Below are 56,585 nucleotides of genomic sequence, written 5' to 3' on the forward strand. Positions count from 1 at the left end.
GAATGGCTGCCACGTTCCGGTTTCGGCCGGAGCCATACAGAACCCGGCTTACAGGCCAACTGGCAAAAATCTCCCTTCCGAGACGATTTTTTTACGATCTGCTAATGCGCTGAATTCCTTGGAGTTCGCGCATGCCTTGTCATGGGTTGGCAAACGCGCGCGCCGTGTTTTGCCGCCTGCAAATACAAGGCGTTGGCAGGGGCTTCCTAACCTTTTGTTAAACTTAACGCCTTATAAACGTTTGACGGTCTAAGTACGGGGAACGAGGTCTCTTCCCATTGACGCCCATATGGTCCCATGGTATCCCAAAATCACACTGCACAAGGACGCATGAGCGTCCGTTCATCGCAAAGCTTTGAGGCAAACCGTCCGGGGACGGTGCGACGCATCCGCGTAGCATCGGGGCAGGTTCGTGTGCGTGTCGTAATGTTGGTCATGCCGGGGTGGATGCACAGCGCTCCGGGTTTGGAAGCGGCTGTATCGCGTCATGAACCGGTTCCTGTCGAATGCGACGAACAGGGTCGATGCCAAGGGGAGGGTTTCCGTTCCTTCGGCGTTCCGTTCCGTGCTCGCGCAGCGCGACATCCGGGAACTATATTGCTTCCAGGATTTCCTGTTTCCGGCGATCAGCGTCGGCGGGCTGGATCTGCTCGATCGTTTCGAGCGCCAGATCGCCAGCGAGGACGTGTTTTCGCCGAAAGCCAACCGGATGTCGCTCCTCATTCACGGGGGCGGCGTCTTCATGAAGCTCGATTCGGAGGGGCGCCTGCCGGTCACGGATTTCATCCGGGACTTCACGGGCATCACGACGGACGTGACCTTTGTCGGTCGGGCGGATCATTTTCAGCTCTGGGCGCCGCAGACATTTCTAGCCACGCAGGCGGCTGCCCGGGAAGAGTTCAGAACGCGAGGTCTGGGCTCGGAGTAAGACGGAGAATCGGAATGGCGGCGGATCTTGGCGGAGGTTTTTCTGATGCCGATGGCGGACCGGTCCGTCACATTCCGGTTCTTCTCTCCGAAGTCCTCGAAGCGCTCGCGCCGAAGCCCGGCCAGGTCATCCTCGACGGCACGTTCGGCGCAGGCGGCTATACGTCGGCCATCCTTGCGGCCGGTGCCGACGTGATCGGTCTCGACCGCGACCCGACGGCCATTGCCGGCGGGCAGGAACTGGTCAAGGCCTCCGGCGGCCGGCTTTCCCTCATCCATTCCCGCTTCTCCGATCTCGCCGCGCATGCGCCCGCAGGCGGGCTCGACGGCGTCGTGCTCGATATCGGCGTCTCCTCCATGCAGATCGATGAAGCCGATCGCGGTTTTTCCTTCCAGAAGAACGGCCCGCTCGACATGCGCATGTCGGCCTCCGGCGTCTCGGCGGCCGATGTCGTCAATCGCGCCAAGGTTTCCGACCTCATCCGCATCTTCGGCTTCCTCGGCGAGGAGAAGCAGGCCGGCCGCATCGCGCGCGCCATCGAGAAGGCCCGCGAGAAGGAGCCCTTCACGACGACCCGCCAGCTCGCCAACCTCATCGAGCTGACGACGCCGCGCAAGGCCAAGGACAAGATCCATCCGGCGACGCGCGTCTTCCAGGCGCTGCGCGTTTTCGTCAACGACGAACTCGGGGAACTGGCCGAAGCGCTGATCGCCGCCGAGCGCGCGCTGAAACCCGGCGGCCGCCTCGTCATCGTTTCCTTCCATTCGCTGGAAGACCGCATCGTCAAGAAATTCTTCCAGGATCGTTCCGGCAAGGCCGCCGGATCGCGCCATCTGCCGGAAGTTCACGACAAAGCCGCAACCTTCGCACCAGTCGGGCGCCCTATGGTGGCTGCCAGCGACGAGGAGAGCGCGGTCAATCCGCGCGCCCGATCCGCGAAGCTGAGGGCAGGCGAGCGCACCAGCGCCCCTGCCGGGACGGATGATCTGTCCATTTTCAACCTGCCAAACCTTGCCAGCATCGAGAAGATGGGAAGCTGAGTGATGTTCCGTACCCTTGATGTCGTGATGATCGCCGTCATGACCGCAGCAGCCACCGTCACCTATTCGATCAAGCACCAGGCCGAGAACAAGCTCGAAGAGGTTCGCAAGCTCGATGCCGAGATCAAGCTGGAGGAAGACACGATCGACCTTCTCAAGGCCGACTGGGCGCTGCTGACCCAGCCGAACCGTCTGAACCGTCTCGTGAAGACCTTCGAGGCCGACCTGAAGCTCGTGCCGACCGAATCGACCCAGCTCGCGCAGCCGAACGAACTGCCGATGCGCACAGACGAACTGCCGGCGCTGGAGCCGGCCAAGGACGAGAAGGTGGCCGACGGCGCCAAGAAGAACAAGAAGAAGGCCTCGGGCACGGACGCAATCCAAACCGGATCGGTGGCCAACTGATGTCGTTCCTCTCCCGCATCATGGACCTGAAGAGCAAGGCGCATTTCAGCGCCGGCGGCAACAACAACACCCGGACCGGCGGCAATGGCGGGCAGTCCTTCGAAGGCACGCGCAAGCGCACCGGTTCGCAGGCCCGCAGCCGCGTCGCCGTCATCATCTGCTGCTTCGGCATGGTCTATGCCGTCATCGGCGGCCGCCTCGTGCAATACGGCATGGCTTCGCCGGAAACCGTCTCCTCCATCGGCCCGGCCGACCACCTGATGGCCTCGCGCCCCGACATCGTCGACCGCAACGGCGAAATCCTCGCCACAGACATCCGAACCGTCTCGCTCTATGCCGAGCCGCACAAGATCGTCGACGCGGACGAGGCCGTGGAAATGCTGGCGACCGTGATGCCCGACCTCGACCGTCGCGGCACCTATCGCAAGCTCACCTCCAAATCCCGCTTCCAGTGGCTCAAGCGCCAGCTTACCCCGAAGCAGCAGAGCCGCATCCTGGCGCTCGGCATTCCCGGCGTCGGCTTCCGGCCGGAAAAGCGCCGCTTCTATCCGGGCGGCGCCACCGCCTCGCACATCGTCGGCCACGTCAATATCGACAACCGCGGCATTGCCGGCATGGAGCGCTACATCGACAGCCAGGGCCTTGCCGACCTTGCCGCCATCGGCATGACGAGCGACGCCAAGCTGGAGCCGGTGCGCCTGTCCATCGACCTGCGCGTCCAGGCCATCGTGCGCGAAGTCGTCAAGGAAGGCATGGAGAAATACAAGGCGATCGCCGCCGGCGCCGTCGTGCTCGACGTGCATACCGGCGAAGTCCTCGCCATGGCCTCCTATCCCGACTACGACCCGAACAAGCCGGCGGAAGGGGCCAAGGAAGGCTGGATGAACCGCATGTCGAACGGCACGTTCGAGATGGGCTCGACCTTCAAGAGCTTCACGACGGCGATGGCGCTCGATTCGGGCAAGGTGAAGCTGACCGACAGCTTCGACGCCCGCGCGCCCATCCGCATCGGCGGCTTCACCATCAAGGACTTCCACGGCAAGCATCGCGTGCTGACCGTGCCGGAAATCTTCCAGTATTCCTCGAACATCGGTACGGCCAAGATGGCCGACGTCGTCGGCATCGAGGGGCACAAGGAGTTCCTGACGCGTCTCGGCCTGCTCACCCGCATGGACACCGAACTGCCCGAGGTGAAGACCCCGAGCCAGCCGCGCGAATGGAAGAAGATCAACTCGATCACCATCTCCTTCGGCCACGGCGTTTCCACCACCCCGCTGCAGACGGCGGTGGCGGGCGCGGCGCTCATCAACGGCGGCAAGCTCATCAATCCCACCTTCCTGCCGCGCACGAAGGAAGAGGCCGACGAGATCGCCAAGGTCGTCATCGGCCCCTCGACGGTCGACAGCATGCGCTACCTCTTCAAGCTCAACGCAAACGACGGCTCCGGCCGGCGTTCGCTCGTGCCCGGCTTCAATGTCGGCGGCAAGACGGGCACCGCCAACAAGGTGGTCGGCGGGCGTTACTCCAACACGCAGAACTTCAACGCCTTCCTGTCCGGCTTCCCGATCGACGATCCGAAATATGTCGTGCTGACCTTCATCGACGCGCCGCAGACGGGCGAGGGCGGTGGACGCACCGCCGGCCTCAACGCCGCGCCGATGGTGGGCGAGATCATCCGCCGCTCCGCCGCGCTTCTCGGTGTAAAGCCGAAATTCGGTGAGGACGGGTCTGCCATGCTTGTGTCTTATTGAACGGAGAAGACGGGACGCCGATTCGGAAGCGAAACGGCGCCCACAGAAAGCACATAGAGCGGACAATGAAGATCAGTGACCTTGCCGGACCCGAAATCGAACTCTCGAGCGCCGTAGCCTCCCTCGACGTCAGCGGCATCACGAGCGACAGCCGGACGGTCAAGCCGGGCGATCTCTTCGTCGCCGTCTCGGGCACCAAGGCCAATGGCAGCGCCTTCATCGCCGATGCGCTTTCCCGCGGCGCCGCCGCCGTCGTCGTTGCCGCAGGCACGCCTGTCGAAGCGTCGGCTCCGGTCGTCGCCGTCGCCGAACCGCGCCGTTTCCTGGCGCTTGCCGCCGCGCGCTTCCACGGCCGCCAGCCGGAAACCATGGTCGCTGTCACGGGCACCGCCGGCAAGACCTCCGTCGCCTCCTTCACGCGCCAGATCTGGGCGCATGCCGGCCATGCGGCCGCGATGATCGGCACGACCGGCGTCGTCGCCCCCGGCCGCAACGACTACGGCTCGCTGACGACACCCGATCCGGTTTCCCTGCACGCGCTGCTCGCCGAGCTTGCCGATGCCGGCGTCACCCATGCGGCGATGGAAGCTTCCAGCCACGGCCTCGACCAGTCGCGCCTCGACGGCGTCAGGCTCGCCGCCGCCGCCTTCACCAATCTCGGCCGCGACCATATGGACTACCACCCGACGGTGGAGCACTACATGGCCTCCAAGATGCGGCTCTTCGATACGCTGCTCGCAAAGGGCGCGCCGGCCGTCATCTATGCCGATGACGAATGGTCGGGCGTCGCCATCGACGCGGCGCGCAAAGCCGGGCTCGACGTGCGCACGGTCGGTCGCAAGGGCGACTTCCTGGCGCTGAAGCGCGTCGAGCACTTCCGCCACAAACAGACCGCCGAAATCCATATCGGCGACGAGATCTTCGAGGTGCACATTCCGCTCGCCGGCGATTTCCAGGTGGCCAATGCGCTGGTCGCGGCCGGCCTTGCCATCTCGACGGGCGTTCCCGCCGCCGTCGCCATGGCGGCGCTGGAAAAGCTCATCGGCGCCGCTGGCCGTCTCGAACTGGTCGGCCATGCCAGGAACGGCGCGCTCGCCTATGTCGACTATGCGCACAAGCCCGACGCGCTGGAAAACGTGCTGACCTCGGTGCGCCCCTTCACGACGGGCCGCGTCATCGTGGTCTTCGGCTGCGGCGGCGACCGCGACAAGGGCAAGCGGCCGATCATGGGCGAGATCGCCACCCGTCTTGCGGACGTGGTGATCGTGACCGACGACAATCCGCGCTCCGAAGTTCCTGCCGTCATCCGTTCCGAGATCATGGCCGCCGCCAAGGGCGCGACCGAGATCGGCGACCGCGCGGCGGCGATCCGCAGCGCCGTGGAGATGCTGCAGTCGGGCGACACGCTGATCGTCGCCGGCAAGGGGCATGAGGAAGGCCAGACCGTCGGTGCGGCCACGCTGCCCTTCTCCGACCATGCCGAACTGCGCAAGGCCCTGGAGGAACTCGACCGGTGAAATGGCTCTGGAACAGCGCTGATCTCATCGCGGCCATGCATGGCCGCCCCATCGGCAACCTGCCCGAGGGTGTGACCGGCATTTCCATCGACAGCCGGGCCATCACGCCCGGCGAAGCCTTCTTCGCCATCAAGGGCGACCGCGTCGATGGCCATGATTTCGCAAGCTTCGCCGTCGCCAACGGCGCAGGACTGCTCGTCGTCAGCGAAGGCAAGCTGCCGGCGCTCGGACGGCTCGTCACGCCGATGATCGTCGTGCCGGACGTGCTGCAGGCGCTGGTCGATCTCGGCTGCGCGGCGCGCGACCGCACGGCCGCCCGCATCATCGCCGTCACCGGTTCTGTCGGCAAGACGACGACCAAGGAGATGCTGCGCCAGGCGCTGTCGCCCTCCGGCAGCGTGCATGCCTCGGTCGCCTCCTTCAACAACCATTGGGGCGTGCCGCTGACGCTGGCGCGCATGCCGGAGACCACCGACTACGGCATCTTCGAGATCGGCATGAACCATGCCAACGAGATCCGCCCGCTGGTCGGCATGGTGCGCCCGCATGTCGCCATGATCACCACGATCGCCCCGGCCCATCTCGGCAATTTCCGTGACCTCGAGGAGATCGCTGCCGCGAAGGCGGAAATCTTCGACGGCGTCGTGCCGGGCGGCCACGCGGTGCTCAACCGCGACAACGAGCAGTTCGCCTTTCTCGAAAAGGCGGCCAAGGCCGCCGGCGTCACCCATATCCACAGCTTCGGCGCCGATTCGAAATCCGAATTCCGCCTGCTCGATTTCGTCAGCGGCGGCGAGGGCAGCCTGTTGCGCGCCTCGGTCGGCGGGCAGACGCTGGAAGTGCCGATGGGCGCGCCCGGCCGGCACATAGCCGAAAATGCCGTGGCGGTGCTCGGCGCCGTGCATCTTGCCGGCGGCGACATCGAGAAGGCCATGGCCGGCCTTGCCACCATGCAGGCCGAGAAGGGTCGCGGCCGGCGTTACCGCCTTGCCAAGGACGGTGGCTGGTTCACGCTGATCGACGAGAGCTACAACGCCAATCCCGCCTCGATGCGGGCCGCGATCGCGCTGTTGCGCGATGCCGCGCCGCAGGACGATGGCCGGCGCATCGCCGTGCTTGGCGACATGCTGGAAATGGGCGAACATTCGCCGGCCGTGCATGCCGGGCTTGCCGAACCGCTCGTCAATGCCGGTATCGGCACGGTCTGGCTCGGCGGCCCCGACATGGCGGCGCTGCGCGACGCGCTGCCCGAGGGCATCGAGACGGAATATCGCGAGACGGCCGACCAGCTTGCCGCCCATGCGCTTGCCGCGGTGCGGCCGGGCGACGTCCTGGTCGTCAAATCGTCGAAGGGCACGGGATTCAGCCGCATCGTGGCGGCCCTGCTTGACAAATATCCGGCGCTCCCCGAGAGGGAACGCGAGAATTGAGGGAGGTTCGGCCGGGCAGACGTCCGCCGGACCTTATCTTTTATGTGATTTGCTTCCCATCTCCGGTCGGTCACACCGGGGACGCTTCGGGGAACCTTTGGGGAAAGGGTGACAATGCTGCTTTGGCTCGTCGAGCTGGCTGACACCGTTCAGGTGTTCAACCTGTTCCGCTACATTACCTTCCGGACCGGCGCTGCGCTGTTCACCTCGGCAACGATCGTCTTCCTGTTCGGGCCGATGATCATCTCCTCGCTGCGCATTCGCCAGGGCAAGGGCCAGCCGATCCGCGCCGACGGGCCGCAGACCCATTTCAAGAAGGCCGGCACCCCGACCATGGGCGGCCTGATGATCCTCGCCGGCATCGTCGGCAGCGCGCTCCTGTGGGCCGACCTTTCCAACGTCTATGTGGTCGCGACGCTGCTCGTCACGCTCGGCTTCGGCGCCATCGGCTTCTATGACGACTACCTGAAGGTCACCAAGCAGACCGACAAGGGCTTTTCCGGCAAGGCGCGCCTCGGCCTCGAATTCATCATCGCGGGCGCTGCGACCTATTTCATGATGCGGGCCTCGCTTTCGGCCGGCGCCGCGGGCTCCACCTTCGGCTCCTCCATCGCCTTCCCCTTTGCCAAGGACCTGCTGATCAACCTCGGCATCTTCTTCGTGCTCTTCGGCGGCTTCGTCATCGTCGCGGCCGGCAATGCGGTGAACCTGACCGACGGTCTCGACGGCCTCGCCACCGTTCCCGTCATGATCTCGGCCGCCTCCTTCGGCGTCATCGCCTATCTCGCCGGTAACGCGGTGTTTTCCAACTATCTGCAGATCCATTTCGTGCCCGGCACCGGCGAGCTTGCCGTCGTGCTCGGCGCCGTCATCGGCGCGGGCCTCGGCTTCCTGTGGTTCAACGCGCCGCCGGCCGCCATCTTCATGGGCGACACCGGTTCGCTGGCCCTCGGCGGCCTGATCGGCACGGTCGCGGTCGCCACCAAGCACGAGATCGTCATGGCGATCATCGGCGGTCTCTTCGTCATGGAGACCCTGTCGGTCATCATTCAGGTCGCCTCGTTCAAGCTCACCGGCAAGCGCGTCTTCCTGATGGCACCGATCCACCACCACTTCGAAAAGAAGGGCTGGACGGAAAGCCAGGTCGTCATCCGCTTCTGGATCATCGCCGTCGTTCTGGCGCTGGTCGGCCTTTCCACTCTCAAGCTGCGGTAAGGCTCCGATGATCCCGGTCACCACCTTCAAAGGCAAGGCCGTCGCGCTCTTCGGGCTCGGCGGCTCCGGCCTTGCGACGGCGCTGGCGCTTGCCGCGGGCGGCGCCGACGTCACCGCCTGGGATGACAGCCCGGCAAGCGTCGAGAACGCGTCTACGGCCGGCATCCGGACCGGGGACCTGCGCAATCTCGACTGGAAGACCATCGATGCGCTGGTGCTGTCGCCGGGCGTGCCGCTGACCCATCCCAAGCCGCACTGGAGCGCCGAGCTTGCGCGCGCCGCAGGTGTAGAGATCGTAGGCGACGTCGAGCTGTTCGTGCGCGAGCGCCGGACACATGCGCCCGATTGCCCCTTCGTCGCCATCACCGGCACGAACGGCAAATCCACCACCACGGCGCTCATCGCCCATATCCTGAAAGCGAGCGGCCGCGACACGCAGCTCGGCGGCAATATCGGCACGGCCGTGCTGACGCTGGACCCGCCCAAGGCCGGCCGGTTCTACGTCGTCGAGTGCTCGTCCTACCAGATCGACCTCGCGCCTTCGCTGAACCCCTCCGCCGGCATCCTGCTCAATCTGACGCCCGACCATCTCGACCGTCACGGCTCGATGCAGCACTATGCCGACGTCAAGGAACGGCTGGTCGCCGGCAGCAAGACCGCGATCGTCGGCGTCGACGACACGTTCTGCGAAATCATCGCCGACCGCTTGGAGCGGGCCGGCACGAAGGTCGTGCGCATTTCCAAGCGCAACGTTCTGGCCGATGGCATCTATGCCGAGGGCGCGCGCCTGATCCTGGCGCAAAGCGGGGCCACGCGGCAGATCGCCGATCTTGCGCCGATCCAGACACTGCGCGGCAGCCACAATGCCCAGAACGCCGCGGCCGCCGTCGCCGCCTGCCTGGCGGTGGGCGTCGGCGAGGACGAGATCCGCGCCGGGCTTGCCTCCTTCCCCGGTCTCAAGCACCGCATGCAGCCGGTCGGGCGCAAGGGCGAAACGCTCTTCGTCAACGATTCCAAGGCGACGAATGCCGATGCGGCAGCGCCCGCCCTGTCGAGCTTCGAGCGCATCTACTGGATTGCCGGCGGCGTGCCGAAAGAGGGAGGCATCGCCTCCCTCGGCAGCTTCTTCCCGAAGATCGCCAAAGCCTATCTCATCGGCGAGGCGGCGGCGGCCTTTGCCGAGACGCTCGGCGGCGCGGTGCCGCACGACATGTCCGGCACGCTGGAACGGGCGGTGCAGGATGCGGCGGCGGATGCGGAGCGGGACGGCGGTTCCGTTGCGGTTCTGCTCTCCCCGGCTTGCGCAAGCTTCGACCAGTACAAGAACTTTGAAGTCCGTGGCGATGCCTTCGTGAAACACGTCGCGGCATTGCCCGGCGTGTCGATGCTGGTCGCGGTTTGAACGCATGCAATTCCGGCGGACGCGTGCGGCGGCTGCAGACGGAATTGATCTGAAACAGGGGAAAGAGACATGGTTAGTCGTGCCGAACGTGGTGCATTGGCGGACTGGTTCTGGACGATAGACCGGTTCTTCCTCGCGGCCTTCATCCTTCTGATGGGCCTCGGTTTCATGCTGTCCTTCGCTGCCAGCCCGGCGGTCGCCGAGCGGCTCGGGCTCGACAGCTTCCACTTCGTCAAGCGCCACGCGGTGTTCCTCCTGCCGGCCATTGCGGTGATGTTCGGCATCTCCTTCATGTCGCCGCGGCAGGTGCGGCGCGCGGCGATGATCCTTCTCGTCGTTTCGCTGGCGGCCATGGTGCTGGCGCTGTTCTTCGGCGTTGAGGTCAAGGGCTCGCGCCGCTGGATTTCCATCGGCAGCTTCTCCATCCAGCCGTCGGAATTCATGAAGCCGGCTTTCGTCGTCATCTGCGCCTGGCTCTTCGCCGAACATGCCCGCCAGCCGGAAATCCCCGGCAACCTCTTCGCCATCATCCTTTTCGGCATCGTCGCGGCGCTGCTCGTCGCCCAACCGGACCTTGGCCAGACCATCCTGACCGCCGCCGTCTGGGGCGGCATGTTCTTCATGGCCGGCATGCCGTGGCTGTGGATCATCATTCTCGGCGGTGCGGCTGTCGGCGGCCTGCTGACGGCCTATACGTTCCTTCCCCACGTGGCGGCGCGTATCGACAAGTTCTGGACCGGCGAGGGCGACACGTTCCAGATGGATACCGCGCGCGAGGCGATCATTCGCGGCGACTGGTTCGGCCAGGGCCCGGGCGAGGGCACGGTCAAGCGGATCATTCCCGACAGCCACACCGACTTCATCTTCTCGGTCGCCGCCGAAGAGTTCGGCATCATCTTCTGCATGGTCATCGTCATGATCTTCGCCTTCGTGGTGATGCGCGGCCTCAACCATGCCTTCAAGGAGCGCAACGATTTCACGCGCTTCGCCGTCGCCGGCCTCGTGCTGCAGATGGGCACGCAGTCCATGATCAATATCGGCGTGAACCTTGAGCTGCTGCCGGCCAAGGGCATGACGCTGCCGCTGATCTCCTATGGCGGCTCGTCGATGATCGCGATCTGCGTGACGGCCGGCTTCATCCTGGCGCTGACCCGCCACCGGCCGGAAAAGCGCGCTTCCGAGCGCAGCCTCTTCCGCGGCGGTATCGTGGCGCCCGCTGAATAAGGGTTTTGCATGAACAAAGGCATCGTTCTTCTCGCCGCCGGGGGTACCGGCGGCCATCTCTTTCCCGCAGAGGCGCTGGCCCATGAGCTGAAGGCCGGCGGCTGGTCGGTGCATCTCGTCACCGACAGCCGCGCCGAGCGCTTTGCCGGCAAGTTCCCGGCTGACGAGATCCATGTCGTGCCGTCCGCGACCATCGGGTCGAAGAACCCGATCAGCGTCGCCAGATCGCTCTTCACGCTCTGGAAGGGCATTCGCGTGGCGCGCAAGCTGATGGCGCGCCTGCGGCCGAAGGTCGTCGTCGGTTTCGGCGGCTACCCCACCGTGCCGCCGCTCATCGCCGCCACCGGCATGGGCATCCCCTCGATGATCCACGAGCAGAACGCCGTCATGGGCCGCGCCAACAAGGCGCTCGCCGCCCGCGTTAAGGCAATCGCCGGCGGTTTCCTGCCCGAAACGGGCGGGCAATATGCGCAAAAGACCGTGACGACGGGCAATCCCGTGCGCCCCGCGGTTCTCGACGCCGCAACCCTTGCCTATGAGGCGTCGGCAGACGGCGAATTCCGCCTCGTCGTCTTCGGCGGCAGCCAGGGCGCGCAGTTCTTTTCCAAGGCCATTCCTTCGGCGATCGCGGCCCTCGAGCCGCAGGACCGCGCACGGCTGAAGATCACCCAGCAGGCACGACCGGAAGATCGCGACGAGGTGGTGCGCAGCTATGCCGATCTCGGCATCCCCGCTGACGTTTCTCCCTTCTTCACGGACATGGCCGCGCGCATCGGCCACGCGCATCTCATCATCAGCCGGTCCGGCGCCTCCACGGTGTCGGAAGTGTCGGTCATCGGCCGGCCGGCCATTCTCGTGCCCTATCCCTATGCGCTCGATCACGACCAGGCGGCCAATGCCGCCGCGCTCGCCTCCGGCGGCGGGGCGAAGGTGATCGCGCAGTCGGAGCTTTCGACGGAGCGGCTCGCCAGCATCGTTTCCAAGGCGATGCACGATCCCGCGGGCATGGCGACCATGGCCGCAAACGCCAGAAAGGCGGGCAAACCGGATGCCGCGCGCTTGCTAGCCTCCATGGTTGAGGCTATTGCGGGCGGCAAGACGATCGCACAATTCAAGGGAGAACGGCCATGAAGATGCCGCAGAGCATAGGGCTCGTTCATTTCATCGGCATTGGCGGCATCGGCATGAGCGGCATTGCCGAAGTGCTGCACAATCTCGGCCACCGCGTGCAGGGTTCCGACCAGGCGGACAGCGCAAACGTGCAGCGCCTGCGCGACAAGGGCATCGAGGTCTTCGTCGGCCACAAGGCGGAAAATCTCGGCGATGCCGAAGTGGTGGTCGTTTCGACCGCCATCAAGAAGAACAATCCGGAACTGATCGCGGCGCGCGAAAAGCTGCTGCCGGTGGTCCGCCGCGCCGAAATGCTCGCCGAGCTGATGCGCTTCCGCAATGCCATCGCCATCGGCGGCACACACGGCAAGACGACGACGACCTCGATGGTCGCCACGCTGCTCGATGCCGGCGGGCTCGACCCGACGGTCATCAACGGCGGCATCATCAATGCCTATGGCACCAATGCCCGCATGGGCGAGGGCGAGTGGATGGTGGTGGAGGCCGACGAGTCGGACGGCACCTTCCTGAAGCTGCCCGCCGATGTCGCCATCGTCACCAATATCGATCCGGAACACCTCGACCATTACGGCAGCTTCGACGCCGTGCGCGCGGCCTTCCGCCAGTTCGTCGAGAACGTGCCCTTCTACGGCTTCGGCGTCATGTGCCTCGACCATCCCGAGGTGCAGGCCATGGTCAGCCGCATCGAGGACCGCAAGGTCATCACCTATGGCGAGAATCCGCAGGCGGACGTGCGCTTCGGCAATATCCGCATGGACGGCGCGACATCCGTCTTCGACGTGGAAATCCGCCGCCGCCGTACCGGCCAGGTGATTTCGCTGAAGGACCTGCGTTTGCCGATGCCGGGCCGCCACAACGTGTCCAACGCGACCGCCGCCATCGCCGTCGCCCAGCGCCTCGGCATCGCGCCGGAAGCGATTGCCAAGGGACTGGCGAGCTTCGGCGGCGTCAAGCGCCGCTTCACGCTGACCGGTAGCTGGAACGGCGTGAACGTCTATGACGACTACGGCCACCATCCCGTCGAGATCAAGGCCGTGCTGCGTGCGGCGCGCGAAGCCTGCGCGGGCCGAATCATCGCCGTGCACCAGCCGCACCGCTACAGCCGCGTCGCGAGCCTCTTCGAAGAGTTCGCCGGCTGCTTCAACGATGCCGACACGATCCTGATCGCGCCGATCTACGCGGCCGGCGAGGATGCCATCGACGGGGTGAGCGCCGAGGAACTTGTTTCCCGCATCAAGTCCGGCGGCCATCGCGACGCCCGGTTCCTCTCTTCGCCGGAAGCGCTGGCGGGGATTGTCGCCGGCATTGCAAAACCCGGCGATTTCGTGGTTCTCTTGGGGGCCGGCAGCATCACGCATTGGGCGCAGGCGCTGCCCGGCGAATTGACAGGCATTTCGGGACAGGTGGCATGAAGACGGTTGATGGGGCAAAACTTCTGGCGTCGTTGGGCGAGGGCATCAAGGAGGTCCGCGGCCGCCTGACGCCGGATGCGCCGATGGACCGCGTGACGTGGTTCCGCGCCGGCGGCCTTGCCGAGCTGATGTTCCACCCGCACGATGTCGACGACCTCGTGACCTTCCTGAAGCTGGTGCCGGAAGAGGTGCCGCTGACGGTGACGGGCGTCGGCTCGAACCTTCTGGTGCGCGATGGCGGCATTCCCGGCATCGTCATCCGCCTTTCGGCCAAGGGCTTCGGCGATGTCGAGCTGGCCGGCGACAACCGCATCAAGGCCGGGGCCATCTGCCCGGACAAGAACATCGCCGCCATGGCGCTGGATCACGGCATCGCCGGCTTCGAATTCTACTACGGCATTCCCGGCTCCATCGGCGGTGCGCTGCGCATGAATGCCGGCGCCAATGGCGGTGAGACGAAGGATCTTGTCCTGGAAGTCCACGCCGTCGACCGCAAGGGCAACCAGCACGTGCTCAGCAATGCGGACATGGGCTACAGCTACCGCCATTCCACCGCCTCCAAGGACCTCATCTTCACCCATGCCGTGTTCCAGGGACAGGCGGGCGACAAGGAAGAGATTCGCGGGAAGATGGACGCCGTGCGCCAGCATCGCGAGACCGTGCAGCCGATCCGCGAGAAGACCGGCGGCTCGACCTTCAAGAATCCGGAAGGGCACTCGGCCTGGAAGCTGATCGACGAGGCGGGCTGCCGCGGCGTGATGATCGGCGGCGCGCAGATGTCGCCCATGCACTGCAACTTCATGATCAATACCGGGCAGGCGACCGGCTACGAGCTGGAATATCTCGGCGAGACCGTGCGCAGCCGCGTGCTGGAGCATTCCGGCATCATGCTGCAATGGGAAATCAAACGCCTCGGTAACTTCATGCCAGGTTACGAGGTCAAGGAATTTCTGGGCCGCGCAACGGCCTGATCCTTGATGCACTTGCTGGAGGGTTTGCCGGCCGCCTCGGGTGGTCCGTAAACCCTCTCTCCCCCCACGCAAGTTCATCACACTTCATGTAAGGCCGCGTGATTGTCGCGCGGCAAGGCTTCGCCATGCGAGGTCGTATCGGGGGCGTTCATGTTCAGGAAACTCACGGCCGAATTCATCGGTACGTTCTGGCTCATCTTCATCGGCAGCGGCAGCGGCATTCTGGCCGCGACCTTTCCTGAGATCGGCATCGGCATCGTCGGCATTTCCTTTTCCGCCGGCATCGCGCTGATGGCGATGATCTATACGATCGGCGGCGTTTCGGGAGGGCATATGAACCCTGCCGTTTCGGTGGGCCTTGCCGTTGCCGGCAAATTCCCGGCGTCGCAGGTATTGCCCTATGCTCTGGCGCAGGTGGCGGGCGCTGCCGCGGCCGCGGCGACGCTCTACCTCGTCGCCTCCGGTAAAGCCGGTTTCGTGGCGGGCGGTTTCGGTGCCAACGGCTATGGCGACCTGTCGCCAGGCGGCTATTCGCTGACGGCGGCGCTGGTGACCGAAGTGGTGCTGATGGCGCTCTTCCTCTTCATCATCCTCGGCTCGATCCATGACCGCGTCCCGACGGGCTTCGCACCCATTTCCATCGGCCTCAGCCTGACGGGGATCAACCTCGTGTCGATCCCGATCACCAACACGTCGCTCAATCCGGCCCGTTCCACGGCGCTCGCGCTCTTCGCCGACACGGCGGCCCTCTCGCAGCTCTGGCTGTTCTGGTTCGCCCCGATGCTTGGCGCCGTCATCGGCACGCTGGTCTGGAAGGTCATCGGCGAGAAGGATTGATCGCAAGCGCGGGCCGGACCGGTGTTCGCGCGGCCATGAAAGCGCCGCGCGGCTGCCTTTATTCAGCCTTCATTCAGGGAATTTTAGCGAATGCTGTCTCCGGTCGCGCAATAGTTGCGGGGCCGAATCTCGCTCCAGCGGGTTTTGACAGGGGACATTCATGTTCAAGAAACTTTCGGCCGAATTTCTCGGCACGTTCTGGCTTGTCTTCGGCGGTTGCGGCAGCGCCGTCCTGGCGGCTGCATTTCCCGAGGTTGGCATCGGCCTTCTCGGTGTTTCCTTCGCCTTCGGCCTGACGGTGCTGACCATGGCCTACACGGTCGGCGGCATTTCCGGCGGGCACTTCAATCCGGCCGTCTCCCTCGGCCTGACGGTCGCCGGCAAATTCCCGGCATCCAGCCTCGTGCCGTATATCGTGGCGCAGGTCGTCGGCGCCGTTGCCGCGGCTGCGGTGCTCTATGTCATCGCCTCCGGCAAGGCCGGCTTTGCCGCCGGCGGTTTTGCCTCGAACGGCTATGGCGAGCTGTCGCCGGGCGGCTATTCGCTGACGGCGGCACTGGTGGCGGAAGTGGTGCTGACGGCCTTCTTCCTGATCATCATCCTGGGGTCGACCCATGGCCGCGCGCCGGCGGGTTTCGCGCCCATCGCCATCGGCCTCGGCCTGACGCTGATCCATCTCGTCTCGATCCCGGTGACCAACACCTCGGTCAATCCGGCCCGCTCGACGGGCGTGGCGCTCTTTGCCGAGACGGCTGCGCTCTCGCAGCTCTGGCTGTTCTGGCTGGCTCCTCTCCTCGGCGCCGTTGTCGGCGGCGTGATCTGGAAGATCGTCGGCGAAAACGATTGATCGGCAGACACAGGAAACCCGCCGCGGTGACGCGGCGGGTTTTTCGTTTCAGGCCTTCCGGAAGGGCTCAGACCTCTTCCTTGCCCGAGAGCAGGATGCAGGCCAGCGTGATCACGGCGGAAAGGCCGAGATAGTAACCGACATAGGTCATGCCGTAGGTCGCCTGCAGCCATGTCGCGATATAGGGCGCGAGCGAAGCGCCGAAGATGCCCGCGAAATTGAACGTGATCGACGAACCGGTGTAGCGCACCTTGGTGGGGAAGGGCGCGGCGAGCGCCGTGCCGATCAGGCCGTAGGTCATGCCCATCAGTGCCATGGCGAGGATCACGAAGACGAAGATCCCGGTTTCGCCGCCGGTCATCAGACCCGGCAGGAAGAACGAGAAGATGCCGATGAGAACGGTGGAGGCGATCAGCACTTCGCGGCGGCCGAATCGTTCGGCGAGTTTTCCGGCGAGGGGAATGAACAGGCCGAACAGCACCGATCCAACGAGCTGGATTTCCAGCGCTTCGACGAAGGGGAGCTTCAGGACCTTGACGTTGTAGGAGAGCAGGTAGGCCGAGCCGATATAGAACAGCACGAAGGTGGCGAGCGCGACGAAGGTGCCGAGCACGAGGCTGCGCTTGTGGTTGCGGAAGAGTTCAACGACCGGCACCTCCACGCGTTCCTGCTTTTCTATGGCCTTCTGGAAGGCGGGCGTCTCGGTGATCGACAGGCGGACCCACAGACCGACGGCGATCAGCACGATCGACGCGACGAAGGGGATGCGCCAGCCCCAGGCAAGCAGCGATTCCTGCGGCATGACATGCAGCAGCAGCCAGAAGACGCCGGAGGAGAGGAAAAGGCCGACCGGAGCGCCGAGCTGCGGGAACATGCCGTACCAGCTGCGCTTGCCGGGAGGCGCGTTTTCCGTGGCGAGCAGAACCGCGCCGCCCCATTCGCCGCCAAGGCCGAAGCCCTGGCCGAAGCGGCACAGTGCCAGGAGCAGCGGCGCAAGCACGCCGATCGATTCGTAGGACGGCAGAAGACCGATGATGACGGTCGAGATGCCCATGGTCAGCAAGGCGGCGACGAGCGTCGTCTTGCGGCCGACGCGGTCGCCATAATGCCCGAACACGATCGCGCCGAGCGGGCGGGCGAAGAATGCGATGGAGAAGGTTGCGAAGGAGGCGAGCAGGGCGGTCGTCGGATCGCTGTTCGGGAAAAACAGTGTCGGGAAGACCAGCACGGCGGCCGTGGCGTAAACATAGAAATCGAAGAATTCGATGGTCGTTCCGACCAGGCTTGCAAAGAGAACCCGCGCCGGGGAGTTGAGGCCGGCGTGGGTGGAATGCGTTGCGGTCGGCGACCCGGAAGTGAGCTGTTCACTCATTGTCGGGGGCCTTTCTGAAGTTTCTTGTCGCCGTCTTGGGAGGCAGCGGGGTTCCCCTACGCCAACGCATGGGGCGATGGAACAATAAAAGGTCCCGAAAGATCAAAAAATCGTACTTTTCGTGCGCCTCGCCGCTTTCCGGCGTTTACCAAGGTGTTCGGCGGTTTTGGGCGGCTTTGCCGCCGCCCTTGCGGTCCCGGATTTCCCCGTTTCACTTGCGCCGGCTGCAACTCTCTGATTCCAGAAGGAGAATCAAAACATGCCGTGATTCGGTGGAAGGAAAATTTGCGTCTCCCGGCATCCGGTTAACGAAAGTAAACGCTTCATTAACCTTAATGCCGTTCTAGTGGTCCCATCTCGCTCGCCGAGTCGGGGCCGATACGCAAATCAGGTCCACGCAAGCGACGAGGGGCAATGTGCGGAATTCAGTTGGGGGTTCTATGAGCGTAAAGCATGTCGCGGTGCTGATGGGTGGTTTTTCGTCGGAACGGCCGGTGAGCCTTTCGTCCGGGACCGCTTGCGCCGACACGCTTGAGGCCGAAGGCTACAAGGTCACCCGCGTCGATGTCGGTCACGACGTCGCCAGCGTGCTCTCCGAACTGAAGCCGGATGTCGCGTTCAACGCGCTGCATGGGCCCTTCGGCGAAGACGGCACCATCCAGGGCATCCTCGAATATCTCGAGATTCCCTATACCCATTCCGGCGTGCTCGCCTCCGCCCTTGCCATGGACAAGGCGCAGGCGAAGATCGTCGCCAAGGCGGCCGGCATTCCGATTGCCGAGCAGCGCCTGATGAACCGGTTCGACTTCTCCTCGGCCCATCCGATGAAGCCGCCCTACGTGGTCAAGCCGGTGCGCGAAGGCTCGTCCTTCGGCGTCGTCATGGTCAAGGAAGATCAGTCGCATCCCCCGCAGATCATCACGTCCGCTGAATGGCGCTATGGCGACAGCGTCATGGTCGAGCGTTACATCTATGGTCGCGAGCTGACCTGCGGCGTCATGGGCGATGTCGCGCTCGGCGTCACGGAAGTGGTGCCGCAGGGCCACGCCTTCTACGACTATGATTCCAAATATGTAAAAGGTGGCTCGAAACACGTCATCCCGGCGCAAATTTCACCGAATATTTACCAAAAAGTACAAACACTCGCACTCAAGGCGCATCAAGCGATCGGGTGCCGTGGCGTCAGCCGTTCCGACTTCCGTTACGACGACCGTTTCTCCGAGAATGGCGAGCTTATCTGGCTGGAAATCAACACCCAGCCCGGCATGACACCCACCTCCCTGGTGCCCGAAATGGCCGATCATGCCGGCCATTCCTTTGGTGAATTCTTGAAGTGGATGGTGGAGGACGCGTCGTGTTTGCGTTGAGCGTCAAGAAGAGCAGGGTGCGCCCCGCCGGGCTTTCCGAACCGGAAGCCGGCCGCGTGTTGCCGCGTCCGCTGCGCCGTATCGTCCGCTTCCTCGTCAGCCTGGCGGCTGGCCGTATCTATATTCCGCGTTACACCGGCACGGTGGCGAGCGCCGTCTTCTTCGGTGCGACGGGCCTCTACGGCATGTCGCTCGGCGGCCATTCGCAGGATGTCGCTCAGGCGTCGACGACCGCGATGGGTTTCGCCATCGAGGACGTGAAGGTCTCCGGCAACCGCGAGACGTCGGAAATCGACATTCTCGAGCGCCTCGGCCTCGACGGCACGACCTCGCTGGTCGCCCTCGATGTCAAGGATGCCCGCCAGAAGCTTTCGGACCTGCCCTGGGTTCAGGACGTCTCCGTCCGCAAGGTCTATCCGGGCACGATCGAGATCGCGCTCAAGGAACGTGAGGCCTTCGCGATCTGGCAGCACGGCAACGACCTGGCGCTGATCGAGAAGAACGGCAGCGTGATCGCGCCGCTGCGCGACAACAAGTTTTCCACGCTGCCGCTCTTCGTCGGCCGCGATGCCGAAACCGCGGCGGCAGGCTTTGCCGACGAGTTCGACAACTGGCCGGAGATCAAGGCCCGCGTGAAGGCCTATATCCGCGTCGCCGGCCGTCGCTGGGACCTGCGTCTCGACAACGGCATCGTCGTCAAGCTGCCGGAACACAACGTTCCGCGCGCCATGGATACGCTGGCGACGCTGGACGCGGAGCAGGGGCTCCTGGAACGCGACATCGCGGCGGTGGACCTCAGGCTCGAGGACCGCACGACGGTCCGTCTGACGGAAGGGGCGCTGGAACGCCGCAATGCGGCGGTCGAGCAACGGGCAAAGGACCTCAAGAAGGCAGCGAAGCGCACATGAGCATTTTCGGTTCGTCCCATTTCGGCCTGCCGCGCTTGAAGCCGCTTTCCTCCAAGCGGGCTCACGTCGTTTCGGTCCTCGATATCGGCTCCACCAAGGTCGTCTGCATGATCGGCCGGCTGACGCCGCGCGCCGAGAGCGAAATCCTGCCGGGCCGCACGCACAATGTCGAAATCATCGGCATCGGCCACCAGAAATCCCGCGGCGTGAAGAACGGCGTCATCACCGATCTCGATGCGGCCGAGAGCGTCGTGCGCCTTGCCGTCGACGCGGCCGAGCGCATGGCCGGCCTCACCATCGAGAGCCTGATCGTCAACGTTTCCGCCGGCCGCCTGCAGAGCGACGTCTACACCGCCACCATCGATCTCGGCGGCCAGGAAGTCGATGCCAACGACCTGCGCAAGGTGCTTGCCGTTGCCGGCCAGCAATCGTTGCGCCAGGACCGCGCCATCCTCCATTCGCTGCCGACCGGTTTCTCGCTGGACGGCGAGCGCGGCATCCGCGACCCGCTCTCCATGTTCGGTGACGTGCTCGGCGTCGACATGCATGTGCTGACGGCCGAACGCGCCTCGCTGAAGAACCTCGAACTGTGCATCAACCGTGCGCATCTCTCCGTCGAGGGCATGGTGGCGACGCCCTATGCGAGCGGCCTTTCCGCCCTCGTCGACGATGAAGTCGAACTCGGCTGCGCCTGTATCGACATGGGCGGTGGAACGACGACGATCTCGGTCTTCGCTGAGGGCAAGCTGGTGCATTCGGATGCGGTCTCGCTGGGTGGTCATCACGTCACCACGGACCTCGCGCGTGGTCTTTCGACCCGTATCGAGGACGCCGAACGTCTCAAGGTCGTGCATGGCTCGGCCCTGCCGAATGCCGGCGACGAGCGCGACATCATCACCGTCCCGCCGATCGGCGAGGACGACCGCGACCAGCCGACCCATGTACCGCGCGCCCTCATCACACGCATCGTGCGCGCCCGGATCGACGAGACGCTCGAACTCATCCGCGACCGTATCCAGCGTTCCGGCTTCTCGCCGATCGTCGGGAAGCGGATCGTGCTGACGGGTGGCGCAAGCCAGCTGACCGGCCTGCCGGAAGCGGCCCGCCGCATCCTCGCCCGCAATGTCCGCATCGGCCGCCCGCTGGGTGTGTCCGGTCTGCCGACGGCGGCCAAGGGCCCGGCCTTTTCGACCGCGGTGGGTCTCATGATCTATCCGCAGGTCGCGGAACTGGAAGAACACGCTGTGCAGGGTGGCATGCTCTCGCAGCTCACAGGTGGCAACGGCCGCATCGCCCGCATGGGACAGTGGCTGAAGGAAAGTTTCTGACGGGTTTCCCGGCGGCCCGCCGCCGGGGAAGACCGACATTCGAGTTTTGGGAATAGACCGGTTGGGCGACGCAGCCGGAAACGAAAGGAACACTGCAATGACTATCAAGCTCCAGAAGCCGGACATCACCGAGCTGAAGCCCCGCATCACCGTCTTCGGCGTCGGTGGCGGTGGCGGCAACGCGGTCAACAACATGATCACCGCGGGTCTGGAAGGCGTCGACTTCGTCGTCGCCAACACCGACGCCCAGGCGCTCTCGATGACCAAGGCTACGCGGATCATCCAGATGGGCGTTCAGGTGACCGAAGGCCTCGGCGCCGGCTCGCAGCCGGAAGTCGGCCGCGCGGCCGCCGAGGAGTGCATCGACGAGATCATCGATCACCTCAACGGCACCCATATGTGCTTCGTCACCGCCGGCATGGGCGGCGGCACCGGCACGGGCGCAGCCCCGATCGTCGCACAGGCCGCCCGCAACAAGGGCATCCTGACGGTCGGCGTGGTCACCAAGCCGTTCCACTTCGAGGGCGGCCGCCGCATGCGCCTCGCCGAGGAAGGCATTCTGGAACTGCAGAAGTCGGTCGACACGCTGATCGTCATCCCGAACCAGAACCTCTTCCGCATCGCCAACGACAAGACCACCTTCGCCGACGCCTTCGCGATGGCCGACCAGGTGCTCTATTCCGGCGTTGCCTGCATCACCGATCTGATGGTCAAGGAAGGCCTCATCAACCTCGACTTCGCCGACGTCCGCTCGGTGATGCGCGAGATGGGCCGCGCCATGATGGGTACGGGCGAAGCTTCGGGCGAAGGCCGCGCAATGGCCGCTGCCGAAGCCGCCATCGCCAACCCGCTGCTCGACGAAACCTCGATGAAGGGCGCGCAGGGCCTGCTGATCTCCATCACCGGCGGTCGCGACCTCACCCTCTTCGAAGTCGACGAAGCTGCGACCCGTATCCGCGAGGAAGTCGATCCGGATGCGAACATCATCCTCGGCGCCACCTTCGACGAAGAACTCGAAGGCCTCATCCGCGTCTCCGTCGTTGCAACCGGTATCGACCGTTCGGCCTCGGAGGTGGCTGGTCGTTCTGCTGACTTTCGCAGCCACAGCAAGCCGGTAGTTCGTCCCGCCGCCGTTCCGGTCCAGCAGCCTGTTCAGCCGGTCGCCGTCGCGCCCGCGCCGCAGCCGGTCGCCCAGCCGCAGCCGGTCCTGTCGCAGCCGGTCCTGTCGCAGCCCGTGATGCAGCCTGTCCTGCAGCAGCCCGTCGTCGATCCGATCGCCGAAGCCATCCGCGCTTCGGAAGAGAGCCTCGAGCGCGAGCTTGCCATTCCGGTCAGCCGTCCTGCGCCCGTGCAGCAGCCGATCGTCGCCCAGCTCCAGGAAGAGCCGCGGATGCCGAACCGTCTGTTCACGCCTCTCGCCGAAACGCCGGTCGTTCAGCGCGCCGCCCCGATCCAGCAGCAGCCCGTGCAGCAGGCTCCGGTCATGCAGCAGCGTGTCGAGCCCTCCGCTCCGATCATCCGTCAGGAGCCGCAGGCCGTGCGCATGCCGAAGATCGAGGACTTCCCGCCGGTCGTTCAGGCGGAAGCCAACCACCGCACGGCCCAGCAGCCGGCTTCCCACCAGGAAGAGCGTGGCCCGATGGGTCTCCTGCGTCGCCTGACGTCCTCGCTCGGTCGCCATGAGGAAACGCAGGCCGCTCAGGAGCCGGCCGCTGCCCAGCAGCAGCAGCGCCGTCCGCTCTCGCCGGAAGCCAGCCTCTACGCACCGCGCCGCGGCCAGCTCGACGATCACGGTCGCGCCAATCCGCAGCCGCGTTCGCTCGGGGAAGACGACCAGCTGGAAATCCCGGCCTTCCTGCGCCGGCAGTCCAACTGAGGCCGAATTGAAGGCCCTTTGACACGATGCCCGGATCTCTGATCCGGGCATTTTTATTTGCGCGTCTTTTCAAGGGCTTGCAGGCTGAAGAAAGCGTAACAAAGCGAAAGAAACAGTGATTTGTATGACGCTGAGGGTCCTACTACATTCAGGCTGGGCAAAGGGGATAGTCAGGATTCGCGCAACCGGCCTTCGGCAGCGCGGCAGAATTCCAGACCTTCCGGCATACACCACCGGCGGACGCGGCGCGTCCGGCGCAGGGCTCCTTGAGCCGAAGAACGAACACTGTCGGCGAAGAATGAGCCGACAATAAGATAAGGCAAATGCACATGACGATCGGTATGCTCGGCTTCCAGACGACGATTGCGACCCCGGTGACGATTGCCGGCACGGGTGTCCATTCCGGCGCGGCCGTTTCGATCACCCTCAACCCGTCCGAAGCCGATAGCGGCATCGTCTTCCAGCGCCTGCATGACGACGGCACCGTCAGCGAATATCGCGCGGTCTCCTCGCAGGTCGGCAACACGGACCTGTGCACCGTGCTCGGTTTCTCGGCGGCAACCTCCATCGCCACGATCGAGCATGTCATGGCCGCGATCTACGCGCTCGGCCTCGACAACCTGCTGATCGAAGTGCATGGCGCCGAAATGCCGATCATGGATGGCAGCTCCGCGCCCTTCATCGACGCCATCGACCAGGTCGGCATGGTGCAGCTCGCCGTCAAGCGCCGCTACATCCGCATCATCAAGCCAGTGCGTATCGAGGCTGGCGCCTCCTGGGCCGAGTTCACGCCCTATGACGGCACGCGATTCGAAGTCGAGATCGATTTCGACTGCCCGCTGATCGGCCGCCAGTCCTGGAAGGGCGATCTGACGCCCGCCGCCTTCCGCAACGAACTGTCGCGCGCCCGCACCTTCGGCTTCATGCGCGATGTCGAGCGGCTCTGGGCTTCCGGCCACGCGCTCGGCTCCTCGCTGGAAAACTCGGTCGTCATCTCCGACGACAACACGGTCATCAATGTCGAGGGCCTGCGTTACGCCAAGGACGAGTTCGTCCGTCACAAGACGCTGGACGCCGTGGGCGACCTTGCGCTTGCCGGCGCACCCTTCATCGGCTGCTACCGCTCCTATCGCGGCGGCCACAAGATGAATGCCTACGCGCTGAAGGCGCTGCTCAGCGACCGCACCGCCTATGAGGTGGTGGAATCCTCTTCGCCGCGCTCGCGCGCCGGCCAGCGCGAACTGATTACCGTCAACGCTCCCGAATTTGCTCCCTGGTCTCTCTGAGGCCGGGGCAGCGACGGTCGCTCTCCCGACATGTATGCCATAAAAATGCGTTAATGCGCCGCCATGGCGTTGCGGTCTCGACGTATTTGGAGATACAACGCGGGGCGCGTATGCGGCCCTGCTGCATAGAGTGCCGTTGAACTGGGATTGTCACATGGTTGTTGCAGGGTCTGTTGGTGTGAAGAAGACGGCGCGCATTGTCTATCTTACGCTTTTCGCTACGGCGTCTTCGATTGGTCTGTCCGCGTGCCAGTCGGATCCGGATATCGACATCACGAAGCTGACCGGCGAAACCGAGTCCCCCGATACGCTCTACAATCAGGGCCTTGCCAACCTCAGCGCCGGCAAGGCGACCGAGGCGAGCCGCAAGTTCGAGGCGGTGGACCGGCAGAACCCGTTCTCCGAGCAGGCGCGCAAGTCGCTCATCATGCTGGCCTTCACGAACTATCGCCAGGGCCGTACCGAAGAAGCCATCGCTGCCGGCAAGCGTTACCTCGTGCTCTATCCGGGCTCGGCGGACGCACCCTACGCGCAGTACATCGTCGGCCTCGGCTACTGGAAGCAGATCCCGAGCGTCACGCAGGATCAGCGCGCCTCGCAGCAGACGATCGAGGCCATGCAGGCAGTCGTCGATAACTATCCCGATTCGGAATATGTCGAGGACGCGCACGCCAAGATCCGCTTTGCCCGCGACCAGCTCGCCGGCAAGGAAATGCAGGTCGGCCGCTACTATCTCGAGCGCAAGGAATACATTGCCGCGGCAAGCCGCTTCCGCATCGTCGTCGAGAAGTATCCGATGACCAACCAGATCGAGGAAGCACTCGCGCGCCTCGTCGAGACCTATTACGCCATGGGCGTCGATAGCGAGGCGCAGACTGCAGCCGCCGTGCTGGGCCATAACTATCCCGACAGCCAGTGGTATGCCGACAGCTACAAGCTGCTTCAGACGAAGGGCCTGGAGCCGCGTGAAAACTCCGGTTCCTGGATCGCACGCGCCGGCAAGAAGCTGATCGGCGCCTGATCCGGGCGCTTTCGGCACACGGCCTGCGTTCGGAATTGCGGAAAAACGAAGAGACCTGACACGATATGCTGGCGCAGCTGTCGATCCGCGATATCGTCCTGATCGAACGGCTCGATCTTGCCTTCGAGCCGGGCCTTTCCGTGCTGACCGGCGAAACGGGCGCCGGCAAGTCCATTCTTCTCGACAGTCTTTCTCTGGCGCTCGGCGGGCGCGGTGACGGTTCGCTGGTCCGCCACGGCACCGAGCGCGGCCAGGTGACGGCCGTCTTCGACGTGCCGGCCCAGCATGCGGCACGCCTGCTCCTGCGCGACAACGGCATCGACGACGATGGCGACCTCATCTTCCGCCGCCAGCAATCGGCCGACGGGCGCACCAAGGCCTATGTCAACGACCAGCCGGTTTCCGTGCAGCTGATGCGGCAGGCCGGCCAGCTTCTCGTCGAGATCCACGGCCAGCATGACGACCGCGCGCTGGTCGATACGGACGCCCACCGCCTGTTGCTGGACGCCTTCGGCGGCCTTGGCGAAACGGCCGCTACGGTGGCCACGCTCTATCACCAGTGGCGGGAGGCCGAGCGCACGCTGCGGCGCCACCGTGAAAAGGTGGAGGCTGCCGCCCGCGAAGCCGATTATCTGCGCTCTTCCGTCGAGGAACTGGAAACACTCTCGCCGCAGGATGGCGAGGAGGAGGCATTGGCCGAGGTGCGCGCGCGCATGATGAAGGCCGAGCGCATTGCCGGCGACATCAACGAGGCGAGCGAGTTCCTGAACGGCAATGCCTCGCCCGTGCCGCTGATCGCCGCGCTCATGCGCCGCCTGGAGCGCAAGAGCCAGGAGGCGCCGGGCCTGCTGGAAGAAACCGTCGAGCTGCTCGACCAGGCGCTGAACCAGCTTTCCGATGCGCAGATGGCCGTCGAGACGGCGCTGCGCAAGACGGAATACGATCCGAAGGAGCTGGAGCGCACGGAAGAACGGCTCTTTGCGCTGCGCGCTGCCGCCCGCAAATATTCCGTGCCCGTCATGGGGCTTCCCGCCCTTGCCGCCAAGATGATCGCCGATCTTGCCGATCTCGATGCCGGCGAGGAGAAGCTGGTGCAATTGCAGAACCGGCTTACCGAAACGCGCGGCGCTTTCGAGGTCGCTGCCCGCTCGCTTTCCGAAAGGCGCCACCATGTCGCGGACGCGCTTGCGGCCGCCGTGATGGCCGAGCTGCCGGCGCTGAAGCTTGAGCGTGCGCGCTTCACGGTTGAGATTACCACCGATCCGGACGGCGGGGCGGAGGAGGGGATCGACACGGTCGAGTTCCACGTCCAGACCAATCCCGGAACCCGTCCCGGCCCCATCATGAAGGTCGCTTCGGGCGGCGAGCTGTCGCGTTTCCTGCTGGCGCTGAAGGTGGCGCTCGCCGATCGCGGCTCGGCCCCCACGCTCGTCTTCGACGAAATCGACACTGGCGTCGGCGGTGCCGTGGCCGATGCCATCGGCCAGCGGCTGAAGCGGCTGTCGTCCACCGTGCAGGTGCTCTCCGTCACCCATGCCCCGCAGGTGGCGGCCCGTGCGGCGACCCATCTTCTCATCTCCAAGGGACCGGTCGAAGGCAGCGAGACGGTCGCCACCCGTGTCGCTCGCATGGACGACGACGCCCGCACGGAAGAAATCGCCCGCATGCTGGCCGGCGCATCGGTGACGGACGAAGCGCGGGCGGCGGCGGCGCGGCTGTTGTCGGGCGGAGTTTAGGCTTCCCGCTTGTTCCCTTTATCCCGTCTGCGCAGTGACGCGCGGGCAGGGAAATGAGGGGCGGTCTCGCGGCTCTCCCACTTTCCTTTCGCCCGCTTTGCTCTAAAACGACTCCGAATCCCGGAGCACGTCATGGCGAACGCAAAAATCCCCGTCGAGAACCTGACCGAAGAAGAGGCCGCTGCCGAGCTTGCCTATCTGGCGGCCGAGATCGCCCGCAATGACGAACTCTATCACGGGCACGACGCGCCGGAGATTTCGGATGCGGACTACGATGCGCTGAAGCGGCGCAACGAGGAGATCGAGGCGCGGTTCCCGGCGCTGGTGCGCGACGACAGCCCGTCGCGCCGGGTCGGCGCCGCACCGCTCGCCACTTTCGCGCCGATTGCCCATTCCCGGCCGATGCTCTCGCTCGACAACACGTTCTCCGACGAGGACGTGCGGGATTTCGTCGCCTCGGTCTACCGGTTCCTGGGGCGTCTTCCGGACGATTCGATCGCCTTTACAGCCGAGCCGAAGATCGACGGCCTTTCCATGTCGATCCGCTACGAGAACGGGCGGCTGGTGACGGCCGCCACGCGCGGCGACGGCGCGACGGGTGAGAACGTCACCGCGAATGTGTTGACCATTGCGGAAATCCCGAACCGCCTGCCGGCCGGCGCCCCCGCCGTCGTGGAGGTGCGCGGCGAGGTCTACATGGCCAAGAGCGACTTCCTGGCGCTCAACGAGAAGATGGCGGCGGAGGGCAAGCAGACCTATGTCAATCCACGCAACACGGCGGCCGGCTCGCTGCGTCAGCTCGACGCCTCCGTGACGGCGAGCCGCAAGCTGCGCTTCTTCGCCTATGCCTGGGGCGAGATGTCGGCCATGCCGGCCGATACGCAGTTCGGCATGATCGGGGTGCTGAAATCCTGGGGTTTCCCGGTCAATCCGATGACGCAGCGGCTTTCCCGCGTCGAGGATATCATCGCGCATTACCGGGAGATCGGCCTTGCCCGGCCGGATCTCGACTATGATATCGACGGCGTCGTCTACAAGGTGGACGAGCTTGCCCTGCAAGAACGCCTCGGCTTCCGCTCCCGTTCTCCGCGCTGGGCGACGGCGCACAAGTTTCCGGCCGAGCAGGCCTTCACGACCGTGGAGAAGATCGACATCCAGGTCGGGCGCACCGGCGCGCTGACGCCCGTCGCGCGTCTGACGCCCGTCACGGTCGGCGGCGTGGTCGTCACCAATGCGACCCTCCACAATGCCGACTATATCGAGGGCATCGGCAACAACGGCGAGCGCATCCGCGAAGAAGGGCACGATATCCGCATCGGCGACACCGTCATCGTGCAGCGGGCAGGGGACGTCATTCCGCAGGTGCTGGACGTGGTGATGGAAAAGCGCCCGGCGCAATCGGTCTCCTACGAGTTTCCGAAAACCTGCCCGGTCTGTGGCAGCCACGCCGTGCGCGAGCGAAACGAGAAGACGGGCCGGCTCGATTCGGTCACACGCTGCACGGGCGGCTTCGTCTGCCGCGCGCAGGCGGTGGAGCATCTGAAACATTTCGTCTCGCGCAATGCCTTCGATATCGAAGGGCTCGGCTCCAAGCAGATCGATTTCTTCTTCGAGGCGGAAGACCCCTCGCTGTCGATCCGCACGGCGCCCGACATCTTCACGCTGGAAAAGCGGCAGGCGGTATCGCTGACGAAGCTCGAGAATATCGATGGCTTCGGAAAGGTGAGCGTGCGCAAGCTCTACGACGCCATCGATGCGCGCCGTTCGATCGCGCTCAACCGGTTCATCTATGCGCTTGGCATCCGCCATGTCGGTGAGACCAATGCGAAGCTCCTGGCGCGGGCCTATGGCACCTACGCGGCCTTCGAGGAGGGCATGAAGGCCTCGGCCCCGCTCTCCGGCGAGGCCTGGAGCGAACTCAACAGCATCGACGGTATCGGCGAGGTCGTGGCACGGGCGATGGTGGAGTTCTACAAGGAGCCGCGCAATGTCGATGTCATCGATCGTCTGTTGCAGGAGGTGACGCCGGAAGCCGCCGAGGCGCTCGTCGTCACGTCGAGCCCCGTCGCCGGCAAGACGGTGGTCTTCACCGGCTCGCTGGAGAAGATGACGCGTGACGAGGCGAAGGCCATGGCCGAGCGTCTCGGCGCCAAGGTGGCTGGCTCCGTGTCGAAGAAGACGGACCTCGTGGTCGCCGGTCCCGGCGCCGGCTCCAAGCTCGACAAGGCGAAGGAATTCAACGTCGAGGTGATCGACGAGGACGGCTGGTTCGAGCGCATCAAGGGAGCGTGATGGTCGAACCCCGCACCAGGAAGCGGCCGCCGAAGGTCATCGGCACACCCTGACCCGCATTATAGTCCAGCGTGCCGCCGATATAGGCATGCATGTGCAGGTGCGGCTCGGAGGAGTTGCCGGAATTGCCGGCGCGCCCCAGCGTCTCGCCTTCCGTGACAAGCTCGCCCGCTGCAACGATGATCGTTCCCTTCTGGAAGTGGGCCAGCAGGATGCGCGTGGTGCCGCAGGCAAGGATGATATGGTTGCCGGCCGGCTCTTCGGTATTGGTCTGTGAAATGCGGTTGTCCGCTATGCCGTCATGGATGGAGATGGCGACGCCCGTGCAGGGGCTCTTCACCTCCTGCCCATAGATGGCATAGTCGGCAAGGTCGTCCGGCATCAGCCCTTTCGCGCGGGCGCCGATGTCGTCAAGCGCGACGATATCGAGCGCATAGCGCTGGCTCTGGTCCGCATAGTGATTGTTGATCGACGTCGCGCTGCCGCCCTGGCCGATATAGTAGGTGCCGGCGGAAAAGGGGAAGGCGAGCTCCACAGCGGTCTCCTGATAGCCGTAGCCGGAAAGCGCCCGTGCGGTCAGCGCCAGGAAGAAGACCGCCATAGCGGCGGTGAAGCCGTGCTGGCGCATCACCGAGGCCCTGCTGTTCCAGGGAAGCCGGCGCACGCGCAAGAAGGAAAGCACGGTGAAGACGCAGAAGACCACCGGCAGAAGGGTCGCCAGCGTCGCGCTCAAAAAATCCCAGCGGCCGATGACGGTGATGAAGGCGATGTAGCAGACGCCGTAGAAAACGCGCATCGCCCAGCCGAGGCGGTCGGCGGGGCGTGGCAGCCAGAGCCAGAGCAGGAAGAAGACCGGCAGAAGAACCTGCGTCGTCAGCAGGATGAGAAGCGGCAATTGCATGGTTCCGGCCTTGCTGGGTCAGCCATGCCCATCTTCATCGCCGGACACGGACGTTGCGACTTCTGCTCAATCCGCGCCGACGAAATTGGTTCCGTTTTGCGGAGTCTCTTCCGCGACTTGGCGTTGTTCTTTCACGGGTCGGTGTAGCCGGCCGGGCGAATCTCCAGGGTGCGGCCGGCGGGGTCGTTCGCAAAAAGGACGGCACCCGTCGACTTCGATTCGGCCGCCACATAGTCGAAGATGACGGGGTTTTCCTCGACGACCCGGTCTCCTTCGCGCAGTCGCCCCACCACCGTGACGGCGGCGGCCGTCGTCGTCGCCGTGTTGTAGATGTCGAAGGCGACCCGGTAGCCGCCGGAGGTCTTTTCGGTCGTCAATATGGTGACGGAGAGATCCGGCGGTGTCGCTTGCCGCGTCAGGGCTTCCCAACCCACCCAGCCGAGCAGTCCGGCGATCAGGAGAGCGGAGAAAAGGCCGGTCAGCCATTCCACCCAGTGTGGATCGTGGCGTTCGCGGTGATGGCCCTGTCCGGATCGGGTCATGGGTCCCTCACAGGATCAGTCGCGCGGCCGCTGCGCCGAGCGAGGCCGGGAAACCGAGCACGATGACGGACAGCATGATCTCCACGGCCGAGCTGTCACCGAGGCGTTCAAAGATCCAGAGCGCGAAGATGCTGATACCGAGCGCGATGACATAGCCCGGCAGGGTAAAGCGCACGAAGCCATGCCACCAGGGCGTTTCCGGCGACAGTTCATGGCCGCCGGTGAAGGAGACCGCATAGACGAAACCATGCATGAGCACGATCGAAAGCAGGGCGACGACGAGGGCATGCCAGATGGTCATGCGGTAGGCGAGCACCATCATCTCGTCGGTCGGGGCGATGTTGAGGGAGAGGAAGAGGGCGCCGGCCGCCATCATCAGCAATTCGCCGGGATAGGTCGTTTCCTTTTCTTCCTCGTCATCGTCATGGCCGAGCTGGCTGCGGCCGAGCATCGCGCCGATGCTGGCGGGAACGGATTGCAAGGCGACCTTGCCCACCAGTTCGCTTGCCGGCATGTCGCCTCTGAGCAGGCCGAGCGAAGCCAGGATCACCAGGCTGGTCACGATGCCGATGCCATAGGCGATGATCGCGTCGCGGATCGCCTCGCGCCAGGTGAAGGTTTCCTCGAAGCCGATGCGGTGGGCGAGGAGGACGAGGAGGGGAATGTTGAGCAGCAGCAGAAGCAGCAGGCGCTCGCGCGCCATGTAGAAGCCGAGATACCACATTTCCATGGTCATCAGCATGGGCAGAGCCAGGAGAAGCGCACCGGCGACGCCGCGGCCGAGGCCGGTGACGAAGCGGCTCAATTCGCTTTTCTCGCCGTCAGCAGGTGCCGCCTGGCCTGTCATTGCAATCCCCTTCGCACAAGCGCGGAGGGAACGCGGCGCGGAGACAGAAGTTCCGCGCCGCCATCGTCTCAGAAGCGATCCGGCTTCTTGCCCTTCGGCTTGCGGGCCGCGCCCTCGGGCTTGGCGAACTTGTCGTCGCGCTTGCCCTTGAAGGGCTTTGCGCCGGCAAAGGGCTTTGCGGGCTTCTTGCCGCCCTCGTCGCGATCCTTCCAGTGCGGCTTGCCGCCAGCGCCCTCGGGCTTGTCGAAGTCGCGCTTCTTTTCAAACCGCGGCTTCTTGTCGAAATCGCCTTCGCTGCGGTCCTTCCAATGGGGCTTGGACGCGGCGCCTTCCGGCTTGTCGAAATCGTTCTTCTTCTCGAAGCGGGGCTTCTTGTCGTAGCCGCCCTTCTTTTCGAAGTCGCCCTTCTGCTTCCAGTCGGCGCGGCGTTCCGGACGGTCGTAGCGCGGGTTCTTCTCGCCGGGCGTACGCTCGTAGGGCTGCGGGGTGAGATCGGGCATGCCTTCCAGCACGGTCACGCGGATGCCGCGCTCCAGCATGCTGGCCGGGCCGATATGGCCGAGGAAGCCGTCGGCGGCATCGGCGGAGAGCTCGACATAGGTCTCCTCCGGCTGCATCTTGATGGCGCCGATCTCGTTCTTGGTGATGTTGCCGTTGCGGCAGAGCATCGGGATCAGCCAGCGTGGCTCGGCGCGCTGCTTGCGGCCGACCGATACGGAGATCCAGACGCTGGAGGCGAAGCTGTCGCGCGGGCGCTTGGTTTCCGCCGGAATGGCGTCGTTGCTGCGCTCGCGGGGCTTGCGCTGCTCGAGCGAGACTTCGACCAGGTCTTCCGGCGCGGAACGGCCGGCCTTGAAGAAGCGGGTGACGGCGGCGGCGAGCTGGCGGGCGTCGAATTTCTCGACCAGCGCCGTGACGGTTGCTTCCTCGTCCTCGGTGACCCTGTCGACCAGCAGCGGATCGGCGAGCAGGCGCTCGTCGTCGCGACGCAGGATTTCCTCGGCGGAGGGCGGCGTCGCCCAATTGGCCTTCAGATTTGCCATCTGCAGCAGGCGCTCGGCCTTGCGGCGTGCGCTGAGCGGCACGATGAGGGCGCTGACGCCCTTGCGGCCGGCGCGGCCGGTGCGGCCCGAACGATGCAGCAGGGTTTCCGGATTGGTCGGAAGGTCGGCATGCACGACAAGCTCGAGATTCGGCAGGTCGATGCCACGGGCGGCGACGTCGGTGGCGATGCAGACGCGGGCGCGGCCGTCGCGCATCGCCTGCAGGGCGTGAGTGCGCTCGTTCTGGCTGAGTTCGCCCGAGAGGGCGACGACCGAGAAGCCGCGATTGTTGAAGCGCGCCGTCAGGTGGTTGACCGCTGCGCGGGTGGAACAGAAGACGATGGCGTTCTGTGCGTCGTAGAAACGCAGCGTGTTGATGATGGCGTTCTCGCGGTCGGCCGGAACGGTGAGCAGGGCGCGATAGTCGATATCGACATGCTGTTCCTTCTCGGCGGCGGTGGAGATGCGCAGGGCATCGCGCTGGTAGTTCTTGGCCAGCGCGGCGATTTCCTTCGGCACGGTGGCCGAGAACATCAGCGTGCGGCGATCTTCCGGTGCCGCTTCCAGGATGAATTCGAGGTCTTCGCGGAAGCCGAGGTCCAGCATCTCGTCGGCCTCGTCGAGCACGACGGCGCGGATGTCGGAAAGGTCGAGATTGTTGCGCGTGATGTGGTCGCGCAGGCGGCCCGGCGTGCCGACGATGATGTGGGCGCCGCGTTCGAGCGCCCGGCGCTCGGTGCGCACATCCATGCCGCCGACGCAGGAGGCGATGACGGCGCCGGTCATCTCATAGAGCCATTCCAGCTCGCGCTTGACCTGCATGGCCAGTTCGCGCGTCGGGGCGATGGCAAGGGCAAGCGGGCTTGCGGCACGGTCGAAGCGCTCTTCGCCCTGAAGCAGCGTCGGGGCCAGCGCCAGGCCGAAGGCGACGGTCTTGCCGGAGCCGGTCTGCGCGGAAACCAGCGCGTCGGCATCGCCGATCTTGGGGTCGGACACGGCGACCTGCACCGGTGTCAAAGTGGTATAGCCGCGTTTTTCCAACGCCTTTGCCATCGCCGGAGCGAGGCTGTCGAAGCTCGTCATGTGGGGTCTTTCGGAATTCGGGTTCAGCGACGATCTGGCGTCGCACTTGCAAACCCGTGAATGACGGGCGTGTTGCGCGCTCTCTACTGGTCCTTGGCCAAAATGTACAGTGCGCAAAATGCAATGCTGCCCAGCGGGTTAAGCGATGGCGGGTAAAAGTCTTTCCCGATTGTCTTTTTGCGCTGCACAAGATAGAAAACGGCGCCCCCTGAAGCGATCCGCAGAGATTGCATGGGTGCATCGCCCGCGGGAGAGGGCGAGAGCAAGGAGGAACCGGCGATGCAGACCTTCACCACCATCGCGGATTTGCGCGCGGCACTCGCGCCGCACCGGCTCGATGGCCGTACCATCGGCCTTGTGCCCACCATGGGCTATCTTCATGTCGGCCATATGGAGCTCGCCCGCCGGGCACGCGCCGACAATGACATCGTCGTCGCCACCATTTTCGTCAATCCGCTGCAGTTCGGCGCGAACGAAGATCTTGCGCGTTATCCGCGTGATCTCGCCCGCGACCAGGCCATGCTGGAGGCCGAGGGCGTGCACTATCTCTTCGCGCCCGGCGTTGCGGACATGTATCCGCAGCCGATGGAGACGGTGGTCGACGTGCCGAAGCTCGGTGCGGAGCTGGAGGGTTCGGTGCGCCCCGGCCATTTCGCCGGCGTCGCCACGGTCGTCACCAAGCTCTTCAATATTGCCGGGCCCGACCGCGCCTATTTCGGCGAGAAGGATTTCCAGCAGCTCACCATCATCCGCCGCATGGTGGCGGATCTTGCCCAGCCCGTTGAGGTGATCGGCGTGCCGACGGTGCGCGAGGCGGACGGGCTCGCCTGTTCCTCGCGCAATGTCTATCTCTCCGCCGAAGAGCGTGCTGCCGCCGCCATCGTGCCGCGGGCGCTTGAAGAGGCGGAGCGGCTGATCGCCGCCGGCGAGACAAGCGCGCGGGCGCTGGAGGAGGGCGTCACCGCCTTCATCCGGACGGAGCCGCTGGCACGGCCGGAAGTGGTCGCCATCCGCGATCCCGAAACGCTCGCCGAAGTCGATGCGGTCGGCGACAGACCGGTTCTTTTGTTGCTTTTCGTGCGCTTTGGGAGCACGAAGCTCCTCGATAACAGGGTCCTTGGCCCGAAAAATACGAAGAAGGTAGCGTGACATGAGCGTACATACCGCCAAACGCCGTCTGGCACCGTCCGATATCAAGGCGCTCAAGGGCGAACGTCCGATCGTCAGTCTCACCGCCTATACGACACCGGTCGCCAAGCTCATGGACCCGCATGTCGATTTCATGCTGGTCGGCGACAGCCTCGGCATGGTGCTCTACGGCCTCGATTCCACCGTCGGCGTGACGGTCGAGATGATGATCGCGCACGGCCAGGCCGTCATGCGCGGTTCGTCCAATGCCTGCGTCGTCATAGACCTGCCGTTCGGCTCCTACCAGCAGTCCAAGGAACAGGCCTTCGCGACGGCCGCGCGCGTTTTGAAGGAAACCGGCTGTTCGGCGATCAAGCTGGAAGGCGGGGCGGAAATGGCCGAGACCGTGCATTTCCTCACCCAGCGCGGCATTCCCGTGCTCGGCCATGTCGGCCTGATGCCGCAGCTCATCAACACGACGGGCGGCTACCGCTCGCTTGGCCGCAACGACAAGGAAGTGGAGAAGATCCGCAAGGACGCCGTCGCCATCGACGAGGCCGGCGCCTTCGCCATCGTCATCGAGGGCACGGTCGAGCCGCTGGCGCGCGAGATCACCGGCAAGGTCAAGGCGCCGACCATCGGCATCGGCGCATCGCCGGCCTGCGACGGCCAGGTGCTGGTGGTGGACGACGTGCTCGGCATCTTCACGGATTTCAAGCCGCGCTTCGTCAAGCATTTCGCCAACATCGCGCCCATCATGAGCGAGGCTTTCGCGACCTATGCCGAAGAGGTGAAGGCCCGCAGCTTCCCCGGCCCCGAGCACACGTTCCAGCTCAAGAAGACCTGAGCCGCGCATGGCGGCCATGCCGCCCTGCCATGATAGCCTGACCTGCGGATGACTGGGAAAGGCCCGGTCATCCATCAACGCCGGTCGTCTTGACATGCCGATCGATCAATGGCGCTGAACGATCCATCAGCCATATTGGTTTGCCGGTGGGCCGCGCCTGCTCTATGGCTTCGCCATTGTTAGAGAGCAGATCCATGACCCCCGCCACCAAAGATGAAATCCGCGACGCCTTCCGGCGTGGCATCGCCGTCGCGATCGCCGCGGCGCCCTTCGCCGTGCTGTTCGGCGCCGTCGCCGTCGACAATGGCCTGACCGTTGCCGAAGCGGCGCTGATGAGTGCAACGCTCTATGCCGGCGCGAGCCAGCTTGTCGGCGTCGAACTGTTCAATCACAACGTCGCGCCGTGGCTGGTGGTGCTGTCGATCTTCGCGGTCAACTTCCGCCACGTGCTCTATTCGGCGGCCATCGCACCGCATATCCGGCACCTTTCCTTCTGGGAAAAGGCGACCTCGCTGTTCCTGCTCACCGACCCGCAATTCGCCGAAACCGAGCGGCGCGGCGATGCGGGCATCCGCGTCACCTATATCTGGTCCATGGTGCTGGGGCTCAGCGTCTACGTGCCCTGGCTCTGCCTGACGATCCTCGGCGGTTTCCTCGGCAACCTGATCGGCGATCCCAAGGCCATCGGCATCGACGTGCTGCTGCCGATCTATTTCATGGGCCTGGTGCTCGGCTTCCGCAGCCGGGCGAACTGGCTGCCGGTGGTGATCGCCTCGGCGGCGGGCTCGATTCTCGCGCTGCATTTCGTCGGCTCGCCCTGGCATGTCAGCCTCGGTGCCCTTGCCGGCATCCTCGTCGCCGCACTCCTGCCGCTCGACGGCAAGGAGGAGGCCGCGCCCATCGGCGAGCCCGTGGAAGGGGAGGCATGACCATGGACACGATGTTCCACGTTCAGACGCTGCTGATCATCGCCGCCGGCGCCATCGCGACCTATTTCACGCGGGTCGGCGGCTATATCTTCATCACGCGCATGAAGCGTATTCCGCCGCGCGCCGAGGCGGCTCTCAACGCCGTTCCGGCCGCCGTGCTCACCACGCTGGTGGCGCCGGCGGCCGTTACGGGCGGGTTCGACGTGAGCCTCACCATGGCGGTGGCTTTTCTCGTCGGCCTGCGCATCGCGCTCCTGCCGATGCTGGCCGTCGGCTGGATCGTCGTGATGATCCTGCGTCACGTCATCGGCTGAGCGGGGCCGTCGCCTTTTCGAGCCAGGCCTTCGTCGCCTCATCCGACAGCAGCGGCAGCAGCTTGTCGCGCGTCTCGGCGTGATAGGCGTTGAGCCAGGCAAGTTCCTCGTCCGTCAAGAGGGCGGGCAGGACGAGCCGGCGGTCGATGGGGCAGAAGGTCAGCGTCTCGAAGCTCAGCATATCCATGTCGCCGCCCTCGACCGGGGCCGCCGGCAGCACATGGACGAGGTTTTCGATGCGGATGCCGAAGCTGCCGGGACGGTAGTAGCCAGGCTCGTTCGACAGGATCATGCCGGCCAGCAGTTCCTGCGTCGACAGTCGCGAAATGCGCTGCGGCCCTTCATGCACCGAGAGATAGGAGCCGACGCCATGGCCGGTGCCGTGGGCGAAGTCGGCGCCTGCCTTCCACAGCGCGATACGGGCGAGCGGATCGAGGTCGCAACCGCGCGTGCCCTTGGGGAAGCGCGCGAGGCTGATGGCGATCATGCCCTTCAGCACCAGCGTGAAGAACCGCTTCTGTTCTTCCGGCACCGCGCCGATAGCGACCGTCCGGGTGATGTCGGTCGTGCCGTTGATATATTGCGCGCCGGAATCGATGAGGAACATCGTGCCGGGTTCGATGGCGGCATCCGACGCCGTCGTCACGCGGTAATGCATGATGGCGGCATGGGCGCCGGCGCCGGCGATGGTGTCGAAGGAGACGTCCTTCAGCGGGTTCTGCTGATGCTCGCCGACGCGGCGGCGCACCTCTTCCAGCTTCTTCGTGACGGATATTTCCGTTTCGGTGCCGGGCGTCGTGCCGTCCAGCCAGGCAAGGAACTCGACCATCGCCGCGCCATCCTGCAGATGGGCGCGGGCGGAGCCCTGAAGCTCGACGGCATTCTTGCAGGCGCGGGGCAGGCGAGCCGGATCGGCCGCCTCCACCAGCGTGCCGCCCCTGGTGCGCACGATCTCGGCGAGCGCGAAGGGCGCATGATCCGGATCGATGAGGATGCGCTTGCCTTGCGCCGCGAGCGCCGCAACCGTGTCGTCGAACTGGGCGGGCGGCTGGAGGTCGGCAAGCTGGGTTAGATAGGCTTCCGGCTCGATGCCGGTCTTGCGCTTGTCGAGGAAGAGCTGCGGGCGACCGCTGGCCGGGATGACGGCGCGGGCAAGCGGATGGGGCGTGTGCGGCACGTCGCTGCCGCGGATGTTGAAAATCCACGCGATGGAAGAGGGGTCGGTGACGACGAGAGCATCGGCGCCGGCCTTCACCGTGGCTTCGGCCATCGCGACCAGCTTGTCCCTCGCGAGTTCGCCGGCATGGTCGATGGCCTGGATGGTGACGCGGCCGAGCGGTTCGGCGGGGCGGCCGGTCCAGGCCTTGTCGAGCGGGTTGTGCGGCAGGAAGACCAGCGTACCGCCGATGCCGGCCAGCGCCTTTTCCAGACGGCGGACGTCCGCGCCGGTGTGCAGCCACGGGTCGATGCCGAGGCGGAAGCCCTTCGGCGCATGGTTCTGTAGCCAGAGATGCGGCGGCTCGCCGACGAGGTCGCCGCCCGTGAAGACGCCGCCGTCCACCTGTTCGGCGAGCTGCGTGACATAGCGGCCGTCGACGAAGACGACGGCCTGGTTGCGCGTGACGAGCGCGATGCCGGCCGAGCCCGTGAAGCCCGTCAGCCAGGAAAGGCGCTCGGCCGAGGCCGGCACGTATTCGCCCTGGTATTCGTCGGCACGGGGCACGAGGAAGCCGTCGATGCCGAGCGCATCGAAGGATGCACGCAGGGCTTCCGCCCGTTCGCGGCCATATTGCGGCGTGGAGGTGACGTCGAAACTCTGGAACATGGGGAGACTTCCGGTGAGGCTATGAATCGTGCCGGCAATCTAGCCCATCGCTTCCGCGCGTCAAAGGCGGGAAAGGAAGCGCTCCAACACGGCGCGGGTGAGGCGCTGGTTGTTGCGGTACCAGTCGTCCCCGGTGAAGAAGACGGGTTCGTTCGCATCCCAGCCGCTCATCGAGAAATCCGACTGGCGCGCGAAGAAGAAGGTGAACGCCCCTTCGCTCGTCCATTCCGCGATGGGCGCGCCGAAGGACGCGCCGCCATCCTGCACGTCGCAGAGCATGATGCCGGTTTTCGTGCGGATGAGGCCCTGGCCGCAGAAGTCCCGATGATGCTCGTAGATCACGCCTGTGCCGGGGGCCTGGCGCATGAGGCCCAGCCAGAGGCGTCCGGCGAGCGGCGCACCGAGGGGTTCGCGGTTGAGGACATCGCGCAGAGCTTCGGCAACGCGGCGGTGCTCCTCCTGCGAACGGGCGGTGTCTTCGGCTTGAACTGGGGTGCGGCGGGCCGCCCTCATAGCGCGGATCGCGCTCGCCAAAACGAAGGCGACGATCGCCAGGGCGAGCAGGGGAATGACGGTCGCAGCCATGCCAGAGGATCCCGATTGGCCTTTCAAGAGGTATCATATTGGACTTATGCGCTGAGCGCATGGCACCCATGCCTAGAGAGGACTATCCCGTTTTTCTCAATCGATTATAAGCGGCGCCAACGAAGCGAACTTAAAACGCGCTTCAAGCGAAACGAAGTGAAAGTTCCTCCAGTCCTTCGTATCGCAAACAGCTAGGTGTTCCGATCAGGCGTCTTGCCGGTCACTCCTCCTCCCTCCTCCGGGAAGGCGCTCGGAACACATAGGCCCGCTTGAGCGCTCCTCCTCCTCAAGCTCGCGGGCAGGTCGGTTCGCCGGCCCATAGGCGGTGCCTCTGGCACCGCCTTTTCTTTTTCCGTCTATCCCGCAAACGAAAACGGGGCGCGAGCGCCCCGTCGACATCGCTTCAGCGGCGATTGTCGAGGTGGATGGTCACCCATCCCTCGCGCCAGATCGTCTTAACGTGACGCAGACCCGCGCCATTATAGGCGGCCAGCACCTTCCAGCGCTGCGAAGCGAGGATGCCGGAAAGAATGACGTCGCCATTCGGCGAAAGCTGCGCAGCAAGCTGCGGCGCCATGCGCATCAGCGGGCGGGCAAGGATGTTGGCGATGATAAGGTCGAAGGGGCCGTGGCGGCCGAAGGCGGTGGAATGGAAGCCGGCGGCGGTTTCCAGGGCGACGCCCGAGGCGATGCCGTTGAGGCGCACGTTTTCGCGGGCGACGCGCGTGGCGATGGGGTCGATATCCGTTGCCAGCACGGCAACGGGGGCGAGCTTGCGCGCGGCAATGGCGAGCACGCCGCTACCGGTGCCGAGGTCGAGCACGCGCTTGACCCGGCGGGCGCGCATCACGTCGAAAATGACCTCGAGGCAGCCCGCCGTCGTGCCGTGATGGCCGGTGCCGAAGGCCTGCCCGGCATCGATCTCGATGGAGATTTCGCCGGGGCGGGCGGTGCCGCGGTCATGCGAACCATGGACGACGAAGCGGCCGGCGCGCACGGGTTTCAACCCCTCCAGCGACTTGGCGATCCAGTCGATGTCAGGCAGTTCCTCGCGCTCGATCCGCGCCTTGGGAAAATCGGCGGCGAGGAGGGCGGCGAAACGTTCGTGGATCTCCGCCTCGTCCGGCCGGAACATGTAGACCGAGGCTTCCCAGATGTCCTTCTTCTCGTCGATCTCCATGGTCGCGATGGCGTAGCCTTCTTCCTCGAAGGCGTCGGTCATCAGCGAGAGCGCGGCGTCCGCGCCCTTCTCGGTCGTGGTGATGTAGAGGCGGATTTCGCTCACGGCTCGGGGTCCCTGTTGTTTGAGGACCGCCTAGCATGTCCGAAAGCCGAGGGCAAAGGCGGATGCTAGCCCTTGATCAGGTTCGTCAGCTTCTGCTCGGCGACATCGGGGTTTTCGCCATAGGCGATGGTTCCCTTGAAGCGGCCGTTGGCATCGAGCAGGAAGACGGAAGCCGTATGGTCCATGGTATAGTCGCCATCGGGCTTGGCCTCGTCCAGCGGCACCTTGCGGTAATAGACGCGGAAGCCCTTGACCATTTCCAGCACCTTGTCTGTCGGGCCGGAAATGCCGGTAATGCGCTGGGAGACGTTGCCGACATATTGGCCGATGAGTTCGGGCGTGTCGCGCTCGGGATCGACCGTCACGAAATAGGCCTGCAGCTTGGAGCCGTCGGGATCGACCTTGGTGAGCCAGCCGTTGAGCTCGAACAGCGTCGTCGGGCAGACTTCCGGGCAATGGGTGAAGCCGAAGAAGAGGGCGGTCGGCTTGCCGGTGAAGGCCTTTTCGGTGATGGGTTTGCCATCCTGCGCCACCAGCGTGAAAGGCACGCCGAACGGTTCGCTGGCGACTTCTTTGTTCTTGAGGAAGTATTCGTAGCCGAGCCAGGCTGAGACGGCGACAACAGCGAACCAGAGTAGGAAGCGGACGATCTTCATGGCGATCCTTCAATGCGGCTATGGCGGCGTGAGCCGGTCGCCGCTGTCATAGTCCCTCGCCGGAGACGGCGCAAACGCGCCAATTGCCGCAACGGAGGCAAAGAACGAACGCTCGCGCAATCGTGATCAGAAGCACCAGGACATGCCGGATTCGGCAAGGCTGAGGAAGATCGCCGTGCCATGCTCCAGCCAACCGGCAAAGGCGGCGGTGGCGGCCATGGTGCCGAGCCCCAGCACGATGAGCGCGACGGGCAGCACGGTATAGCGGCGGGCGGTCTTGTCCATGGGCGAAGCATACCATGTTGCGGCGCGTGTTGAAACCGGCGCGACCTGCCGTAACGTCAGGCTTTTGCGTGCGGCGGAATGCATCGAATTTTGCTAAAATGCGGGTTTCTGCCGCCCTGCCTTAGCCTTTGTTTAATCTCTCTTTGCCACGCTCCCCAAACGCGCAACAGGCCCTGATGGCTTCGGGACATGACGTCCGCCGCGTGCCGGAGACGGCGCGCCGCGCAATTCAACAGTTCGTCCCTTGCGGGGAAGAGGTCTTGTCCATGTCCAACGCCATCAAGCAGTCCGGCGCTTATCTCGAAATCGTTTCCTTCCATCTCGGCGAGCAGGAATTCTGCATCGACATCATGGCCATCCGCGAAATCCGCGGCTGGGCACCGGTCACGCCGATGCCGCACACGCCGCCCTATGTGCTCGGCCTCATCAACCTGCGCGGCGCAGTGATCCCGGTCATCGACATGGCCTGCCGCCTCGGCATGAAGATGACGGAGCCGTCCGAGCGTTCGGCGATCATCGTCACCGACATCGCCGGCAAGCTGGTCGGCCTCCTCGTCGAGCAGGTTTCCGACATGATGACCATCAAGAGCGAGGCCCTGCAGCCGGCGCCGGAAATCATTCCGGAAGCCCAGCGCGCCTTCTGCCGCGGCATCGTGGCGCTCGAAAAGTCGATGGTCTGCTTCCTCAACCTCGACACCGTGATCGCCGACGAGCTTGCCCAGGCGGCCTGATCGGTCCGACCCTTCGTCTTCCGCTTCAGCATCCGGCCGCTTTGCGGGCGGGTGCTTTCGGCTGCCTGCCTATTGAATATTCCTAAATTAAAAACCTTGATCTTGCCCCAATTGGACAGGAACCAAAGGTGGACGGTCCCGTTTTCTCCCTGCTTTCCTAAACGAAACAGTGGAGAATTATCATGAAGAAGACCGTTACTATCGCCCTTGCTTCGCTTCTCGCCGTCTCGCCTGTCGCAGGCATCGCCTATGCCCAGGATACCACCACCGGCGTAACCGCCGACACGATGGCGACAGGTTCGATCACCGCCGACCAGGTGAACGTGGTCACGATCGCATCCCTCGAAGCCGATGAAAGCGGCCGCTCGGAAGGCGAGCGCCTGAGCCTGAAGGCGAAGGATCCGGCTGCGCTGGAACAGGCGCAGGCCGAACTCCAGTCCGATCCGGCCCTGGCGCAGATTCTCGCCTCGAAGAACGTCCAGCTGACCAATGTCGTGGAAATCAAGACCGCGGCTGACGGCGGCAAGGTCGTCTACGTCAAGTAAGACGGTTCCTATGTAAAGAAGAAGCCCCGGCCGGTTGCCGGGGCTTTTTTCATGGCTTGCCGTTCGTCCAGGTGACCGTCTGGCCATAAAGCGGCACGGTGGAGATCGACATCTTCGCGGACCCCTCGGTCAATTCGCGCGAATGGGCGAGGTAGATCAGCGTGTCGTTCTTCTTGTCGTAGATCCGGGTGACGATGAGCGACTTCCAGATCAGCGACAGGCCCGACTTGAAGACCTCTTCGCCCTCCCGGTCTAGCTCGATGTCGCCGATGGTGATCGGGCCGGTCTGCTGGCAGGAGATGGCATTGTTCGAGGGATCCTCGAACCAGTTGCCCTTCTTCAATCGGTCGATGACGGAACGGTCGAAATAGGTGACATGGCAGGTGACGCCGGCGACATCGGGGTCGGTCACGGCGTCGATATAGATGTCGTTGCCGATCCAGTCGACGCCCACCTTGCCGACCGTTTCGGCGGCAGCGGGCAGGGCGGCGCAGGCCATGAAGGCGGCGGCGGCGAACGGGCGCAGACGGGAGGCGGAAGGCGTGAGCGGCATGGCGTGTCTCCTTGTTCCGCTAACAGGTAAGGGCCTGCCCGCCGCTTGCAAGACGCTGCGTCAGGATTTTGCGGCGGCGATGATGGCGCGCACGGCCTCGCCGTCGGTCAGCGTCACCTCATATTCGCGGTCTTTCTCCGTGCCGCCCATGCCGACATGCGGGTTGCGGAAGGCCATGCCGCTCGGCACGGTCCTCAGCGCCGCGAAATGCATTTCGACAAGGCCCGCTTCGTCCCGGACCTTGCGGATGTTCCCGGCATCGAGCGCGCCGCATCCCATAATGACGATGCGGCCGGCCGCCTGTTCGACGGCGCTCTTCAGGATGGTGATCCCCTCGACGGCGGTGTCGCGCTGACCGGAGGTCAGCACGCGGTCGATGCCGCAGCGGATCAGCGCTTCCAGCGCCTCGTGCGCATCGGCCGTCATGTCGAAGGCGCGGTGGCAGGTGACGGACATCGGCCGGGCAGCCTCGACGAGCGCTTTGGTGCGGGCCTCGTCGATCCGGCCGTCCGGTGTCAGGCAGCCGATGACGACGCCGGCGACGCCCTCGCTGCGCAGTGCCACGATATCCTCGACCATCGTCGCGAACTCGGTCTCGGAATAGAGGAAGTCGCCGCCGCGCGGGCGGATGATCACGTGGACGGGAATGCGGGCGGCCTTCACGGCGGCGCGAATGGTGGCAAGGCTTGGCGTCAGGCCGCCCTCGACCAGGCTCGCGCAGAGCTCCACCCGGTCTGCTCCGGCCTCCTGGGCCGCGAGGAAACCGTCGATACCTTCGACGCAGAGTTCGATGAGGGGCTTAGTCATGGCGTCCTTCCGAGGTGCATGTCAGGCTTCGCGCCAGACGGTTTTGAGGAGCCGCAGCCAGTTTTCGCGGCAGAGCTTTGCAAGGTCGTCCTCGCCGTAGCCGGCGGCGCGCAGCGCGCCGACTATCGCCTGGTTGCCGGCGGCGTCGCCGATGGCGGCGGGTATCGTCGCGCCGTCGAAATCCGAGCCGAGCGCCACGCAGTCGATGCCCATGCGTTCGACCAGGTGGTCGATGTGGCGCACCATGTCGGCAAGCGGCGTGTCGGGGTTTTCCAGGCCATCGGCGCGCAGCATGGTGGTGGCGTAGTTGAGGCCGGCAATGCCCTTGCGCTCGCGGATCGCATCGAGCTGGCGGTCGGTGAGGTTGCGCGAGATCGGCGTCAGGGCATGGGCGTTGGAATGGGTGGCGACGAGCGGCTGCGTGCTTTCGCGCGCCACGTCCCAGAATCCGCGCTCGGTAATGTGCGCGAGGTCGATCATGAGACCGAGCCGGTCGCATTCCTTCACCAGCGCGACCCCGGCTGCCGTCAGGCCGGGGCCGGTGTCGGGGGAGGAGGGGTAGGCGAAGGGAACGCCGTGGCCGAAGCGGTTGTGCCGGCTCCAGACGGGGCCGAGCGAGCGCAGGCCCCGGGCATACAGGGCTTCGAGATTGCGGAGGTCTTCGGCGATCGGCTCGCAGCCTTCGATATGCAGAACCGCGGCGAAGCGCCCCTGCGTCATCGCGGCGCGGATATCGTCCGTGGTGCGGCAGATGGCGATGCCGCCGGCCTGTTCCAGACGGTCGGCGATATCGGTCATTTCGAGCGCGATCCGCAGCGCGGCGCGGTGCTCGCGCGGGCCGACCATCGGGATATTGTAGTGGCCGTTCTCGTCCACGACACGGGCCGGATAGTCTTCCTCCGGCGGAATGAACATGGCGCAGAAGCCGCCGGCAAGCCCGCCCTTGCGGGCGCGCGGGACATCGATATGACCGAGGTTGGTGCCGCCGAGGAATTCTGCGACCGGGTCGGCGCCTTCCCGTGCGTGCTCCCACAGGCGCAGAAGTACGTCGTTGTGGCCGTCGAAGATCAGTTGCATCTGCCGCTCCTATCCTTGCCCGGTCGGTAGAGCCGATTCCGCCGCGACCCGCAAGGACCGCGGCGCGGGATCAGGCGGCGAAGACCGGCGTACCGCCGATCCAGGTCGAGACGACGTTCACGTCCTTGTCGATGACGGCGAAATCCGCGTCGTGACCATGGGTCAGACGGCCCTTGCGGCCCGTCATGCCGATGGCTTCGGCGGGGTAGAGCGAGGCCATGCGCAGCGCTTCCTCGAGATCGATGCCCACCGCGTCGCGCATGTAGCGAATGCAGGATGCCATATCGATATCCGCACCGGCGAGCGTGCCGTCGGCAAGCGTCAGGCGCCCGCCCTCGCGGAAGATTTCCCGGCCATTGAGGAAGAAGCTCGTCATGTCGGTGCCGATGGTCGACATAGCATCGGTGACGAGGAAGATGCGGCCGGGACCGCGCTTGGCGCGAAGCGCGACGCGGATGGAGGCCGGGTGGACATGGAACCCGTCGGCGATAAGGCCGGCATGAAGATGGCCGAGATCGAGCGCGGCGCCGACCATGCCCGGCTCACGGTTGCCGAGAGGGCTCATGGCATTGAAGAGATGCGTCATCATGTGCGCGCCGGACTCGACGGCCGTGGCCGCGGTCTCGTAGCCGCAGTCGGAATGGCCGAGGCTGACGGTGACGCCGGCGGCGTGCAGCGCGGCGATCTGCGCGTTCGTGGCGTTTTCCGGCGCCAGCGTCATCAGCACGGCTTCAAGACCCTTGCGGGCAGCGATCGTGCGCTCGAGGTCGGCCGCATCCATCGGGCGGATGAGAGCCGGATCATGCGCCCCCTTGCGGGCGATGGAAAGATGGGGGCCTTCGAGATGAAGGCCGAGGAAGCCCGGCACCTCCGCCTGGCGGGCCGCAAGGCCGGCGGAAACGGTTCGTTCCGTCACCTCGCGGTTGTCGGTGATCAGCGTCGGCAGCAGCGCCGTGGTGCCGAAGCGGGCATGGGCGGCGCAGATGGTGCGGATGCCTTCGAGGTCCGGCTGCTCGTTGAGCAGCACGCCGCCACCGCCATTGACCTGCAGGTCGATGAAGCCGGGGACCAGCGAGAGCCCGTCCATCGGCACCGTGCGGGCATCGGCCGGCACATCGCCAGGCGCGGCGATAGCGGCGACCTTGCCGTCGTCGACGAGCAGGACGCAGCCCTCATGCCACAGATCGCCGTCGAAAATCCGGGCGCCGGTAATGGCGGTGAGCACGGTCATCGGGTCTCCGTCACTTTCTTGAGGTTGACCGGCTTGTCGGGATCGAGGCCGCGGCCGCGCGACCAGGCTTCGACGAAGCCGTAGAAGGGCACGATGAGCGCCAGGGCATCGGTGATCGGGTGGCCTGTGGCGACGAAGGGCAGTTTGCGCGCGCTCTTGGCGCCCGCCGCCGTGATGCCGACATAGGCGCCCCGCTCGGCAAGGCCATCGGCCATGCCGGTGACGGAGGCTTCGGCCGCGTCACGGGCGGCAAGCGCGATGACCGGGAAGGCCGGGCCGACGAGGGCGACGGGGCCGTGCAGCACCTCGGCCGAGGAATAGGCCTCGGCGTGCATGCCGGAGGTTTCCTTGAACTTCAGCGCCGCTTCGCTGGCGATGGCAAGGCCCGGGCCACGGCCGAGCACATAGAGCGACTGGGCGTCCTTGAGGTCGCCGGCAAGCTCGGACCAGTCGAGGGAGACGGCCTTGGCGAACTGTTCCGGCAGGTCCTTCACGGCGCAGTCGAGATCGGCGTCGCCGGTCCATTCGGCAAGCACGGCAAGGCCGGCGACGATGGAGTTCACATAGGACTTGGTGGCCGCGACACTGAGCTCCGGGCCGGCAGACAGATCGAGAGAGTGGGAGCAGGCGTCGGCCAGCGGCGAGGGCAGCGTGTTGGTGAGGGCGATGGAGACCGCACCACCCTTGGTGGCGCCGTCGGCCATGGCGACGATATCGGGGCTCTTGCCGGACTGGGAGATGGCGATGGCGGCGGCGCCGCCGAGCTTCAGCTTGGCGCCATAGATGGAGGCGAGCGACGGGCCGAGGGAGGCGACAGGGCGACCGGTGGTCAGTTCGATGGCGTATTTCAGGAAGAGAGCCGCATGGTCAGAGGAGCCGCGGGCGACCGTGACGAAGAACTGCGGATCGCGCTCGCGAAGGGCCTTTCCGGTGGCCGTGATGGCGCTTGCCGCATTCGTCAGCAGGCGGGCCGCCGCTTCGGGGATTTCGTTGATCTCTCTGCGCATGTTGGTCTGCATGGAAGTCCCTTTGCGGTTAGACGGTCACGTCTCGGAAAGCGTCAGTTCGGCGACGAAGTCGTAGGCGTCGCCGCGATAGATGGAGCGGGTGAATTCGACCACCCGGCCGGTGCGCAGATAGGAGATGCGCTCGATGGAAAGCCCGGCCGACCCTGGCGGCACGCCGAGCATGGAGGCGTCCGGGTCCTTCATGTTGTAGGCAGAGATGCGCTGCACGGCGCGCACCGGCCGGCAACCGCGCTTTTCCAGCGCCGCATAGAGTGAGCCCTGGACCTGCAGCGGATCCGGCAGGAATTCGGAGGAGATGCAGGCGCGCTCGATGGCGAGCGGCATGTCGTCGGCGACGCGCAGACGCCCGAGCCGGGCGACGAGCGCATCCGCCGGCAGGCCGAGCATCATCATCTCGTCCGGCGAGGGATGGAACAGGCCCCGGTCGAGCCATTCGGCGCGGGTGTTGAGGCCCCGGCGCGCCATGTCCTCGGTAAAGGAGGTGAGGCGGGACAGCGACTGCTGCACCTTGGCAAGCGGTTTTGCAACGAAGGTGCCGGAACCGTGGCGGCGGACCAGGAGACCGTCCTTGACGAGGTCGTCGACGGCCTTGCGCACGGTGACGCGGCTGACATTGGCGTGGTCGGCAAGGTCGCGTTCGGCGGGCAGGGCATCGCCGTAACTGAGCTTGCCTGAAGTGATTGCCTCTTCGAGCGTCTGGCGGAGCTTCAGGTAGAGTGGTCCGGGCACGCCCGACTGCAGGCTTTCCGGCGTGAGGATGGTGGCAAGCGGCGTGCTCATGCGGCGGCTCCCGTACGTTGCCTGTAGCCCTTGGCGGCCAGCGCCACGGCGCCCGTCAGGGCATCGGCCTCGGCTTCCATCAATATGGCGCGGTGCCGTTCGGAAAGCCATTCGGGATAGATCGGGGCAAGGCCGCCGAGCAGGCACAGCCGCTGGTCGCCGGCAAGGGCCATGATGGCGTCGAGGGATTCGTTCACCGCCGTCGCACCCGCCTTGACGAGGGCGATGGCCTGTTCGTCGCCCCGGCGGGCGTGATCGAAGACCAGGGGGGCGAAGCGGCCGAAATCGCCGGGCTTGGAAAGGCGGGCGAATTCGACGATACCGCGCGGGTCGCCCTTGAATTCTTCCAGCACCGCATCCGTGACGCCGGAGCGCGCATGCACGCCGTCATGGGCGAGCAGCGCTTCCTGCAGGAGGGCGTGGCCGAGGCGGGCGCCGCCACCGAGATCGCTGACCGTGAAGCCCCAGCCGCCGATATAGCGGATCGCGCCGGCCTTGCGCGCCATATAGATGGCGCCGGTGCCGAGGATCGCCACGGCGCCTTCGCCGTCGCCGATCGCGCCCTGCAGGGCGATCAGGCCATCGGAATCGATGTCGGTGTGGCGGAAGGGCAGGCGGTCGTGCACGTAACGGGTGAGGTCGCCGACATTGGTGCCGGCAAGGCCGAGAAAGGCGGAGGCGCCGCTCAGGCCCGCCTCGTCGATCCCGGCGTCGCGATAGGCGGCCCTGGCTGCTTCCGTGATGGAAATGATCGCGTTGTTGGGGTCCGTCAGGATATTGGCGGCGCCGCTCTTGCCGCGCCCCAGAATGGTGCCGTCCGGCCCCGCGACCGCCGCGCGGCAGCTCGTTCCCCCACCGTCGATACCAAGAATGTAATCAGTCATGGGCACCTCCTGAGATAACGATACCAAAAAAATACCATTAACCAAGGGGTATGGTGGTATCGAAAATAAGCTTTTGCACAAATTGTTGATTTTAAATGATAAAAATATTGAACGCCAAAAAAGTGGTCTCAATAATTAATTTCCTATGGACAATTGGTATTTTTTTGGCATTAATTTCGGCCAGAGGAGAACCAACGATGGCTGCAGGCAGGACCGAAGGCAGACATGATCAGGCGAGGGGGCTGGACGAACGCCAGCCCGTCGACGCGCTGAAAGTGCTCGCGGACGGGCAGAAGGCCGCCGCCGCCGTGGTCGATGCGGCGCTTGGCGATATCGCCGCCGCCGCCCGCCTTGCCGCCGATGCGCTTCTTTCCGGCGGCCGCCTCGTCTATGCCGGCGCCGGCAGCTCCGGCCTGATGGCCATGGCCGACGCGCTCGAACTTCCCGGTACCTATGGCATTGCCCATGACCGCATCGTCATCCTGCTCGCCGGCGGCGCTGCGAGCCTCATCGATCTTGCCGGCGGTTATGAAGACGACCGCGCACTCGCCGTGAACGATGCCACCGCTGCGGGCGTCGGCCCCGGCGACTGTGTGATCTCGGTTTCGGCAAGCGGCAGCACGCCCTATGCGCTGGCCATCGCCGCCTATGCGAAGGAGAAGGGCGCCCGGGTCGTCGCCATGGCCAACAATCCCGGCGCGGCGCTTTTCAGCGACGCGGATGTGACGATCCTGCTCCAGACGCCGCCGGAGGTCATCTCCGGCTCGACGCGCATGGGCGCCGGCACGGCGCAGAAGATCGCCTTCAACATGTTCTCGACGCTGGTCGGCATCCATCTCGGCCACGTGCACGATGGCCATATGGTCAATCTCAAGGCCGACAATATCAAACTGAAAGGGCGTGCCTGCCGCATCGTCTCCGACATTTCGGGTGTCGGTCTCGACGAGGCGGAACGCCTGCTTGCGCGCTCCGAAGGCTCGGTCAAGACGGCTGTGCTTCTGGCTGCGGGGGCTGTGGACGCCGGCGCCGCCAAGGCGGCGCTGGACCGGTCGGAGCAAAGTCTCCGCCGTGCCCTCAAGACCCTCGGATAACACCAATCTCAAAACGCGCTGCGGCGCATAAAAGGGGAGAATGCAATGACACGCAACGCAATCAAGGGTCTGCTCCTTGCCACGAGCATCCTCGGCACGGCCGGGCTCGCGCAGGCGGCCGACGTCACGCTGACCGTCGAAAGCTGGCGCAACGACGACCTCGCCATCTGGCAGGAAAAGATCATCCCGGCCTTCGAAGCCAAGAACCCGGGCATCAAGGTCGTCTTCGCCCCGACCGCGCCGACCGAATACAACGCCGCCCTGAACGCCAAGCTCGACGCCGGTTCGGCGGGCGACCTGATCACCTGCCGTCCGTTCGACGCCTCGCTCGAGCTGTTCAACAAGGGTCACCTTGCCGCTCTGAACGACGTGCCCGGCATGGAGAACTTCTCCGACGTCGCCAAGTCCGCCTGGACGACGGACGACGGTTCCAAGACCTTCTGCGTGCCGATGGCCTCGGTCATCCACGGCTTCATCTACAACAAGGATGCTTTCGACCAGCTCGGCATCACGGTTCCGACGACGGAAGCCGAGTTCTTCGCCGCGCTCGACAAGATCAAGGCCGAAGGCAGCTACATCCCGATGGCCATGGGCACGAAGGACCTCTGGGAAGCCGCCACCATGGGCTACCAGAACATCGGCCCGACCTACTGGAAGGGTGAGGAAGGCCGCAAGGCTCTGATCAAGGGCGAGCAGAAGCTGACCGACGAGGGCTGGGTCGAACCCTACCGCGTTCTCGCCAAGTGGAAGGACTATCTCGGCGACGGCTTCGAGGCGCAGACCTATCCGGACAGCCAGAACCTCTTCACGCTCGGCCGCGCTGCCATCTATCCGGCCGGCTCGTGGGAAATCGGCCTGTTCAACACGCAGGCCCAGTTCAAGATGGGCGCCTTCCCGCCGCCGGTCAAGAATGCCGGCGACACCTGCTACATCTCTGATCACAACGACATCGGCATCGGCCTCAACGCCAAGGGCGCGAACCAGGAAGCTGCCAAGAAGTTCCTGACCTTCGTATCCTCGCCGGAATTTGCCGACATCTACGCCAACTCGCTGCCGGGCTTCTTCAGCCTGAACTCGACGGCCGTGAAGATGGCCGACCCGCTGGCTCAGGAATTCGTTTCCTGGCGTGAGAAGTGCAAGCCGACGATCCGCTCGACCTACCAGATCCTGTCGCGCGGCACGCCGAACCTCGAAAACGAGACCTGGACGGAATCGGCCAACGTCATCAACGGCACGGATACGCCGGAAGTGGCCGCCGAGAAGCTCCAGAAGGGCCTCGACAGCTGGTACAAGCCGGCCAAGTAAGTCCGGATTTCTGCTGCTGAATTCTGCTTGAGGAGCGGGTATCGTCCCGCTCCGGTCCTCTCCCCGTAAAATTTCGGGGGGAGGGTCTCGAGGCGGCGCGGCGCGAAACGACCGGCGTCCGTCCCACCCCTCTTCGTCCCGGTGGACAGAGGGTGCCGAAGGGCAAATTCGGGGAAGCGACCCCGTTACTAATGTGTATGCTGAAATTGTCATGTGCGGCACAGGCTGTCGCGCAAGGCGTCCGTGCATGCGGATTTAACAAACAACCACCGGAGGGGCGGCTGGGCCATGAGCGACATACCTTCTTCCCATGATGCAACAGGACCGATCAAGCGCCCGCGGCGCTGGCACATCGCCATCTTCCTGCTGCCGGCATTCATCATCTACTCGGCGGTCATGATCCTGCCGCTCATCGAGACGCTGCGCCTGTCGCTGTTCAACACGGTGGACGGCCAGTCGACCTTCGTCGGCATCGCCAATTTCAAGGTGCTGTTCGGCGATGAACGCTGGGCCGCCGATTTCTGGAACGCGCTGAAGAACAATTTCATCTTCTTCGTGATCCACATGCTGGTGCAGAACCCGATCGGCGTTGCGCTTGCCGCCATGCTCTCGCTGCCGAAGCTGCGCTTCGCCGCCTTCTATCGCACGGCGATCTTCCTGCCGACGCTGCTGTCCTTCGTGATCGTCGGCTTCATCTGGAAGCTGATCCTTTCGCCGATCTGGGGCGTCTCGCCCTATCTCATGGACCTCGTCGGCCTGAAGTCGCTGTTCTCGCCCTGGCTCGGCAAGCCCAACTCCGCGCTCATCGCCGTGTCGCTGATCTCGGTCTGGCAATATGTCGGCATCCCGATGATGCTGATCTATGCCGCGCTCCTCAACATCCCGGACGAGGTGATCGAGGCGGCCGAATGCGACGGCGTGACCGGCTGGAGCCAGTTCTTCAAGATCAAGCTGCCGCTGATCCTGCCCGCCATCGGCATCATCTCGATCCTGACCTTCGTCGGCAACTTCAACGCCTTCGACCTGGTCTACACCGTGCAGGGCGCGCTTGCCGGGCCGGACAAGTCGACGGACATCCTCGGCACGCTGCTCTACCGCACCTTCTTCGGTTTCCAGCTGCAGCTCGGCGACCGCTCGATGGGCGCGACGATCGCGACGGTCATGTTCCTCATCATCCTCGCCGGCGTCTCGCTGTACCTCTTCGCCATCCAGCGGCGCATGCGTCGCTACCAGTTCTGATCGGGAGGGCCTGACATGTCTCAAGCACGCACTTCGCTCACCCGCACGACCCTCGTGCACCTGGCGCTGATCGGCTATGCGATCATCTCCATCTTTCCGGTGTTCCTGACGCTCATCAACTCGATGAAGGATCGCAATGCGATCTTCCGCAACCCGATGCAGCTTCCGACGCCCAAGACCTTCGACCTCGTCGGCTACACGACGGTGCTGGGGCAGGGGGATTTCGCCACCTACTTCCAGAACAGCTTCATCGTCACGGTGGGCTCCATCGCGCTGGTGCTGCTGTTCGGCGCCATGGCCGCCTTCGCCCTCTCCGAATACCGCTTCCGCGGCAACACGCTGATGGGCCTCTATCTCGCCATCGGCATCATGATCCCGATCCGCCTCGGCACGGTCGCGATCCTGCAGGGCATGGTGGCGTCGGGTCTCGTCAACACGCTGACGGCGCTGGTGCTGGTCTATACCGCACAGGGCATCCCGCTCGCGGTGTTCATCCTGTCGGAATTCATGCGGACCGTCTCCGACGACCTGAAGAATGCCGGCCGTATCGACGGGCTCTCGGAATACTCGATCTTCTTCCGCCTCGTCGTGCCGCTGGTGCGGCCGGCCATGGCCACGGTCGCGGTCTTCACCATGATCCCGATCTGGAACGACCTGTGGTTCCCGCTGATCCTGGCGCCGAGCGAGGCGACCAAGACGGTGACGCTGGGCTCGCAGATCTTCATCGGTCAGTTCGTCACCAACTGGAACGCGGTGCTTGCGGCCCTGTCGCTCGCGATCCTGCCGGTCCTCGTTCTCTACTTCGTCTTCTCGCGGCAGTTGATCCGCGGCATCACCTCGGGAGCTGTAAAGTGAGTTCTGCAATGCCCCCCATCCGTGTTCTTTCCGCCGGTCTCGGCAATATGGGCCGGAGCCATGCGCTCGCCTATCACGAGAACCCCGGCTTCGAGATCGTCGGGCTCGTCAACCGCTCGAAGGTTCCGGTTCCGGCCGGCCTGGAAGGCTACGAGATCCATCCGTCCTTCCATGAGGCGCTGAAGGACCTGAAGCCCGAGCTCTGCTCGGTCAACACCTACTCCGACAGCCATGCCGAATATGCCATCGCGGCCATGGAAGCCGGCGCGCATGTCTTCCTCGAAAAGCCGCTGGCCACCACGGTCGCCGACGCCGAACGGGTGGTGGCCTGCGCCAAGGCGAACGGGCGCAAGCTCGTCGTCGGCTATATCCTGCGCCACCATCCCTCGTGGATCCGGCTGATTGCCGAAGCGCGCAAGCTCGGCGGTCCCTATGTCTTCCGCATGAACCTGAACCAGCAGTCGAGCGGGCCGACCTGGGCGACCCACAAGGCGCTGATGGACACGACGCCGCCGATCGTCGACTGCGGCGTGCACTATGTCGACGTGATGTGCCAGATCACCGATGCCAAGCCCGTCGAGGTGCGCGGCATGGGGCTGCGCCTGTCGAACGAGATCAAGCCGGACATGTACAATTACGGCCATCTCCAGGTGCTCTTCGACGACGGTTCGCTCGGCTGGTACGAGGCGGCCTGGGGGCCGATGATCTCGGAAACGGCCTTCTTCGTGAAGGACGTCATGTCGCCGAACGGCTCGGTCTCCATCGTCATGGACCCGAACGCCAAGTCCGACGACATCGACACGCATACCAAGACGGCGGTCATCCGCGTGCACAACGCGGCGACCGGGCCGGACGGCAAGTTCCTGTCGCCGGACGAGGACCTGAAGATGGCGGGCGAGCCCGGCCACCAGGACCTGTGCGACCGGGAACAGGCCTATGTGCTGAAGGCCATCCGCGAGGACATCGATCTTACGCGGCACATGGACGATGCGGTGCAGTCGCTGAGGATCTGCCTCGCGGCCGATGAAAGTGTCAGAACCGGTCAGACGGTCAAGCTCTAGGGGGAAATCAGGTGGGCTCTCTTCAACTCAAATCCGTACGCAAGTCCTTCGGCAATGTCGACGTCATCAAGGGCATCGACCTCGACGTGAAGGACGGCGAATTCGTCATCTTCGTCGGCCCCTCGGGCTGCGGCAAGTCCACGCTGCTGCGCATCATCGCGGGCCTGGAAGACGCGACCTCCGGCTCGATCACCATCGACGGCACGGAAGTCGTGACCGTGCCGCCGGCCAAGCGCGGCATCGCCATGGTGTTCCAGTCCTACGCGCTCTATCCGCACCTGACGGTCAAGGACAATATGGGTCTCGGCCTCAAGCAGGCCGGCGCACCGAAGGAAGAGATCGAAACGCGCGTCACCAAGGCCTCGTCCATGCTGTCGCTCGAAAAGTACCTGGCGCGCCGCCCGGCCGAACTTTCCGGCGGCCAGCGCCAGCGCGTCGCCATCGGCCGCGCCATCGTGCGTGAACCGAAGCTCTTCCTCTTCGACGAACCGCTGTCCAACCTCGATGCGGCGCTGCGTGTCAACACGCGCCTGGAGATCGCGCGGCTGCACCGCGAACTGAAGGCGACGATGATCTACGTCACGCACGACCAGGTCGAGGCGATGACGCTGGCGGACAAGATCGTCGTTCTCGACGGCGGCGTCATCCAGCAGGTCGGCTCACCGATGGAGCTCTACAACCGTCCGGCCAACCTCTTCGTCGCCGGCTTCATCGGCTCGCCGGGCATGAACTTCATCGAGGCCGAACGCCTCGGCGTGTCCGGCGCCAAGACCATCGGCGTGCGCCCGGAGCATCTCAGCCTTTCGCGCGACGGCGGCGAGTGGCAGGGCAAGGTGGTGCATGTCGAACATCTCGGCGCCGATACCATCGTCTATATCGAATCGGACCGGCTGGGTTCGTTCACCGTGCGCCTCTTCGGCGAGCATCACTACGCGGTCGGCGATCTCGTCTATGCGACGCCGGCGGAGGGCCAGACGCATCGTTTCGATGCAGATGGCCGGGCGATACGTTGAGGCCCCTCATCACAATCCTGTGATCGGGGTGGATTGCGGCAATCCCCGCCGTGATCTACGATTGTCAAACGTCAGAAACTAACATACAGCCTTGTTTGTATGTTGCGATGCGGTGGTCCTCCGGCCACCGCATCGACTCGTTTTCAGCACCCTGCCGGTCTTTTACCGGCATTGCCTATGGAAGAACCCATGCGTTTCACGAGACCGATTTCGATTGCGACCTTTGGCGCCCTTTTGATTCTCGCCGGCTGCCAGGACGAGCAGGCTCCGCAGGGGGGCTTCTCCTTCCCGCCACCGCAGGTGGCCGTCATCACCGTGAAGGCCGAGGACGTGCCGATCACCAACGATCTGCCGGGCCGCATCGCTGCGACCCGCACGGCCGAGGTTCGCCCGCGTGCCTCCGGCATCGTCATCGAGCGCGTCTTCGAGCAGGGCTCGCAGGTCAAGGAAGGCGACGTTCTCTACCGGATCGATCCCGCGCCGTTCCAGGTGCTGGTGGATAGCGCCGAAGCGACGCTGCGCCGCGCCAAGGCCGTTCAGGCCCAGGCGAAGAACGACACGGTTCGCCAGGAACAGCTGAAGAAGTCGAACGTCTCGTCCGCGCAGAACTATGACGACGCCATCGCCAAGCTGGCGCAGGCCGACGCCGATGTCGCGATTGCCGAAGCCGGTCTCGCCACGGCCAAGCTGAACCTCGAATATACCGAGGTGAAGGCGCCGATCAGCGGCCGCATCGGCCGTGCCCTCATCACCGAGGGCGCGCTGGTTTCGACCAGCGGCACGGAAAACCTCGCCACCATCCAGCAGCTCGACCCTGTT

General features: G+C 64.9%; 53 protein-coding genes and 1 other RNA gene (2 of these 54 running past the window's edge). 36 read left to right on the plus strand and 18 right to left on the minus strand.

Translation table 11 applies throughout. The features are described from left to right. The 15 genes from rnpB to aqpZ (V8U06_RS01485) form a co-directional block, all read left to right on the plus strand. Positions 1–67, plus strand: an RNA gene (rnpB, locus tag V8U06_RS01415) — RNase P RNA component class A (it extends 329 nt beyond the left edge of the window). A gap of 420 nt (positions 68–487) precedes the next feature. After that, complete coding sequence (gene mraZ / locus V8U06_RS01420; RefSeq protein ID WP_427139199.1) at positions 488–928, plus strand: division/cell wall cluster transcriptional repressor MraZ; 441 nt, start codon at positions 488–490, stop codon at positions 926–928. Positions 929–942: 14 nt separating this feature from the next. Next, positions 943–1,968: a 16S rRNA (cytosine(1402)-N(4))-methyltransferase RsmH gene (rsmH, locus tag V8U06_RS01425; protein WP_226918502.1), complete on the plus strand. Its 1,026-nt coding sequence runs from the start codon at positions 943–945 to the stop codon at positions 1,966–1,968. Positions 1,969–1,971: 3 nt separating this feature from the next. Next, on the plus strand, positions 1,972–2,373 hold the full coding sequence (ftsL, locus tag V8U06_RS01430; protein WP_226918503.1) for a cell division protein FtsL: 402 nt from the start codon (positions 1,972–1,974) through the stop codon (positions 2,371–2,373). Further along, positions 2,373–4,124: a peptidoglycan D,D-transpeptidase FtsI family protein gene (locus V8U06_RS01435; RefSeq protein WP_427139200.1), complete on the plus strand. Its 1,752-nt coding sequence runs from the start codon at positions 2,373–2,375 to the stop codon at positions 4,122–4,124. The genes ftsL and V8U06_RS01435 overlap by 1 nt, the downstream gene beginning before the upstream one ends. A gap of 65 nt (positions 4,125–4,189) precedes the next feature. Next, a complete protein-coding gene (locus V8U06_RS01440) occupies positions 4,190–5,641 on the plus strand; it encodes a UDP-N-acetylmuramoyl-L-alanyl-D-glutamate--2,6-diaminopimelate ligase (protein ID WP_427139201.1) in 1,452 nt (483 codons plus the stop codon). Then, positions 5,638–7,071, plus strand: coding sequence for a UDP-N-acetylmuramoylalanyl-D-glutamyl-2,6-diaminopimelate--D-alanyl-D-alanine ligase (locus V8U06_RS01445; RefSeq protein WP_427139202.1), 1,434 nt, complete (start codon positions 5,638–5,640; stop codon positions 7,069–7,071). The genes V8U06_RS01440 and V8U06_RS01445 overlap by 4 nt, the downstream gene beginning before the upstream one ends. A gap of 114 nt (positions 7,072–7,185) precedes the next feature. Further along, a complete protein-coding gene (mraY, locus tag V8U06_RS01450; RefSeq protein ID WP_226918507.1) occupies positions 7,186–8,286 on the plus strand; it encodes a phospho-N-acetylmuramoyl-pentapeptide-transferase in 1,101 nt (366 codons plus the stop codon). 7 nt (positions 8,287–8,293) lie between these two features. Then, on the plus strand, positions 8,294–9,688 hold the full coding sequence (gene murD, locus V8U06_RS01455) for a UDP-N-acetylmuramoyl-L-alanine--D-glutamate ligase (RefSeq protein ID WP_427139203.1): 1,395 nt from the start codon (positions 8,294–8,296) through the stop codon (positions 9,686–9,688). Between the two features lie 69 nt (positions 9,689–9,757). Continuing rightward, the gene (gene ftsW, locus V8U06_RS01460; protein ID WP_427139204.1) at positions 9,758–10,912 is read left to right on the plus strand and encodes a putative lipid II flippase FtsW; all 1,155 of its coding nucleotides are present in this window, start codon (positions 9,758–9,760) and stop codon (positions 10,910–10,912) included. 9 nt (positions 10,913–10,921) lie between these two features. Continuing rightward, positions 10,922–12,043 carry an undecaprenyldiphospho-muramoylpentapeptide beta-N-acetylglucosaminyltransferase gene (gene murG, locus V8U06_RS01465; RefSeq protein ID WP_427139205.1) on the plus strand — a complete coding sequence of 374 codons (1,122 nt, stop codon included), beginning with the start codon at positions 10,922–10,924 and terminating at the stop codon, positions 12,041–12,043. Next, complete coding sequence (gene murC / locus V8U06_RS01470) at positions 12,040–13,455, plus strand: UDP-N-acetylmuramate--L-alanine ligase (protein WP_427139206.1); 1,416 nt, start codon at positions 12,040–12,042, stop codon at positions 13,453–13,455. The genes murG and murC overlap by 4 nt, the downstream gene beginning before the upstream one ends. Then, positions 13,452–14,426, plus strand: coding sequence for a UDP-N-acetylmuramate dehydrogenase (gene murB, locus V8U06_RS01475; protein ID WP_427139207.1), 975 nt, complete (start codon positions 13,452–13,454; stop codon positions 14,424–14,426). Before murC ends, murB begins: the two co-directional genes overlap by 4 nt. Before the next feature lie 150 nt (positions 14,427–14,576). Beyond that, a complete protein-coding gene (gene aqpZ, locus V8U06_RS01480) occupies positions 14,577–15,263 on the plus strand; it encodes an aquaporin Z (protein ID WP_427139208.1) in 687 nt (228 codons plus the stop codon). Positions 15,264–15,423: 160 nt separating this feature from the next. After that, entirely contained in the window at positions 15,424–16,110 is a 687-nt protein-coding gene (gene aqpZ, locus V8U06_RS01485) for an aquaporin Z (protein ID WP_427139209.1), read from the plus strand. Positions 16,111–16,177: 67 nt separating this feature from the next. Here aqpZ (V8U06_RS01485) and V8U06_RS01490 read toward each other — a convergent pair whose 3' ends face one another. Next, entirely contained in the window at positions 16,178–17,482 is a 1,305-nt protein-coding gene (locus tag V8U06_RS01490) for an MFS transporter (protein ID WP_427139210.1), read from the minus strand. A gap of 440 nt (positions 17,483–17,922) precedes the next feature. Here V8U06_RS01490 and V8U06_RS01495 point away from each other — a divergent pair, with 440 nt between their 5' ends. The 8 genes from V8U06_RS01495 (at position 17,923) to ligA (ending at position 29,296) form a co-directional block, all read left to right on the plus strand. Beyond that, on the plus strand, positions 17,923–18,849 hold the full coding sequence (locus V8U06_RS01495) for a D-alanine--D-alanine ligase (protein WP_226918516.1): 927 nt from the start codon (positions 17,923–17,925) through the stop codon (positions 18,847–18,849). Further along, positions 18,837–19,757, plus strand: coding sequence for a cell division protein FtsQ/DivIB (locus V8U06_RS01500; protein WP_226918517.1), 921 nt, complete (start codon positions 18,837–18,839; stop codon positions 19,755–19,757). Before V8U06_RS01495 ends, V8U06_RS01500 begins: the two co-directional genes overlap by 13 nt. Beyond that, positions 19,754–21,085, plus strand: coding sequence for a cell division protein FtsA (ftsA, locus tag V8U06_RS01505; RefSeq protein WP_226918518.1), 1,332 nt, complete (start codon positions 19,754–19,756; stop codon positions 21,083–21,085). Before V8U06_RS01500 ends, ftsA begins: the two co-directional genes overlap by 4 nt. A 97-nt stretch (positions 21,086–21,182) precedes the next feature. Continuing rightward, positions 21,183–22,961: a cell division protein FtsZ gene (ftsZ, locus tag V8U06_RS01510; RefSeq protein ID WP_427139211.1), complete on the plus strand. Its 1,779-nt coding sequence runs from the start codon at positions 21,183–21,185 to the stop codon at positions 22,959–22,961. A gap of 329 nt (positions 22,962–23,290) precedes the next feature. Continuing rightward, a complete protein-coding gene (lpxC, locus tag V8U06_RS01515) occupies positions 23,291–24,247 on the plus strand; it encodes a UDP-3-O-acyl-N-acetylglucosamine deacetylase (protein ID WP_427139212.1) in 957 nt (318 codons plus the stop codon). A 154-nt stretch (positions 24,248–24,401) separates the two neighbouring features. Continuing rightward, positions 24,402–25,268: an outer membrane protein assembly factor BamD gene (locus tag V8U06_RS01520; RefSeq protein ID WP_427139213.1), complete on the plus strand. Its 867-nt coding sequence runs from the start codon at positions 24,402–24,404 to the stop codon at positions 25,266–25,268. Between the two features lie 65 nt (positions 25,269–25,333). Further along, entirely contained in the window at positions 25,334–27,004 is a 1,671-nt protein-coding gene (gene recN / locus V8U06_RS01525; RefSeq protein ID WP_427139214.1) for a DNA repair protein RecN, read from the plus strand. 132 nt (positions 27,005–27,136) lie between these two features. After that, positions 27,137–29,296, plus strand: a complete 2,160-nt coding sequence (gene ligA / locus V8U06_RS01530) for an NAD-dependent DNA ligase LigA (protein WP_427139215.1) — start codon at positions 27,137–27,139, stop codon at positions 29,294–29,296. Here ligA and V8U06_RS01535 read toward each other — a convergent pair. The 4 genes from V8U06_RS01535 to V8U06_RS01550 all read right to left on the minus strand — a co-directional run bounded on the left by V8U06_RS01535 (position 29,283) and on the right by V8U06_RS01550 (position 33,712). Further along, positions 29,283–30,197 carry a M23 family metallopeptidase gene (locus tag V8U06_RS01535; RefSeq protein ID WP_427139216.1) on the minus strand — a complete coding sequence of 305 codons (915 nt, stop codon included), beginning with the start codon at positions 30,195–30,197 and terminating at the stop codon, positions 29,283–29,285. The two genes, ligA and V8U06_RS01535, sit on opposite strands and share 14 nt — an antisense overlap. A gap of 131 nt (positions 30,198–30,328) precedes the next feature. Then, positions 30,329–30,739 (minus strand): TIGR02588 family protein, encoded by a 411-nt coding sequence (locus V8U06_RS01540; RefSeq protein ID WP_427139217.1) that lies wholly within the window; start codon positions 30,737–30,739, stop codon positions 30,329–30,331. A gap of 7 nt (positions 30,740–30,746) precedes the next feature. Beyond that, entirely contained in the window at positions 30,747–31,586 is an 840-nt protein-coding gene (locus tag V8U06_RS01545; protein ID WP_427139218.1) for a TIGR02587 family membrane protein, read from the minus strand. A 68-nt stretch (positions 31,587–31,654) separates the two neighbouring features. Beyond that, positions 31,655–33,712 carry a DEAD/DEAH box helicase gene (locus V8U06_RS01550; protein WP_427139219.1) on the minus strand — a complete coding sequence of 686 codons (2,058 nt, stop codon included), beginning with the start codon at positions 33,710–33,712 and terminating at the stop codon, positions 31,655–31,657. 279 nt (positions 33,713–33,991) lie between these two features. On the opposite strand from V8U06_RS01550, the gene panC reads away from it, so the two are divergent. Beyond that, positions 33,992–34,861 carry a pantoate--beta-alanine ligase gene (gene panC, locus V8U06_RS01555; protein ID WP_427139558.1) on the plus strand — a complete coding sequence of 290 codons (870 nt, stop codon included), beginning with the start codon at positions 33,992–33,994 and terminating at the stop codon, positions 34,859–34,861. Between the two features lies 1 nt (position 34,862). Then, on the plus strand, positions 34,863–35,687 hold the full coding sequence (gene panB, locus V8U06_RS01560) for a 3-methyl-2-oxobutanoate hydroxymethyltransferase (RefSeq protein ID WP_427139220.1): 825 nt from the start codon (positions 34,863–34,865) through the stop codon (positions 35,685–35,687). Between the two features lie 67 nt (positions 35,688–35,754). On the opposite strand, the gene V8U06_RS01565 is transcribed toward panB, so the two are convergent. Further along, on the minus strand, positions 35,755–35,883 hold the full coding sequence (locus V8U06_RS01565; protein ID WP_427139221.1) for a hypothetical protein: 129 nt from the start codon (positions 35,881–35,883) through the stop codon (positions 35,755–35,757). Here V8U06_RS01565 and V8U06_RS01570 point away from each other — a divergent pair. Next, a complete protein-coding gene (locus tag V8U06_RS01570; RefSeq protein WP_427139222.1) occupies positions 35,882–36,616 on the plus strand; it encodes an AzlC family ABC transporter permease in 735 nt (244 codons plus the stop codon). The two genes, V8U06_RS01565 and V8U06_RS01570, sit on opposite strands and share 2 nt — an antisense overlap. Before the next feature lie 2 nt (positions 36,617–36,618). Then, complete coding sequence (locus V8U06_RS01575) at positions 36,619–36,930, plus strand: AzlD family protein (protein ID WP_427139559.1); 312 nt, start codon at positions 36,619–36,621, stop codon at positions 36,928–36,930. Here the strand turns inward: V8U06_RS01575 and V8U06_RS01580 are convergent. From V8U06_RS01580 to V8U06_RS01600, 5 genes are all read right to left on the minus strand, one after another. Beyond that, positions 36,920–38,755: an aminopeptidase P family protein gene (locus V8U06_RS01580; RefSeq protein WP_427139223.1), complete on the minus strand. Its 1,836-nt coding sequence runs from the start codon at positions 38,753–38,755 to the stop codon at positions 36,920–36,922. The two genes, V8U06_RS01575 and V8U06_RS01580, sit on opposite strands and share 11 nt — an antisense overlap. A 60-nt stretch (positions 38,756–38,815) precedes the next feature. After that, positions 38,816–39,340 carry a hypothetical protein gene (locus V8U06_RS01585; protein WP_427139224.1) on the minus strand — a complete coding sequence of 175 codons (525 nt, stop codon included), beginning with the start codon at positions 39,338–39,340 and terminating at the stop codon, positions 38,816–38,818. A 403-nt stretch (positions 39,341–39,743) separates the two neighbouring features. Then, positions 39,744–40,625: a 50S ribosomal protein L11 methyltransferase gene (locus V8U06_RS01590; protein ID WP_226918534.1), complete on the minus strand. Its 882-nt coding sequence runs from the start codon at positions 40,623–40,625 to the stop codon at positions 39,744–39,746. 65 nt (positions 40,626–40,690) lie between these two features. Beyond that, complete coding sequence (locus V8U06_RS01595; protein ID WP_427139225.1) at positions 40,691–41,281, minus strand: SCO family protein; 591 nt, start codon at positions 41,279–41,281, stop codon at positions 40,691–40,693. Between the two features lie 126 nt (positions 41,282–41,407). Further along, a complete protein-coding gene (locus V8U06_RS01600) occupies positions 41,408–41,566 on the minus strand; it encodes a hypothetical protein (protein WP_427139226.1) in 159 nt (52 codons plus the stop codon). A 266-nt stretch (positions 41,567–41,832) separates the two neighbouring features. Here V8U06_RS01600 and V8U06_RS01605 point away from each other — a divergent pair, with 266 nt between their 5' ends. Beyond that, positions 41,833–42,297, plus strand: a complete 465-nt coding sequence (locus V8U06_RS01605) for a chemotaxis protein CheW (protein ID WP_117366518.1) — start codon at positions 41,833–41,835, stop codon at positions 42,295–42,297. A gap of 182 nt (positions 42,298–42,479) precedes the next feature. Continuing rightward, positions 42,480–42,842, plus strand: coding sequence for a hypothetical protein (locus tag V8U06_RS01610; RefSeq protein WP_427139227.1), 363 nt, complete (start codon positions 42,480–42,482; stop codon positions 42,840–42,842). 49 nt (positions 42,843–42,891) lie between these two features. On the opposite strand, the gene V8U06_RS01615 is transcribed toward V8U06_RS01610, so the two are convergent. The 7 genes from V8U06_RS01615 to V8U06_RS01645 form a co-directional block, all read right to left on the minus strand. After that, positions 42,892–43,341: a CreA family protein gene (locus V8U06_RS01615; protein ID WP_427139560.1), complete on the minus strand. Its 450-nt coding sequence runs from the start codon at positions 43,339–43,341 to the stop codon at positions 42,892–42,894. A gap of 114 nt (positions 43,342–43,455) precedes the next feature. Further along, the gene (locus V8U06_RS01620; protein ID WP_427139228.1) at positions 43,456–44,202 is read right to left on the minus strand and encodes a copper homeostasis protein CutC; all 747 of its coding nucleotides are present in this window, start codon (positions 44,200–44,202) and stop codon (positions 43,456–43,458) included. Positions 44,203–44,223: 21 nt separating this feature from the next. Further along, on the minus strand, positions 44,224–45,279 hold the full coding sequence (locus tag V8U06_RS01625) for a dipeptidase (RefSeq protein WP_427139229.1): 1,056 nt from the start codon (positions 45,277–45,279) through the stop codon (positions 44,224–44,226). 70 nt (positions 45,280–45,349) lie between these two features. Then, positions 45,350–46,510, minus strand: coding sequence for an N-acetylglucosamine-6-phosphate deacetylase (gene nagA, locus V8U06_RS01630; RefSeq protein ID WP_427139230.1), 1,161 nt, complete (start codon positions 46,508–46,510; stop codon positions 45,350–45,352). Further along, on the minus strand, positions 46,507–47,529 hold the full coding sequence (locus tag V8U06_RS01635) for an SIS domain-containing protein (protein ID WP_427139231.1): 1,023 nt from the start codon (positions 47,527–47,529) through the stop codon (positions 46,507–46,509). The genes nagA and V8U06_RS01635 overlap by 4 nt, the downstream gene beginning before the upstream one ends. A gap of 24 nt (positions 47,530–47,553) precedes the next feature. Beyond that, on the minus strand, positions 47,554–48,318 hold the full coding sequence (locus V8U06_RS01640) for a GntR family transcriptional regulator (RefSeq protein ID WP_427139232.1): 765 nt from the start codon (positions 48,316–48,318) through the stop codon (positions 47,554–47,556). Further along, positions 48,315–49,202 (minus strand): BadF/BadG/BcrA/BcrD ATPase family protein, encoded by an 888-nt coding sequence (locus V8U06_RS01645; protein ID WP_427139233.1) that lies wholly within the window; start codon positions 49,200–49,202, stop codon positions 48,315–48,317. The genes V8U06_RS01640 and V8U06_RS01645 overlap by 4 nt, the downstream gene beginning before the upstream one ends. A 197-nt stretch (positions 49,203–49,399) precedes the next feature. On the opposite strand from V8U06_RS01645, the gene V8U06_RS01650 reads away from it, so the two are divergent. The 7 genes from V8U06_RS01650 to V8U06_RS01680 form a co-directional block, all read left to right on the plus strand. Beyond that, positions 49,400–50,293, plus strand: a complete 894-nt coding sequence (locus tag V8U06_RS01650) for an N-acetylmuramic acid 6-phosphate etherase (protein WP_427139234.1) — start codon at positions 49,400–49,402, stop codon at positions 50,291–50,293. A 45-nt stretch (positions 50,294–50,338) separates the two neighbouring features. Next, positions 50,339–51,598: an ABC transporter substrate-binding protein gene (locus V8U06_RS01655; RefSeq protein WP_427139235.1), complete on the plus strand. Its 1,260-nt coding sequence runs from the start codon at positions 50,339–50,341 to the stop codon at positions 51,596–51,598. A 288-nt stretch (positions 51,599–51,886) separates the two neighbouring features. After that, the gene (locus V8U06_RS01660) at positions 51,887–52,837 is read left to right on the plus strand and encodes a carbohydrate ABC transporter permease (RefSeq protein ID WP_427139236.1); all 951 of its coding nucleotides are present in this window, start codon (positions 51,887–51,889) and stop codon (positions 52,835–52,837) included. Positions 52,838–52,852: 15 nt separating this feature from the next. Next, the gene (locus V8U06_RS01665) at positions 52,853–53,692 is read left to right on the plus strand and encodes a carbohydrate ABC transporter permease (RefSeq protein WP_226918548.1); all 840 of its coding nucleotides are present in this window, start codon (positions 52,853–52,855) and stop codon (positions 53,690–53,692) included. Then, complete coding sequence (locus V8U06_RS01670; RefSeq protein WP_427139237.1) at positions 53,689–54,753, plus strand: Gfo/Idh/MocA family protein; 1,065 nt, start codon at positions 53,689–53,691, stop codon at positions 54,751–54,753. Before V8U06_RS01665 ends, V8U06_RS01670 begins: the two co-directional genes overlap by 4 nt. 11 nt (positions 54,754–54,764) lie before the next feature. Then, positions 54,765–55,766 carry an ABC transporter ATP-binding protein gene (locus V8U06_RS01675; protein WP_427139238.1) on the plus strand — a complete coding sequence of 334 codons (1,002 nt, stop codon included), beginning with the start codon at positions 54,765–54,767 and terminating at the stop codon, positions 55,764–55,766. 177 nt (positions 55,767–55,943) lie between these two features. Beyond that, on the plus strand, positions 55,944–56,585 hold the beginning of the coding sequence (locus V8U06_RS01680; RefSeq protein ID WP_427139239.1) for an efflux RND transporter periplasmic adaptor subunit. Its footprint extends 660 nt past the window's final position; 642 of the gene's 1,302 nt are visible here — the first part of the coding sequence; its start codon is at positions 55,944–55,946; its stop codon lies off the right edge, out of view.

The organism is Shinella sp. G-2, assembly GCF_050172695.1.
Classification (GTDB): domain Bacteria; phylum Pseudomonadota; class Alphaproteobacteria; order Rhizobiales; family Rhizobiaceae; genus Shinella.

Excerpts from the sequence above, each read along its gene's own strand:
- V8U06_RS01640 (WP_427139232.1), bottom strand. The coding sequence starts at position 48,318 with ATGAGCACGCCGCTTGCCACCATCCTCACGCCGGAAAGCCTGCAGTCG.
- ftsZ (WP_427139211.1), top strand. The coding sequence starts at position 21,183 with ATGACTATCAAGCTCCAGAAGCCGGACATCACCGAGCTGAAGCCCCGC.
- V8U06_RS01660 (WP_427139236.1), top strand. The coding sequence starts at position 51,887 with ATGAGCGACATACCTTCTTCCCATGATGCAACAGGACCGATCAAGCGC.
- V8U06_RS01650 (WP_427139234.1), top strand. The coding sequence starts at position 49,400 with ATGGCTGCAGGCAGGACCGAAGGCAGACATGATCAGGCGAGGGGGCTG.
- V8U06_RS01615 (WP_427139560.1), bottom strand. The coding sequence starts at position 43,341 with ATGGCCTGCGCCGCCCTGCCCGCTGCCGCCGAAACGGTCGGCAAGGTG.
- V8U06_RS01435 (WP_427139200.1), top strand. The coding sequence starts at position 2,373 with ATGTCGTTCCTCTCCCGCATCATGGACCTGAAGAGCAAGGCGCATTTC.
- mraY (WP_226918507.1), top strand. The coding sequence starts at position 7,186 with ATGCTGCTTTGGCTCGTCGAGCTGGCTGACACCGTTCAGGTGTTCAAC.
- V8U06_RS01595 (WP_427139225.1), bottom strand. The coding sequence starts at position 41,281 with ATGAAGATCGTCCGCTTCCTACTCTGGTTCGCTGTTGTCGCCGTCTCA.
- V8U06_RS01575 (WP_427139559.1), top strand. The coding sequence starts at position 36,619 with ATGGACACGATGTTCCACGTTCAGACGCTGCTGATCATCGCCGCCGGC.
- ftsW (WP_427139204.1), top strand. The coding sequence starts at position 9,758 with ATGGTTAGTCGTGCCGAACGTGGTGCATTGGCGGACTGGTTCTGGACG.
- aqpZ (WP_427139209.1), top strand. The coding sequence starts at position 15,424 with ATGTTCAAGAAACTTTCGGCCGAATTTCTCGGCACGTTCTGGCTTGTC.
- ligA (WP_427139215.1), top strand. The coding sequence starts at position 27,137 with ATGGCGAACGCAAAAATCCCCGTCGAGAACCTGACCGAAGAAGAGGCC.
- V8U06_RS01605 (WP_117366518.1), top strand. The coding sequence starts at position 41,833 with ATGTCCAACGCCATCAAGCAGTCCGGCGCTTATCTCGAAATCGTTTCC.
- V8U06_RS01645 (WP_427139233.1), bottom strand. The coding sequence starts at position 49,202 with ATGACTGATTACATTCTTGGTATCGACGGTGGGGGAACGAGCTGCCGC.
- V8U06_RS01625 (WP_427139229.1), bottom strand. The coding sequence starts at position 45,279 with ATGCAACTGATCTTCGACGGCCACAACGACGTACTTCTGCGCCTGTGG.
- ftsA (WP_226918518.1), top strand. The coding sequence starts at position 19,754 with ATGAGCATTTTCGGTTCGTCCCATTTCGGCCTGCCGCGCTTGAAGCCG.
- murC (WP_427139206.1), top strand. The coding sequence starts at position 12,040 with ATGAAGATGCCGCAGAGCATAGGGCTCGTTCATTTCATCGGCATTGGC.
- V8U06_RS01655 (WP_427139235.1), top strand. The coding sequence starts at position 50,339 with ATGACACGCAACGCAATCAAGGGTCTGCTCCTTGCCACGAGCATCCTC.
- V8U06_RS01520 (WP_427139213.1), top strand. The coding sequence starts at position 24,402 with ATGGTTGTTGCAGGGTCTGTTGGTGTGAAGAAGACGGCGCGCATTGTC.
- V8U06_RS01585 (WP_427139224.1), bottom strand. The coding sequence starts at position 39,340 with ATGGCTGCGACCGTCATTCCCCTGCTCGCCCTGGCGATCGTCGCCTTC.
- V8U06_RS01635 (WP_427139231.1), bottom strand. The coding sequence starts at position 47,529 with ATGCAGACCAACATGCGCAGAGAGATCAACGAAATCCCCGAAGCGGCG.
- V8U06_RS01490 (WP_427139210.1), bottom strand. The coding sequence starts at position 17,482 with ATGAGTGAACAGCTCACTTCCGGGTCGCCGACCGCAACGCATTCCACC.
- murD (WP_427139203.1), top strand. The coding sequence starts at position 8,294 with ATGATCCCGGTCACCACCTTCAAAGGCAAGGCCGTCGCGCTCTTCGGG.
- V8U06_RS01620 (WP_427139228.1), bottom strand. The coding sequence starts at position 44,202 with ATGACTAAGCCCCTCATCGAACTCTGCGTCGAAGGTATCGACGGTTTC.
- V8U06_RS01565 (WP_427139221.1), bottom strand. The coding sequence starts at position 35,883 with ATGGATCTGCTCTCTAACAATGGCGAAGCCATAGAGCAGGCGCGGCCC.
- aqpZ (WP_427139208.1), top strand. The coding sequence starts at position 14,577 with ATGTTCAGGAAACTCACGGCCGAATTCATCGGTACGTTCTGGCTCATC.
- V8U06_RS01610 (WP_427139227.1), top strand. The coding sequence starts at position 42,480 with ATGAAGAAGACCGTTACTATCGCCCTTGCTTCGCTTCTCGCCGTCTCG.
- V8U06_RS01665 (WP_226918548.1), top strand. The coding sequence starts at position 52,853 with ATGTCTCAAGCACGCACTTCGCTCACCCGCACGACCCTCGTGCACCTG.
- V8U06_RS01570 (WP_427139222.1), top strand. The coding sequence starts at position 35,882 with ATGACCCCCGCCACCAAAGATGAAATCCGCGACGCCTTCCGGCGTGGC.
- V8U06_RS01440 (WP_427139201.1), top strand. The coding sequence starts at position 4,190 with ATGAAGATCAGTGACCTTGCCGGACCCGAAATCGAACTCTCGAGCGCC.
- murG (WP_427139205.1), top strand. The coding sequence starts at position 10,922 with ATGAACAAAGGCATCGTTCTTCTCGCCGCCGGGGGTACCGGCGGCCAT.
- V8U06_RS01600 (WP_427139226.1), bottom strand. The coding sequence starts at position 41,566 with ATGGACAAGACCGCCCGCCGCTATACCGTGCTGCCCGTCGCGCTCATC.
- V8U06_RS01495 (WP_226918516.1), top strand. The coding sequence starts at position 17,923 with ATGAGCGTAAAGCATGTCGCGGTGCTGATGGGTGGTTTTTCGTCGGAA.
- ftsL (WP_226918503.1), top strand. The coding sequence starts at position 1,972 with ATGTTCCGTACCCTTGATGTCGTGATGATCGCCGTCATGACCGCAGCA.
- nagA (WP_427139230.1), bottom strand. The coding sequence starts at position 46,510 with ATGACCGTGCTCACCGCCATTACCGGCGCCCGGATTTTCGACGGCGAT.
- panB (WP_427139220.1), top strand. The coding sequence starts at position 34,863 with ATGAGCGTACATACCGCCAAACGCCGTCTGGCACCGTCCGATATCAAG.
- panC (WP_427139558.1), top strand. The coding sequence starts at position 33,992 with ATGCAGACCTTCACCACCATCGCGGATTTGCGCGCGGCACTCGCGCCG.
- V8U06_RS01580 (WP_427139223.1), bottom strand. The coding sequence starts at position 38,755 with ATGTTCCAGAGTTTCGACGTCACCTCCACGCCGCAATATGGCCGCGAA.
- murB (WP_427139207.1), top strand. The coding sequence starts at position 13,452 with ATGAAGACGGTTGATGGGGCAAAACTTCTGGCGTCGTTGGGCGAGGGC.
- mraZ (WP_427139199.1), top strand. The coding sequence starts at position 488 with ATGAACCGGTTCCTGTCGAATGCGACGAACAGGGTCGATGCCAAGGGG.
- V8U06_RS01550 (WP_427139219.1), bottom strand. The coding sequence starts at position 33,712 with ATGACGAGCTTCGACAGCCTCGCTCCGGCGATGGCAAAGGCGTTGGAA.
- rsmH (WP_226918502.1), top strand. The coding sequence starts at position 943 with ATGGCGGCGGATCTTGGCGGAGGTTTTTCTGATGCCGATGGCGGACCG.
- V8U06_RS01545 (WP_427139218.1), bottom strand. The coding sequence starts at position 31,586 with ATGACAGGCCAGGCGGCACCTGCTGACGGCGAGAAAAGCGAATTGAGC.
- lpxC (WP_427139212.1), top strand. The coding sequence starts at position 23,291 with ATGACGATCGGTATGCTCGGCTTCCAGACGACGATTGCGACCCCGGTG.
- V8U06_RS01535 (WP_427139216.1), bottom strand. The coding sequence starts at position 30,197 with ATGCAATTGCCGCTTCTCATCCTGCTGACGACGCAGGTTCTTCTGCCG.
- V8U06_RS01540 (WP_427139217.1), bottom strand. The coding sequence starts at position 30,739 with ATGACCCGATCCGGACAGGGCCATCACCGCGAACGCCACGATCCACAC.
- recN (WP_427139214.1), top strand. The coding sequence starts at position 25,334 with ATGCTGGCGCAGCTGTCGATCCGCGATATCGTCCTGATCGAACGGCTC.